Origin of the sequence: Kitasatospora sp. NPDC051702, from assembly GCF_040681575.1 — a bacterium.
GTDB lineage: Bacteria > Actinomycetota > Actinomycetes > Streptomycetales > Streptomycetaceae > Kitasatospora.
Map to the genome: position 1 here is coordinate 115,205 of NZ_JBFAZB010000014.1, position 42,250 is coordinate 157,454.

At 75.3% G+C, this 42,250-nt stretch carries 37 protein-coding genes (1 of these 37 only partly in view); 20 read left to right on the forward strand and 17 right to left on the reverse strand.

Translation table 11 applies throughout. From position 1 onward, the window contains the following. The 3 genes from AB0N04_RS15000 to AB0N04_RS15010 all read right to left on the reverse strand — a co-directional run. Positions 1 to 1,120, reverse strand: the 5' portion of a protein-coding gene (locus AB0N04_RS15000; RefSeq protein WP_360219950.1) for a nickel-dependent hydrogenase large subunit. 665 nt of this gene lie to the left of the window's left edge; 1,120 of the gene's 1,785 nt are visible here — the first part of the coding sequence; its start codon is at positions 1,118 to 1,120; its stop codon lies off the left edge, out of view. 85 nt (positions 1,121 to 1,205) lie between these two features. Then, on the reverse strand, positions 1,206 to 2,252 hold the full coding sequence (locus AB0N04_RS15005) for a hydrogenase expression protein HypE (protein ID WP_360219947.1): 1,047 nt from the start codon (positions 2,250 to 2,252) through the stop codon (positions 1,206 to 1,208). 133 nt (positions 2,253 to 2,385) lie between these two features. Continuing rightward, entirely contained in the window at positions 2,386 to 4,080 is a 1,695-nt protein-coding gene (locus AB0N04_RS15010; protein ID WP_360219944.1) for a hydrogenase maturation protein, read from the reverse strand. A 181-nt stretch (positions 4,081 to 4,261) separates the two neighbouring features. Between AB0N04_RS15010 and AB0N04_RS15015 the strand changes: the two genes are divergently transcribed. The 5 genes from AB0N04_RS15015 (at position 4,262) to AB0N04_RS15035 (ending at position 9,595) form a co-directional block, all read left to right on the forward strand. Further along, positions 4,262 to 7,396: an AAA family ATPase gene (locus AB0N04_RS15015; protein ID WP_360219941.1), complete on the forward strand. Its 3,135-nt coding sequence runs from the start codon at positions 4,262 to 4,264 to the stop codon at positions 7,394 to 7,396. A 123-nt stretch (positions 7,397 to 7,519) separates the two neighbouring features. After that, positions 7,520 to 7,915 (forward strand): hypothetical protein, encoded by a 396-nt coding sequence (locus AB0N04_RS15020; protein ID WP_360219939.1) that lies wholly within the window; start codon positions 7,520 to 7,522, stop codon positions 7,913 to 7,915. After that, on the forward strand, positions 7,912 to 8,322 hold the full coding sequence (locus AB0N04_RS15025) for a hypothetical protein (RefSeq protein ID WP_360219937.1): 411 nt from the start codon (positions 7,912 to 7,914) through the stop codon (positions 8,320 to 8,322). Before AB0N04_RS15020 ends, AB0N04_RS15025 begins: the two co-directional genes overlap by 4 nt. 48 nt (positions 8,323 to 8,370) lie before the next feature. Continuing rightward, positions 8,371 to 9,102, forward strand: coding sequence for an MBL fold metallo-hydrolase (locus AB0N04_RS15030; protein ID WP_360219935.1), 732 nt, complete (start codon positions 8,371 to 8,373; stop codon positions 9,100 to 9,102). 94 nt (positions 9,103 to 9,196) lie between these two features. Further along, the gene (locus AB0N04_RS15035) at positions 9,197 to 9,595 is read left to right on the forward strand and encodes a hypothetical protein (protein WP_360219932.1); all 399 of its coding nucleotides are present in this window, start codon (positions 9,197 to 9,199) and stop codon (positions 9,593 to 9,595) included. Between the two features lie 24 nt (positions 9,596 to 9,619). Here the strand turns inward: AB0N04_RS15035 and AB0N04_RS15040 are convergent, their stop codons facing one another. Next, positions 9,620 to 11,929 carry an FtsX-like permease family protein gene (locus tag AB0N04_RS15040; protein WP_360219929.1) on the reverse strand — a complete coding sequence of 770 codons (2,310 nt, stop codon included), beginning with the start codon at positions 11,927 to 11,929 and terminating at the stop codon, positions 9,620 to 9,622. Further along, the gene (locus AB0N04_RS15045) at positions 11,926 to 12,651 is read right to left on the reverse strand and encodes an ABC transporter ATP-binding protein (RefSeq protein WP_360219926.1); all 726 of its coding nucleotides are present in this window, start codon (positions 12,649 to 12,651) and stop codon (positions 11,926 to 11,928) included. Before AB0N04_RS15045 ends, AB0N04_RS15040 begins: the two co-directional genes overlap by 4 nt. A 139-nt stretch (positions 12,652 to 12,790) precedes the next feature. Here AB0N04_RS15045 and AB0N04_RS15050 point away from each other — a divergent pair, with 139 nt between their 5' ends. Beyond that, a complete protein-coding gene (locus AB0N04_RS15050) occupies positions 12,791 to 13,645 on the forward strand; it encodes a histidine kinase (RefSeq protein ID WP_360219923.1) in 855 nt (284 codons plus the stop codon). Positions 13,646 to 13,707: 62 nt separating this feature from the next. After that, positions 13,708 to 14,439, forward strand: a complete 732-nt coding sequence (locus AB0N04_RS15055) for a response regulator transcription factor (protein WP_360219920.1) — start codon at positions 13,708 to 13,710, stop codon at positions 14,437 to 14,439. 21 nt (positions 14,440 to 14,460) lie between these two features. Here AB0N04_RS15055 and AB0N04_RS15060 read toward each other — a convergent pair whose 3' ends face one another. Beyond that, positions 14,461 to 15,585, reverse strand: coding sequence for an AI-2E family transporter (locus tag AB0N04_RS15060; protein WP_360219917.1), 1,125 nt, complete (start codon positions 15,583 to 15,585; stop codon positions 14,461 to 14,463). A 622-nt stretch (positions 15,586 to 16,207) separates the two neighbouring features. Next, complete coding sequence (locus AB0N04_RS15065; RefSeq protein ID WP_360219914.1) at positions 16,208 to 16,381, reverse strand: CsbD family protein; 174 nt, start codon at positions 16,379 to 16,381, stop codon at positions 16,208 to 16,210. Positions 16,382 to 16,596: 215 nt separating this feature from the next. Here AB0N04_RS15065 and AB0N04_RS15070 point away from each other — a divergent pair, with 215 nt between their 5' ends. From AB0N04_RS15070 to AB0N04_RS15105, 8 genes are all read left to right on the forward strand, one after another. After that, positions 16,597 to 17,019: an STAS domain-containing protein gene (locus tag AB0N04_RS15070; protein ID WP_360219911.1), complete on the forward strand. Its 423-nt coding sequence runs from the start codon at positions 16,597 to 16,599 to the stop codon at positions 17,017 to 17,019. Positions 17,020 to 17,029: 10 nt separating this feature from the next. Further along, a complete protein-coding gene (locus AB0N04_RS15075) occupies positions 17,030 to 17,515 on the forward strand; it encodes an ATP-binding protein (RefSeq protein ID WP_360219908.1) in 486 nt (161 codons plus the stop codon). 94 nt (positions 17,516 to 17,609) lie between these two features. Next, positions 17,610 to 17,975: an STAS domain-containing protein gene (locus tag AB0N04_RS15080; protein ID WP_360219905.1), complete on the forward strand. Its 366-nt coding sequence runs from the start codon at positions 17,610 to 17,612 to the stop codon at positions 17,973 to 17,975. 187 nt (positions 17,976 to 18,162) lie between these two features. Next, complete coding sequence (locus tag AB0N04_RS15085) at positions 18,163 to 22,269, forward strand: HAMP domain-containing protein (protein ID WP_363364411.1); 4,107 nt, start codon at positions 18,163 to 18,165, stop codon at positions 22,267 to 22,269. A gap of 80 nt (positions 22,270 to 22,349) precedes the next feature. Continuing rightward, positions 22,350 to 24,530 carry a SpoIIE family protein phosphatase gene (locus AB0N04_RS15090; RefSeq protein WP_360223177.1) on the forward strand — a complete coding sequence of 727 codons (2,181 nt, stop codon included), beginning with the start codon at positions 22,350 to 22,352 and terminating at the stop codon, positions 24,528 to 24,530. Between the two features lie 102 nt (positions 24,531 to 24,632). Beyond that, positions 24,633 to 24,995 (forward strand): hypothetical protein, encoded by a 363-nt coding sequence (locus AB0N04_RS15095; RefSeq protein ID WP_360223180.1) that lies wholly within the window; start codon positions 24,633 to 24,635, stop codon positions 24,993 to 24,995. A gap of 145 nt (positions 24,996 to 25,140) precedes the next feature. Continuing rightward, complete coding sequence (locus tag AB0N04_RS15100) at positions 25,141 to 25,935, forward strand: metal-dependent hydrolase (protein ID WP_360223183.1); 795 nt, start codon at positions 25,141 to 25,143, stop codon at positions 25,933 to 25,935. Between the two features lie 153 nt (positions 25,936 to 26,088). Then, positions 26,089 to 27,747, forward strand: coding sequence for an alpha/beta hydrolase (locus AB0N04_RS15105; protein WP_363364415.1), 1,659 nt, complete (start codon positions 26,089 to 26,091; stop codon positions 27,745 to 27,747). A gap of 57 nt (positions 27,748 to 27,804) precedes the next feature. Here the strand turns inward: AB0N04_RS15105 and AB0N04_RS15110 are convergent, their stop codons facing one another. Further along, positions 27,805 to 28,275 (reverse strand): flavin reductase family protein, encoded by a 471-nt coding sequence (locus tag AB0N04_RS15110; protein ID WP_363364418.1) that lies wholly within the window; start codon positions 28,273 to 28,275, stop codon positions 27,805 to 27,807. Between the two features lie 357 nt (positions 28,276 to 28,632). Here AB0N04_RS15110 and AB0N04_RS15115 point away from each other — a divergent pair, with 357 nt between their 5' ends. Beyond that, entirely contained in the window at positions 28,633 to 28,869 is a 237-nt protein-coding gene (locus tag AB0N04_RS15115) for a DUF6296 family protein (protein ID WP_360222830.1), read from the forward strand. Between the two features lie 22 nt (positions 28,870 to 28,891). Here the strand turns inward: AB0N04_RS15115 and AB0N04_RS15120 are convergent, their stop codons facing one another. Further along, positions 28,892 to 29,116 (reverse strand): hypothetical protein, encoded by a 225-nt coding sequence (locus AB0N04_RS15120; RefSeq protein ID WP_360222833.1) that lies wholly within the window; start codon positions 29,114 to 29,116, stop codon positions 28,892 to 28,894. Positions 29,117 to 29,384: 268 nt separating this feature from the next. Here AB0N04_RS15120 and pip point away from each other — a divergent pair, with 268 nt between their 5' ends. Next, on the forward strand, positions 29,385 to 30,329 hold the full coding sequence (gene pip, locus AB0N04_RS15125) for a prolyl aminopeptidase (protein ID WP_360222859.1): 945 nt from the start codon (positions 29,385 to 29,387) through the stop codon (positions 30,327 to 30,329). A gap of 150 nt (positions 30,330 to 30,479) precedes the next feature. Here the strand turns inward: pip and AB0N04_RS15130 are convergent, their stop codons facing one another. Next, positions 30,480 to 31,538 (reverse strand): hypothetical protein, encoded by a 1,059-nt coding sequence (locus tag AB0N04_RS15130; protein WP_360222836.1) that lies wholly within the window; start codon positions 31,536 to 31,538, stop codon positions 30,480 to 30,482. A 320-nt stretch (positions 31,539 to 31,858) separates the two neighbouring features. Between AB0N04_RS15130 and AB0N04_RS15135 the strand changes: the two genes are divergently transcribed. Further along, the gene (locus AB0N04_RS15135) at positions 31,859 to 32,701 is read left to right on the forward strand and encodes a hypothetical protein (protein WP_360222839.1); all 843 of its coding nucleotides are present in this window, start codon (positions 31,859 to 31,861) and stop codon (positions 32,699 to 32,701) included. A 33-nt stretch (positions 32,702 to 32,734) separates the two neighbouring features. On the opposite strand, the gene AB0N04_RS15140 is transcribed toward AB0N04_RS15135, so the two are convergent. Then, positions 32,735 to 33,805, reverse strand: a complete 1,071-nt coding sequence (locus AB0N04_RS15140; RefSeq protein WP_360222842.1) for a DUF1152 domain-containing protein — start codon at positions 33,803 to 33,805, stop codon at positions 32,735 to 32,737. A 218-nt stretch (positions 33,806 to 34,023) separates the two neighbouring features. Here AB0N04_RS15140 and AB0N04_RS15145 point away from each other — a divergent pair, with 218 nt between their 5' ends. Further along, on the forward strand, positions 34,024 to 35,421 hold the full coding sequence (locus tag AB0N04_RS15145; RefSeq protein WP_360222844.1) for an STM4012 family radical SAM protein: 1,398 nt from the start codon (positions 34,024 to 34,026) through the stop codon (positions 35,419 to 35,421). Positions 35,422 to 35,587: 166 nt separating this feature from the next. On the opposite strand, the gene AB0N04_RS15150 is transcribed toward AB0N04_RS15145, so the two are convergent. The 5 genes from AB0N04_RS15150 to AB0N04_RS15170 form a co-directional block, all read right to left on the reverse strand. Further along, positions 35,588 to 36,232: a hypothetical protein gene (locus AB0N04_RS15150; protein WP_360222847.1), complete on the reverse strand. Its 645-nt coding sequence runs from the start codon at positions 36,230 to 36,232 to the stop codon at positions 35,588 to 35,590. Further along, the gene (locus AB0N04_RS15155; RefSeq protein ID WP_360222850.1) at positions 36,229 to 36,816 is read right to left on the reverse strand and encodes an RNA polymerase sigma factor; all 588 of its coding nucleotides are present in this window, start codon (positions 36,814 to 36,816) and stop codon (positions 36,229 to 36,231) included. The genes AB0N04_RS15150 and AB0N04_RS15155 overlap by 4 nt, the downstream gene beginning before the upstream one ends. Before the next feature lie 300 nt (positions 36,817 to 37,116). After that, positions 37,117 to 38,022, reverse strand: coding sequence for a DMT family transporter (locus AB0N04_RS15160; protein ID WP_360222853.1), 906 nt, complete (start codon positions 38,020 to 38,022; stop codon positions 37,117 to 37,119). 192 nt (positions 38,023 to 38,214) lie between these two features. Continuing rightward, positions 38,215 to 39,360: a DUF6596 domain-containing protein gene (locus AB0N04_RS15165; protein ID WP_360222862.1), complete on the reverse strand. Its 1,146-nt coding sequence runs from the start codon at positions 39,358 to 39,360 to the stop codon at positions 38,215 to 38,217. 8 nt (positions 39,361 to 39,368) lie between these two features. Continuing rightward, entirely contained in the window at positions 39,369 to 39,776 is a 408-nt protein-coding gene (locus AB0N04_RS15170) for a YciI family protein (RefSeq protein ID WP_360222856.1), read from the reverse strand. A gap of 648 nt (positions 39,777 to 40,424) precedes the next feature. Here AB0N04_RS15170 and AB0N04_RS15175 point away from each other — a divergent pair. Beyond that, positions 40,425 to 41,054, forward strand: coding sequence for a hypothetical protein (locus AB0N04_RS15175; protein ID WP_360223441.1), 630 nt, complete (start codon positions 40,425 to 40,427; stop codon positions 41,052 to 41,054). Between the two features lie 76 nt (positions 41,055 to 41,130). Here the strand turns inward: AB0N04_RS15175 and AB0N04_RS15180 are convergent, their stop codons facing one another. Further along, positions 41,131 to 41,478: a VOC family protein gene (locus tag AB0N04_RS15180; protein WP_360223444.1), complete on the reverse strand. Its 348-nt coding sequence runs from the start codon at positions 41,476 to 41,478 to the stop codon at positions 41,131 to 41,133. Positions 41,479 to 42,250 lie beyond the last annotated feature (772 nt).

A 42,250-nucleotide genomic window follows, 5' to 3' on the forward strand; every position in this document is an offset into this window, starting at 1 on the left:
CGAACCAGCGGGGGGACATCACCCAGCTGTACTTGTCGTCGAAGTTCCGCTTCTGCGGCTGGGGGATGGTGTGCTGGTTCCACGGGTGCCGGGGGTCGACCGGGTTGCCCAGCGGGTCGTGGGTGACGAAGAGCTCCTTGCCCTGCCAGTCCTCGTAGTAGGAGCTGCCGAGCAGGATCCGGATGCCGAGGTTGATCTGGGTCAGGTCGTTGGTGACGAGCTTGCCGTCGACGACCACGCCGGGGGTGACGAACATCCGGCGCCCCCAGTCCGTCATGTTCCGGTACGTGAAGTCGCAGTGGTCCGGGTCGTTGAGGCTGCCCCAGCAGCCGAGCAGGACCCGCCGCCGGCCGACCTCCTCGTAGCCGGGCAGCGCCTGGTAGAAGAAGTCGAAGAGGTCGTCGTGCAGCGGCACGACCTTCTTCATGAACTCCACGTAGCGCATCAGCCGGGTGAGGTAGTCGGTGAACAGCTGCACCGTCGCCACCGTGCCGACGCCGCCCGGGTAGAGCGTGGAGGGGTGCACGTGGCGGCCCTCCATCAGGCAGAACATCTCCCGGGTGTACCGGCTGACCTGCAGCGCCTCGCGGTAGAACTCGCCCTCGATCGGGTTGAGCGAGCGCATGATGTCGGCGATGGTCTTGTACCCGTGGTCGCCGGCGTGCGGCGCCTCGGTGCGTTCGGCGAGCTCCAGGACGCCGGGGTTGGTCTCGCGGACCATCTTCTCGCAGTAGTCGACCCCGACCAGGTTCTCCTGGAAGATGTTGTGGTCGAACATGTACTCGGCGGCCTCGCCGAGGTTGATGATCCACTCGCCGAGGTGCGGGGGCTTCACGCCGTACGCCATGTTCTGGGCGTAGACCGAGCAGGTGGCGTGGTTGTCGCCGCAGATCCCGCAGATCCGGCTGGTGATGAAGTGCGCGTCGCGCGGGTCCTTGCCGCGCATGAAGACGCTGTAGCCGCGGAAGACGGAGGAGGTGCTGTAGCACTCCGCGACCCGCTTCTGCTTGAAGTCGATCTTGGTGTGGATGCCCAGGCTGCCCACGATCCGGGTGATCGGGTCCCAGGACATCTCGGTCAGGCCGCTGCCGTCGCCGGCCGCCTTGGTCGTCGGTGCCATCGTGTGTGTGGTGCCCTTCTCTGCGAGCGGGGGAGGTGGTCGGCGGCGACGGGCCGCACGCCCGCGGGCGTGCGGCCCCCGGGCGTCACCAGGGCGGTCGGTAACCGGTGGTCAGCCGATTGCCCCGGTGCCGCCACTTCGGCTCCTTGTCGACGGTCTTCTGGGTGATCTCGCGCAGCCGGCGGATGACGGCCCCGTAGGCGGAGCTGGCGCCGGTGGAGACCCGCGAACCGGGCGGCGGGTCCATGAACGGCATGAACTTGTCCGGGAAGCCCGGCATCGTGCAGGCGATGCAGATGCCGCCCACGTTGGGGCAGCCGCCCACGCCGTTGATCCAGCCGCGCTTGGCGACGTTGCACTTGACGACCGGGCCCCAGCAGCCGAGCCGCACCAGGCACTCGGGCGTGCCGTAGTCGGTGGCGAACTGGCCCTGCTCGTAGTAGCCGCCGCGGTCGCAGCCCTCGTGGACGGTGGCGCCGAACAGCCAGGTCGGCCGCAGCTTGTCGTCCAGCGGGATCATCGGCGCGGAGCCGGCCAGCTGGTACAGCAGGTAGGTGAGCGTCTCGGAGAAGTTGTCGGGCTGGATCGGACAGCCCGGCACGCAGACGATCGGCAGACCGGCCTTGGACTTCCAGTCCCAGCCGAGGTAGTCCGGCACGCCCATGGCGCCGGTCGGGTTGCCGGCCATCGCGTGGATGCCGCCGTACGTGGCGCAGGTGCCGATCGCCACCACGCCGGTCGCCTTGGGGGCGAGGCGGTCCAGCCACTCACTGGTGGTGATGGGCTGGCCGGTCGCGGGGTCGTCGCCGAACCCGCACCAGTATCCCTCCTTCTTGATCTTCTCGTTGGGGATCGACCCCTCGACGACCAGGACGAACGGGTCCAGCTCGCCGCGGTCGGCCTTGAAGAACCACTCGACGAAGTTGTCGGCGCCCTGGACGGGGCCGCACTCGAAGTCGATCAGCGGCCAGTGCACCGCGATCCTGGGCAGGCCGGGGAGCGCGCCGGTGACGATCTCCTCGATGCTCGGCTGCATCGCGGCGGTCAGCGAGACGGAGTCGCCGTCACAGCTGAGACCGGCGTTGATCCAGAGAATGTGCACCACGTCGGTGTCGGTACTTGCAGCACCCATGAGGATGCCTCCTCGGGGATGGGAGCCGGAGGAAATGGCTCGAAGCCAGTCATAGCAACGGTTCGCGGCGCCCGCCGGTCCGCACGGCCGGGAGGGGCGCCCCGCGGGCGCAAGCCGGCCGGGGCCGTTCGGGTCACCGTGGCGCCGCGGACCGGGCCGTCGCGGGCCGCTTGCGGACGAACGCGGACCGCAGCGCGTGGTACGGCTCTTCGGGGGAGAAGAACTGCTGCCGCATCACCGCCAGCTCCTCCTCCCGGTACGCGGCGAGCGGCCTGGCCAGCTCGTCGCGCTCGCGGGCGGCCTTCTTGGCGGCGATCCGCTGCTGGGCGGTCGGCGAGGCCGCGAGCAGCCCCGCCAGCCGGGCCGCGGCCGGCCCGAACTCCTGCGGCCCGCAGGGCAGCACCCGGTCGACCAGGCCGATCCGCTGCGCCGTCGCCGACGACACCGGCAGCGCCTGCGCCGTGAGCCGCTCCGCCTCGGCCGCCCCGACCCGGCGCGGCAGCGAGTACGTCCAGTACTCCGAGCCGTACAGGCCCATCAGCCGGTAGTGCGGGTTGAGCACCGCGCCCCGGCGGCACCAGACCTCGTCCGCGGCGAGCGCCAGCATCACCCCGCCGGCCGCCGCGTTCCCGCCCAGCGCCGCGACCACCAGCCGGTCGGTGGTGGTGAGCACCTCGGCGACGAGGTCGTCCATCGCCGTGATGTTCGCCCAGGACTCGCCCGCCGGATCCGGCGCTGCCTCGATCACGTTCAGGTGGATGCCGTTGGAGAAGAAGTCCCGCCCGCCGCCGAGAACCACGACCGAGGTCGGCCGGCCCAGCGCGAAGCGGTAGGCCGACAGCAGCCGCCGGCACTGCTCCGTGGACATCGCGCCGCCCGGGAAGGAGAACTGCAGGAAGCCGACCGGGCCCTCCTCGCGGTAGCGGACGTCCGCCCACTCCGGGCGCCCGTCCTCCGCCGGCATCAGCGCCGCCGAGAACTCCGGCACCCGGGGCAGCAACGGGCCCAGCGCCGTGACCGCCGGCAGCCGGAAGGTCTCCGGGCCGCCGGGGGCGCGGCGCCGGCGCAGCTCGGGGATCCACACCGCGCCGTCCGAGGTCGCCCGGCAGACCGCGCCGTCCCGGGTGGCCAGCACGTCACCCGGGCGGCCGCGCAGGCCCGGCTCGGAGTGCCCGCCGTGCAGGTACCACTCGCCGCCGCAGAACGCGTCCAGCACACCGGGCTGGGAGTCGGCCGCGTGCAGGCGGCGCAGCACCTCCTCGGTGGAGTGGCCGGCCCAGTCGATCCGCCGCTCCTCCTGGCGCAGGAACGGGCGGGTGCGCACCGCCACCCGCCAGTCCGGGCCGTGCTGCGGACGCGGCGCGTAGTCGCCGGAGGCGAGGCGCTCGACGGCGAGCAGGACCGCGCGCACGGCCGCGTCGGAGACCTCGTTGCGGTAGAGGTCGCCCTTGCCGAGACCGGGCACGAGGCGGCACGGGGCCCAGGCCCAGACCGGCCCGGCGTCCATCTCCTCCTCCGCCTGCAACACCGTCACGCCCCACTCGGTGACGCCCTCCTGGACGGCCCGGTCGAGCGAGGAGGGGCCGCGGTCGCCCGGCGGACCGGGATGGACCACCAGGCAGGGCACCGCCGACCAGACGTCCCGGGGGATCGCGCTGCGCAGCATCGGCGCCAGCACGCAGTCCGGCTCCAGACGGCGCACGTCCTCCCGCAGCGCGGCGTCGTCCCCGGCCAGCCGGACCTCCACGGTGTGCCGCAGGTCGCGCAGCTCGGCGTGAACCCGCTGGCTGAGGCTGTTGAACGCGCTGGCGAGGAGCAGGATCCGCATGCCGGCCTCCGGCGGTGTGGGCGTCCGGGAACCCGGCGATCATCACCCCGCCACCGGCGCCCCCCGGACCCACCCGCCCCGCCGCGCCGTCCGTTCACCCGGCCGGACGCCCGACTCACCGGCCGGCCCGGCGGAGCGGTGGCTACCCTCGAAGCGGAGGACCGAGCAGACGGGTGGTGCCGTGGCCGCGAGTTACCCGTTCGTGGGGCGCGAGGACGTGCTGGGGGAGCTCCGCGACGCGCTGACGCGGGCCGCGGCCGGCCGCGGCGGGCTGGTCGTCCTGACCGGGGCGGCCGGCGCCGGGAAGACCCGGACCGCCGAGGAGGCCACCGGGCACGCCGAGGGCTTCCGGGTGCTCTGGACGTGGTGCCCGCCCGACACCGCCGGTCGCGCCTTCCGGCCCTGGTCGCGGGTGGTGGGCGAGCTGGCCGCCGACGACGTGGGGTGCGGGCGCCTCACGGCCGCCTCGCCACCCCTGCGGGCCCTGCAGGCCGGCGCCGCACCGGAGGACCCGGCGGGGGCCCCGCCCGCCACCGATCCGGAGGCGGCCCGGCTGCGGCTCGCCGGGGACCTCGCCCGGCTGCTGGCGACGGCCGCCCGGAGCCGGCCACTGCTGCTGGTCCTCGACGACGTGCACGCGGCCGACGCCTCCTCGCTGCGCCTGCTGCTGGACGTGGCCGACGCGGCGCGCACCGCCCCGCTCCTGCTGCTCACCACCGCCCGTGACGACGACCCGGCCTGGCAGGACCGCGGCTGGGCGCGCGCCCAGCTGCTGCGCCGCGGACGCAGCCTGGCGCTGGGGCCGCTGCGCGAGGCGGACGTGGCCGGCCTGGTCGAGGCCGCCACGGGCCGCCCACCCGCCCCCGGGGCGCTGCGGGAGCTCGTCCGGCGCACCGGTGGTGAGGCCTTCTTCGTCACGGAGCTCGTGCGCGCCCGTGGCCCCGGAGCCGCCGGGGGCCCGGACGACCGGTCCGCCCCCGGGCCGCCCGTGGTCGGCGTGCGGATCGCCGTCGAGGCCCGGATCGCCGAGCTGTCGCCGCCCGCCGCCCGGCTGCTCCGGCTCGCCTCCGTGCTCGGCAGCCCGTTCCGGCTGGACGTGCTGGCCGAGGCCGCCGCGGTGCCGCTCGCGGCGGTGCGGGCCGCCCTCGACGAGGCCGCCGGGGCCGGTCTGCTGGCCGAGCTCACGGCCGACGGCGGCACCTTCCGGCACGACCTGCTGCGCGAGGCCGTGTACGGCACGCTGAGCCCCGGCGAGCGCACCACCCTGCACGCCGCGGTGGGCGCCGTCCTCGCCGGGCACTGCCGGCGGGGCAGGGACACCGGGCCGGCCGAGGCCGCGCACCACCTGCGGCTGGCCGGCCCCGGACACGCGGCCGAGGCGGCCCGGTACGCGCGGTCGGCCGCCGAGCAGGCCGAGGCCCTGGGCGCCTACGAGGAGGCGGCCCGCTGGTACCGGGCCGCCGCCGGGGCCGCGGACGGCGCGGAGCTCGTCGAGGTGCTGCTCGGGCTCGGCGGGGCCGAACTGGGCAGCGGGGAGCCGGCGGCCGCCCGCGCCGCACTGCTGCGGGCCGCCGCGCTCGCCGGCCCGGCCGGCCGCCCCGACCTGCTGGCCCGGGCGGCCCTCGGGCTCGGCACCGGCCCGGTCGGCTTCGAGGTCGACCTCGCCGACCAGGAGCAGCAGGAGCTGCTCGCCGAGGCCCGCACCGCCCTCGCGGCCCGTCCCGACCAGGAAGGCCTGCGCGCCTGCGTCACCGCCCGGCTCTCCCTCGCCACCGCCCTGGTCGAACCGGAGCAGCACCGGCTCGCCCTCGCCGAGGAGGCCGTCCGCACCGCCCGCCGGCTCGACGACCCCGCCGTCCTCGGGCCCGCGCTCGCCGCCCGCTGCGACGCCGCGCCCGGGCCCGACCGCTGCCGGGACCGGATCGACTGGTCCGCCGGGATCGTCGCCGCCGCCCGGGCCCGCCACGACCCGGTGCTGGAACTCCTCGGCCGCCGGCTGCGGCTGGTCGCCCTGATGGAGACCGGCGACTTCGCCGCGGCCGACACCGAGGCCGACCGGTTCGACTCCGTCGTGCGCCCGCTGCACCGCCCGCTGTACGCCTGGTACGTGCCGCTGTGGCGCGGCGCCCGGGCCCTGATGGAGGGCCGGTACGCGGACTGCGCCGCCGCCGTCGAGGAGGTGGCGGAGCTGGGGCGACGGGCCGGCAGCGGCAACGCCGCGCTGCTCGCCGCCACCCAGCGCTGGTGCCTGGCCGCCCAGGGCGGCGACCTCGACGCACTGCGTGGCAGCCGCGCGGACGCCACCGTGCTGGAGCAGCACTCCGGCGTCTGGCCCCGCGTCACCCTCGCCCTGATCGCCGCCCAGCTCGGCGACCCGGAGGAGGCCGGGCGCCGGCTGACGGCGGTCGCCCCCCGGATCGGCGGGGCGCCCCGGGACAGCGAGTGGCTGCCGATGCTGGGCCAGGCCGCCGAGACCGTCGGCCTCATCGGCGGGCACCCGGCGGCGGACACCCTGTACCGGCTGCTCGCCCCGTACGCCGAGCTGTTCGCGGTGGAGGGCATCGGCGCGGCCGTCCGCGGTCCCGTCCACCGCCACCTGGCGCTGCTCGCGGCGGCCGGCGGCGACGCCGCCCGGGCCCGCTCGCACCGGGAACGGGCGCTGCGGGCGGCCGGGGCGGCGGGCGCGGTGGCACTGGCGGAGCGGATCGCCGAGGAGACCGGGCGCGGGCCCGCCGCGCTCCCGCCCCCGGCCGGCCGGGACGGCGCGGTCTTCCGGCGCGAGGGCCCGCTCTGGCACCTGGCCTACGCCGGCCGTGACACCCGCCTGCCCGACAGCAAGGGCCTGCACGACCTCGCCGTCCTGCTCGCCCGGCCCGGTACGCCCGTGCCCGCCGTGGAACTGGCCGCCCCTCCCGCCGCCGCCCCCGGGCCGGCCGAGGGCCTGCACCCCGAGGGCGACACGGGCGAACTCCTCGACGCCACCGCCCGCTCCGCCTACCGGCGCCGCCTGCAGGAGCTGGCGGCCGAGGCCGAGGAGGCCGACGCCGCGGCCGACCCGGACCGCTCCGAGCGGATCGCCGTCGAGCGCGACGCGCTGGTCGCCCAGCTCTCGGCCGCCTACGGGCTCGGCGGCCGGGTCCGCCGGACCGGCTCGCCCGCCGAGCGCGCCCGCACCGCCGTCACCGCCCGGATCCGTGCCGCCGTCCGCCGGATCGCCGCCGACCACCCCGAACTGGGCCGGCACCTGGACACCGCCGTGCGCACCGGCACGCTCTGCGTCTACGCCCCGGAGGACCCGCCCGACTGGCGGCTGTGACCGCGCACCGGCCGGAGCGTGCCGGAACACCGGCGTGCACCACCGCCGTGCCGCCGTGGCGCACACCGTGCCGTCCGATCTCACGCCTGTCGGTCGAAGGCGCCGTACGACGGATGTACGGCCGTGAGACCGAGGCAGGACACCATGCCGCGCACCAGCAAGACCGAGGCCGAGCTCCGGGTCGACGAGCCGGTCATCGAGGGCCGCTACGCCGAGATCGGCCCGTACACCGTCGGCTACGAGACCGTGAAGCAGGACCTGGACCCGGCGCCGCTCTTCCGTGGCCTGCCCGACGACCGCTGCCAGTGCCCGCACTGGGGCCAGGTGCTCACCGGCCGGATCGTGTTCCGCTACGCGGACCACGACGAGGTCTTCCGCGCCGGGGACAGCTACTACGGCGCCCCCGGCCACCTCCCGCTGCTGTTCGCCGGCACCGAGACCGTCGAGTTCAGCCCCACCGCCGAGCTCGGCCGCACGATGGCCGTCATCGGCCGCAACCTGGAGGAGGCGGCGGCATGACCACCGACCAGGCCCGCGCCGAGGAACTGGCCGGCCTCTTCGTCCGGTTCCTGGAGACCAACACCGCGCCCGACGGCCTCTTCACCGACGACGTCCTCGTCGACCTCAGCCTGCCGCAGTGGCGGCTGCAGGCCTCCGGCCCGGACGCGCTGGTCGCCCTGCGCCGGCGCAGCCACCCCGCCCTCGGCCGCGTCCCGCGCCACCGCGTCGACGCGACCGGGACCGGGCTGGTGGTGGAGTTCGAGGAGCGCTGGACGGACGACCAGGGCCACTGGTACTGCCGGGAGATGATGCGCGCCGACGTCCGCGACGGCCGGATCGACGAGCTCTCCGTCTACTGCACCGGCGACTGGGCCCCGGACGTCCAGTCCGCGCACGCCCGCGAGGTGACCCTGCTGCGGCCGTGAACCGGAAACCGGGCCCACCGCCCCGCCCGGACGTGAGAGCATCGGCCGGTGCGAGCACTGACTGTCCTGGGGACGTGCGGGGCGTGGCCCGAGGCCGGCCGGGCCGCCAGCGGCCTCCTGCTGGAGTACGACGGGTTCCGGCTGGTCCTCGACCTCGGCTACGCGACCTTCCCCCGGCTGCTGGAGTGCTGCCCCGACGGCCGGGTGGACGCCGTCGTCGTCACCCACGAGCACCCCGACCACTGCGCCGATCTCAGCGCGCTGTGCCGGGCCCGCTACTTCGCGCCGCAGCGCGGTCCACGGGTGCCGCTGTACTGCCCGCCCGGGGTCGTGGCACGCGTCCAGGCGATGGAGCCGACCGAGGACCTGCACGAGGTGTTCGACGTGCACCCCCTTCCGGCCGCCCACCGGGTGGGGCCGCTGCGGCTGGACGCCGAGCCGCTGCCGCACCACGTCCCGCACGCGGGCGTCCGGCTGACGGCTCCGGGCCTGACCCTCGCCTACAGCGGCGACGCCGGACCGGGCCCGGCGCTGGAGCGGCTGGCGGCCGGAGCGGACCTGTTCGTCGCCGGCGCGACCCTGCAGGGCGGGCCGGCCGCGGACCCGTACCTGATGAGCGCCGCGGACGCCGGGTCCTGGGCCGGGCGGTGCGGCGTCGACCGCCTGCTGCTCACCCACTTCTGGCCCGGGGCCGACCGGGCACGGTCGATCGCCGAGGCGCGTGAAGCCTTCCCGGGCGAGGTGACCGCGGCCGAGGAGGGCATGACCATCCCGCTGTGACGCCGGACCGGGCCGCGTGCCCGGTCCCGGCGCCGGGGGCCGGCCGGGGGACAATCGTTCCCAGTCCAGTCCACACGTCGACGGGTGACCTCAGATGACCGGAGCAGGCACCGAGCCCCCCGCCGCGGGCGGCGCCCCCGTCCCCAAGCTGCTCTGCGACACCAGGGCGCTCGCGGCGCTCGATCCGGCACCGGCGGGGGCGCTGTGGCGGCTGGCCGAGCCCGGTCGGCAGCTGGACGCCAACCTCGTCCACGTCCCGCCGGGCGGCCGCATCGACACCCACACCGAACCGGACCTCGACGTCCTCGTCCTGGTCGTCGCCGGTGACGCCACCCTGCACGTGGGCCCGGAGCGGCAGCCGCTCACCGAGGGCGGCCTGTTCTGGCTGCCGCACGGCTCCACCCGCAGCCTCACCGCGGGCGACCGGGGCGTCTCCTACCTCACGGTGCACCGCCGCCGCCCGGGCCTGCAGATCCGGCACCAGGACCGCTGACCCGGGCCGCGGTGCCCCGATCCGTCACTCGTTGTGCAGCACCTCGGCGATCGGCAGACGGGCCGCCGCGCGGGCCGGGACGAGCGCGCCGAGGACGGCGATCGCGACGCCCGCGAGGGCGAGACCGGCGAGCAGCGGAGTGCTCCACACGTCGATCATCCCCTCCGTGAAGTCGATGATCCGCACGTTCTCGACGATCAGCCGGTGCGCCGCCACCCCCACCGGGATGCCGATGACCCCGCTGAGCGCACCCTGCCAGGCCACCGAGGTGACCGTCATGGCGACGACCTGCCGGGGCGTCATCCCGATCGACTTCAGCATGCCGAGATCGCGGCGGCGCTCACGGACGGTCAGCAGCAGCGTGTTGAAGACGCCGAGCGCGGCGACCACCGACAGCAGGACGGTGAAGACTGTGGTGAACGTCCGGATCGCGACGGTCGCCCCGTCCTCGTGGGCCCTGACGACGGAGGGCGTGAGGCTCGGGTCGGCCGCCGTCACGGCCCTCCGGTAGGCCTCGGCGTCGGCGCCGTCGGCGAGCCGCACGTCGTACTCGACCGCGTGCGGGTCCGCGGTGAGCGCCGCCCGGACGGTGTCGTTGGAGGTGATCGCGTTCGGATTGCCCTCGAGCAGCTCCCCGACGATGGTGACGGTCAGCTGCCGCCCCTCCAGGTCCAGGGTGATCCGGTCGCCGAGTCGGAGCCCCCGCTGGTCGAGGAAGGCCGGCCCGACCTGGATCTCGGCCGGCCCGGTCGCCGGGTGCCCCTTGACCGTCCGGAGCCAGCGGGCATCGGCGATGGAGTCGCCGCCGTAGAAGTCGGCGAAGACGGGCCGGGTGTAGCCGACCAGGCCCAGCTGGACGAGCCCCCGGGTGACGACCCGTTCGGCGCCGGGGGCGGCACGCAGCATCGCCTCGGTCCGGGCCGGGTCCAGCCGCGGCTCGGTCGTGCTGCCGGTGAAGTGGGCGGTCTGCACATTGACGTGGATCCGGCCGTCGGGCGGGGCCAGGGACCGCGACAGGGTGCCGTTCACCCCGGTGGTCACCGTCACGGTGACCACGCCGAGCACGATCGCCGACATGGTCAGCGCGGTGCGGGCCGGCCGGGCGAAGGGCTGGCCGAGGCCCAGGCTGACGGCGCGCGGCAGCCGGGTGGAGCCCAGCCACCGCTGGACCTTCAGCCCGCGCCCGGTGCGCGGCGCGCTGCCGGCCGAGATCGCCTGCGCGGCGGAGAGCCGGTGGGCCCGTGAGGCCGGGACCAGTGCGGCCGCGGCGACCAGCAGCGGGACTCCGAGCAGGGTGGCGGCGGGAAGCCAGCCGGCCGGCTCGATCACGGCGGTGCCGGTCACGATCCCGCTGAAGGCCGCCTGCAGGAGCGGGGGCGACGCCGCCCAGCCGGCCGCGGTGCCGAGGACCGCCCCGGCGATCGCGGGCACCGAGACCATGGTCAGGTAGACGGTGACCACCTGCCGCGGGGTGAAGCCGATCGACTTCAGCACGCCGATGTGCCGGTAGCCGGAGACGACGGCGCCGCTGACCACGTTGCCGACGATCAGGGTGGCGACCACCAGGCCGAGCACCCCGAACACCGTCATCAGCGGAAGGTAGGCGTCGGCGCCCGCCGAGAAGGCCTGCTTGAGCGTCAGGTACGACTGCGTGCTGACCACCGCGCTCTCCGGCAGGCCCGCGGTGGCCGTGCCGAGGGAGGCCGTCACCCGCTCCTGGGTGCCCGCGTCGGTGAAGCGGTAGAGCATCTGCCGGCCGGTGGGGTGCAGGGCCGCCGCCTGTCCGGGGGTCACCCAGCCGCCGGCGGTCTGGCTCATGCTGGTGGCGAAGCCGACGACGGTGAGCCGCAGTCCGGTGGCGGTGGTGAGCGGCCGGCCGAGGAAGGCCACAGCGGCGCCGCCGAACGGCTCCTGGATCACCACCTCGCCGGGCGCGGTGGCCCAGCGGCCGGCGAGCAGCTCCACCCGGTCGACCGGGCCGCCCGGGTCGGGGCGGCCCACCAGGGTGAGCGGGCCGGGCGGGCGGCCGATCCAGTCGGTCGGGATCTCGACCACGGCCTGGTCGAACGGCCCGGCGGCGGCCTGGACGCCCGGCCGGTGGGCGGTGGCGGCCAGCTGCTCGGCGGAGGCCGCGGCCGGGTCGAAGGCCGCCACGAGGTGGGCTCCGTGCTGGGCGCCGAAGGCCTCGTCGAAGGGGGCCCGGGCGGCGCTGATCACCGCCAGGGCCAGCAGGAGGGTCGCGGTGGAGCAGAAGACGACCAGGCCGATCACCACGGTCTGCAGCCGGCGGCGCCTGACCGCCGCGCGGGACGCCCGCCACACGGCGCCGTTCACGACGAGGCCTCCAGCATCCGCTCGCACGCCACCCGGCCGTCCGCGACCTCGACCAGGCGGCTGGCGCAGCGGGTGGCCAGACCGGCGTCGTGGGTGACGATGAGCAGGGTCTGTCCGATCTGGTTGAGGTCGATCAGCAGGTCCATCACCTGTTCGCCGGAGCGGCTGTCGAGCGCGCCGGTCGGCTCGTCCGCGAGCAGCAGGGCCGGACGGTTCATCAGGGCCCGGGCCACCGCGACCCGCTGGCGCTCGCCTCCGCTGAGCGCGGCCGGGTAGACGTCCCGCCGGTGGGCGACGCCGAGTTCGTCCAGCAGTTCCAGGGCCCGGCGGCGCGCCTGGCGGGCGGGGGCCCCGGTCAGCTGCGCGGCCAGGGCGACGTTGTCGAGGGCGGGGAGGTCGTCGATGAGGTTGAAGAACTGGAAGATCATGCCGATGTGCCGGCGGCGGAACAGGGCCAGCCCGGTCTCGTTCAGCTGCCCGAGGTCTTGTCCCTGCACCCGGACCGTGCCGGCGGTGGGCCGGTCCACCCCGGCCACCATGTTCAGCAGGGTGGACTTGCCGCACCCGGAGGGGCCCATCACGGCCACCGCCTCGCCCGCCCGGATCCGCAGGTCGACGCCGTCGAGCGCCTTGGCGTCGCCGAACTCCTTGTGGACCCCGGACAGCTCGACGACGACCTGGGCGTCGTCCGGCCGGGAGGTCCCGTCGTGGTCATTGCTCATGGTGCACGACGGTAGGCACCGACACCCGGGTGCCACGTCCCACCCCGGGTGTAACCGCGGGCCGCCGTAGTACCGGAGATGTACGGGTGCGGCACCCCCGGATGATGTGGATCATGCTGTGACCTGCGAAGCTGACGTCGTGTGGGGAATCGGGTGGGAGTGGGCCGCCGTCGCGGTGGCCGGGGCGGCGTGCGCGTGCGCGGGTTGGCTGGCCGTCGCGCTCGGCCGGGCGCGCAGGTCGCACCGGGCGGCCATCGGCGAGCGCGGCTGGCTGCTGGAGCGGGAGCGCGAGAGCGCCGCCCGCACCGCGGTGGACGCCGAACGGGCGCGGATCGCCGCCGAACTGCACGACATCGTCAGCCACAACGTGAGCCTGATGGTGGTTCAGGCCGGGGCGGCCCGCGAGGTGGTGACGACCATGCCCGAGGAGGCCGCGGCGGCGATGGGCGCCGTCGAGGCCGCCGGGCGGGACGCCATGACCGAACTGCGGCACCTGCTCGGCCTGCTCGCCCCCGCCGCGGACGGCGGTGAGGAGCCGCACGGGGACGGCTTCGCGCCGCAGCCGAGCCTGAGCCGGCTCAGCCCGCTGATCGACCGGTTCGCCTTCGCCGGGCTGCCGGTGGAGGTGCGGATCTCCGGCGAGCCGCGGCCGCTGCCCGGCGGCATCGACGTGACGGCGTACCGGATCGTCCAGGAGGCGCTGACCAACGCGCTCAAGCACGGGGACGGGGTGACGGCGGAGGTGACGGTGCGGTACGCGGACCACTACCTGCGCGTCGAGGTGCTCAACAGCGGGCCGAGCGTGCTCGCCGGCGGACCGGCCGCGTCCTCCGGCGCACCCGCCGCGGTGCCGGCGAAGCGGCCCGACGGGGCCGGGCGCGGGCTGCTCGGCCTGCGCGAACGGGTCGCGGTGTACGGCGGGGACCTGGACGCCCGGCGCCGGCTCGGCGGCGGCTTCCGGGTCCGCGCCCGGATCCCGCTGGACCGGCCGTGACGGCGGGCACCGAGGTCGGCGGAGGGCCGGGAGAGGCGGGGGAACAGGACCGGGGGAGAGACGTGAGGGAGCAGGCCCGGCGGGCGGACGCGCGGGAGCACGGTCCGGACCGGGACCGCCGCCCCCGGGTGGTGATCGCCGACGACCAGGAGCTGGTCCGCACCGGCTTCCGGATGATCCTCACCGCGCGCGGCATCGACGTGGTCGCGGAGGCCGGGGACGGCGCGGAGGCGGTGGCCGCCGCCGTCCTGCACCGGCCCGACGTCGCCCTGCTCGACATCCGGATGCCCGGCACGGACGGCCTGGAGGCCGCCCGCCGCATCCTCGCCGAGGTGCCCGGTTGCCGGGTGATCATGCTGACCACCTTCGACCTCGACCACTACGTCTACGCCGCCCTCTCCGCCGGGGCCAGCGGCTTCCTGCTCAAGGACGTCACCTCCGCGCACCTCGCCGCCGCCGTCCGGCTGGTGGACACCGGGGACGCCCTGCTCGCCCCCTCGATCACCCGGCGGCTGGTCGAGCGGTTCGCGGCCGGTGCGCCGCGCCCGGCCCCCGGCGCGGACGGCCCGCCGCTGCACCGCGACCTCGCCCCGCTCACCCCGCGCGAGGCGGAGGTGCTCGCCCTGCTCGGGCGAGGGCTGTCCAACACCGAGCTGGCCCGCGAACTGACCCTCAGCGAGTCGACGGTGAAGACCCACGTGGCCCGGATCTTCGCCAAGCTGAACCTGCGCGACCGGGCCCAGGCCGTGGTCCTCGCGTACGAGACCGGGCTCGTCGCGCCGGGGGCGGGGTGAACCGGGCCGGCGCTCCCGGGCTCACCGCTGGCGACGGCGGGGCCGCCCGTCCGCTGGTGGGGCCCGGGGTGGTGCGGGCGGACCGCCGTCGCGCAGCTCGCTGATCACGGCCCAGGCCACCGAGACCACGGGCACCGCCACGACCGCGCCCAGCACCCCGGCCAGGACGGCGCCGCCGGTGACGGACAGGGCCACCGCCACGGGGTGGATCCGGACCGACCAGCCCAGTACCAGGGGGTGCAGCAGGTGGCCCTCGATCTGGCCGATCACCACGATCAGCCCGAGCACCAGCAGGGCGACCACCGGCCCGCGCACGGCCAGGGCGACCAGCGAGGCGATGGCGAGCGCGATCGGCGATCCGATCAGGGGGACGAGCGCGGCGACGAACTCCAGCACCGTCAACGGCAGCACCAGCGGGACGCCGAGCACCGACAGGGCGATGCCGACGAGCACGGCGTTGGTCGACGCGACGATCAGCACGCCCCGGGTGTACCCGGCGAAGGTCTGCCAGCCGACCCGCCCCGCCCGGCTCCACACCGACCGGGCCCCGGCGGGTAGTTGGCGCTCCGCCCAGCCCCACATCCGGTCGCCGGAGTGCAGGAAGAACACCGAGCAGAACAGGCCGAGGGCGGCCGTGGTGACCAGTTCGACGACCCGGCCGGCACTGCTGATCGCGGTGCTGATCAGCGTGGACCGGTGCTCGGAGAGGAACTCGCCGAGCTTGGACCGGAAGTCGGTGACGGTGCCCGGACGGACGTGGAACGGCGCACCGCTCAAGGAGTGGTCGAGCCGGGCCAGGCCACCGTGCAGCTCCTCGCCCAGCCGGCTCCACTCGCCCGCCACCGTGGTGCCGACCAGCGTGAGCACCCCCAGGACCAGCGCGATCGCGGTGAGGAAGGACACCAGCACGGCGAGCGCGCGCGGCATCCGCCGGGCCAGCAGGTCGACCAGCGGCCGCAGCACGGAGGTGATCACCAGCGCCAGGAACAGGGCGACGACCGGGAGTTGGAGCTCGCCCAGGACCTGCACCACGAGGTAGCCGGTGATGCCGAACAGGAGCAGCCGCCAGGTGTAGGCGGCCGCCGTCCGCAGCCCGGGCGGGACGGTGGCGTGGGGCGGGGCCGGCCGTGGCCGGGGCGCGGGCACGCGGGGCCGCCGCCCGGCAGCCGGCCGGGGCGGTCGGTGGCCGGTGTCGCGCACGGGCCGCCTCCCAGGGGTCGTGGTCTCGGTCGTGTGGCGGGGCCGCCCGGTCGGGCGGCCGTGCCCCCGGCGGCCCACCGCCGGGAGCCCCGGGGGGAGGAGGGCGCCGTGGGCACGGGCCGGCACCGCATCGACGGTCCGACCGTGCTGCCGCTCCCGCCCCCGCCGCTCCCGGGCGGCCGGCCCGCCGGTGCGGCGGGCGGCCCCCAGGTCTACCGCCCGGCGCGCGGCCGCGTCCCGGAGGCGACGCCGCCGCGCGCCGGATCACCGTGCCGGACCACCCGTTCGCCGGAGTGCGCCGGACGGTGCTGTGATCATCTGTCCGGAGGCCCCGGGCGGCCGGACCGGCCGTGCGGTCGCGGCTCCTCCACCGGGTCGGTCACCTCGTACTCAGGGCCGTCCTCCGGCCCCTTGCGCTTCTCCTGCTCGGGTGGAAGCCTGCCACCCTCCCCGGTCATCCGGGACTCGGGCGTCTCCGCCCGCACCGGTGGGTCCTGCGAGCTGTCGTCCACGTCTCTCGCCTCCTCGGGCCGCGCAGGCCGCCGCGGGGCGGCCGCCCGGCGCCTGGTCAGTGCCGGCCGGCGTCCTTGATCTTCTCGGCGGCCTGCTTGAGGTCGCTCTTCGCCTGCTCGGCGCGGCCCTTCGCCTCGATCGAGCGGTCCCCGGTGGCCCGCCCGGTGACCTCCTTGACCTTGCCCTTGGCCTTGTCGGCGGCATTGCGCAGCTTGTCGTCGGTACCCACGACGGGGCTCCTCTCGTCTCGCGGTCAGGGCGGTGCCCGCCCTGGGCCGCGTGTGCCCGGACTCCGGTGTTCCATGCACGGCTGTTCCATGCACGGCGCACCCCTCGGCGCGGGCGCCGGACGGGTGGACGCCGTCCGTCCGCGCATCCCGGGGCCGTGCGCGGCATGATGGTCGGGACGGCACACCGCCGCCGCAACCCGACCAGGAGCCCGCCATGCCACGGTCAGCCGAACCGCCCGGTGCGGGCGCGGAGGAGCAGGGCCCCGGTGGGCTGCGGGTCACGGCGCGGCGGGAGGGCCCGGTCCGGGTGGTCTCCGTCGAGGGCGAGCTGGACCGCGACACGGCGGACACCCTGCGCGCGGCGCTCGCCGGGCCCGGGGAGGAGGACGAGCGGCGGATCGTCGTCGACCTCGCCGGTCTGCGGTTCTGCGACTCGACCGGGCTGAACCTGCTGCTCCGCGCGCGTCAGGACACCGGGGCGGACGGGGTGCGCCTGGAGCTGGCCGGTGCGCGCGGGGTGGTGGCCAGGCTGTTCGAGATCACCGGGGCCGACACCGTCCTGCGCATCCACCCGGACCTCGACGCCGCGCTGGGCACGGCCGGCCCGGCGTCCGAGTCCGTCGCCGACCCGACGTGAGGAGGCCGGTGTGACACGTGCCGCGGACGGGCTCCCGCACGACCCCGGACGGACGCCGGGTGCCGAGCGGATCAGGCGGCTTGTCCTGGACGGGGCCGACGGGGCGGTGGCGCGCTGCCGCGAGTTCAGCCTCTCGGCCCTGGTCACGTGGCACTGGCTGTCGGCGCTCGACGACGAGCGGCAGGCCGTGACGGAGGACGTCCTGCTGATGGTCTCGGAACTGGTCACCAACGCGTGCCTGCACGCCGGGGGGCCGCGGGAGCTGCGGCTGCGCTGGGACGGCGAGCGGCTGCGGGTGGAGGTCGTCGACGCCAGCCCGGTGCCGCCGAGGCTGCAGCCGCTCATCGACCCGGGCCGGCCCGGCGGCCACGGGCTGCGGGTGGTGGACCGCCTGGCCCGGTCCTGGGGATCGCTGCCCGAGGGCGGGGGGAAGGCGGTCTGGCTGGAGGTGCCGTCGCCGCTGGGCCGCCCGGCCGACGGGGCCCACCGGGCCTGAGACCCCCGCGGCGTTTCCGGTTCCCCGCAGCGGATACCCGTGGGGCGGGGAGCCGTCGCCGTGGACGGCCCGGGAAAGGAAGGGAGCCGCCGCCATGACGCGCCGACCCAGGGCCGCGCAGCCCGTACCGGAGACGCTCGGGTTCACCGCGGTCGCCCGCCCGTGGGAACGCGGCACCGTCCTCACCCTCGTGGGCGAGCTCGACCTCGACACGGCCGGCGCCCTGACCGTGGCCCTGGACGCCGTCCTGGCCGTCCCCGGCACCGTGGTCGTGCTCGACTGCGCGGGCCTGGAGTTCTGCGACTCCAGCGGTCTCAACGTGATGCTCCGCGCCCACAAGCGGGCGGTGGCCGGGGGTGGCCGGGTCGAGCTCGCCCGCCCCCGTCCGATGGTGCTCAGGATGCTCGAACTGACCGGTGCCACCCACGCGCTCCCGGTCCGCGACTCCGTGCCGGAGTGAGCGGCCCGCCGCCACGGCCCGGGCCCGCACCACGGTCCGGACCAGGGGGGGAGGCACCCCGCCCGCCCGCCCGCCCGCCCGCCGCCCGCCGGTGGCAGAGTGGGAGCAGGGCGGCGCCCGCCGCCCCCACGAGCCGCAGCCCGCCCGTCGGCGCTGGGGCCGTGCGTCCGTGCGGGACGGTGACAGGATGGACGAGCAGCCGGCACCCGGTGCGCGGCCCGCCGACCCGGCCGGACAGGCCCTGCGGCAGCTGCTGGCCGGGCTGACCGCCGTGCGCGACGGCGACTTCGGGACGAGGCTCACGCCCGACCAGCCCGGGGTGCTGGGGGAGATCGCCACGGTCTTCAACGGCATGGCGGACCAGCTGTCCCGGTTGACCTCGGAGGTGACCAGGGTGGCCCGGGAGGTCGGCACCGACGGGCGCCTCGGCGGCCAGGCGCAGGTGCCGGGCGCGGCCGGCACCTGGGCGGACCTCACCGACTCGGTCAACGCGATGGCCGGCAACCTCACCTGGCAGGTCCGCAACATCGCCCAGGTGACCACGGCGGTCGCCGAGGGCGACCTGACCCAGAAGATCGAGGTCGACGCCCGGGGCGAGATCCTGGAGCTGAAGAACACCGTCAACACGATGGTCGACCAGCTGTCCTCGTTCTCCGGCGAGGTGACCAGGGTGGCGCGGGAGGTGGGCACCGAGGGCATCCTCGGCGGCCAGGCCGACGTCAAGGGCGTCTCGGGGACGTGGCGCGACCTGACCGACTCGGTGAACTTCATGGCCGGCAACCTGACCGGCCAGGTCCGGGCGATCGCCCAGGTCGCCACCGCCGTCGCCGAGGGGGACCTGACCCAGAAGATCACCGTGACGGCCCGGGGCGAGATCCTGGAGCTGAAGACCACCATCAACACCATGGTCGACCAGCTGTCCTCCTTCGCCGGTGAGGTGACCAGGGTGGCCCGGGAGGTCGGCACGGAGGGCCGGCTCGGCGGCCAGGCCGACGTCCGGGACGTCTCCGGCACCTGGCGCGACCTCACCGAGTCCGTGAACGTGATGGCCGACAACCTCACCGCCCAGGTGCGCGCGATCGCCGAGGTGACCACCGCCGTCGCCGAGGGCGACCTGAGCCAGAAGATCCGGGTGGACGCCCGGGGCGAGATCCTCGAGCTGAAGGAGACCATCAACACGATGGTCGACCAGCTGTCCGCGTTCGCCGACGAGGTGACCAGGGTCGCCCGCGAGGTGGGCACGGCCGGCAACCTCGGCGGCCAGGCCACCGTCCGGGGCGTCTCCGGCACCTGGAAGGACCTCACCGACAACGTCAACGTGATGGCGTCCAACCTCACCGGCCAGGTCAGGTCGATGTCCGACGTGGCGACGGCCGTCGCGCGCGGAGACCTCTCCCGGAAGATCACCGTGGAGTCCCAGGGCGAGGTCGCCGCCCTGGCGGACGCGATCAACACCATGGTGGACACGCTGTCGGTGTTCGCCGACGAGGTGACCAGGGTCGCCCGCGAGGTCGGCACCGAGGGCATCCTCGGCGGCCAGGCCCGCGTTCCCAACGTCGCGGGGACGTGGAAGGACCTCACCGACAACGTCAACTTCATGGCGCACAACCTGACCAGCCAGGTCCGCAACATCGCCCAGGTCACCACCGCGGTCGCCAACGGCGACCTCACCCGCAAGATCGACGTCGACGCTCGCGGCGAGATCCTGGAACTCAAGACCACCATGAACACCATGGTCGACCAGCTGTCCGCCTTCGCTGCCGAGGTCACCCGGGTGGCCCGGGAGGTCGGCACCGAGGGCCGGCTCGGCGGGCAGGCCGAGGTCGAGGGGGTATCCGGCACCTGGAAGCGGCTCACCGAGAACGTCAACGAGCTGGCCGGCAACCTCACCCGACAGGTCCGCGCGATCGCCGAGGTCACCAGCGCCGTCGCCGCCGGCGACCTCACCCGATCGATCACCGTGGACGCCTCCGGCGAGGTCGCCGACCTCAAGGACAACATCAACGCCATGGTCGGCTCCCTGCGCGAGACCACCCTGGCCAACCAGGAACAGGACTGGTTGAAGACCAACCTCGCCCGCTTCGCGGCCGCCCTCCAGGGGCGCCGGGACGTCCGCTCCGTGGCCGAGATGATCACCGACGAACTCACTCCGCTGGTGGGCGCCCAGTACGGGGCCTTCTTCCTCGCCGAGGAGGGCGCGGACGGCCCCGAACTCGCCCTGATCAGCGCCTACGGCCGGTCGGCGGAAGGACTGCCCGACGAGCGGTTGCGGCTCGGCGAGACCCTGGTCGGCCAGGCCGCCCGCACCCGGCGCACCGTGGCCGTGGACGACCTGCCACCCGGCTACGCGACCATCTCCTCCGGTGCCGGGTCGGCCGACGTCCGGGCCGTCCTGATCCTGCCGATCGCCCTGGAGGAGTGGCTGCTCGGCGTGCTGGAGTTCGCCTCCGTCCACCCGTTCACCGAAGTCCACCGGGACTTCCTGGAGCAGTTCGCCGAGGCGTGCGGCGTCAACATCGGCACCCTGCTCGCCAACGCCCGCACCGACGAACTGCTCGGTGAGTCCCAGCGGCTCACCGCCGAACTGCAGGCCCGCTCGGAGGAGTTGCAGGAGGGGCAGGAGGAGCTGCGGCGCTCCAACGCGGAACTGGAGGAGAAGGCGGCGCTGCTCGCGGAACGCAACCGCGACATCGAGGCCAAGAACCTGGAGATCGAACAGGCCCGGCAGGAACTCGAGGAGCGCGCCCGCCAGTTGAGCCTCACCTCGATGTACAAGTCGGAGTTCCTGGCCAACATGAGCCACGAGCTGCGCACCCCGCTGAACAGCCTGCTCATCCTCGCCCAGCTGCTCGCCCAGAACGCCGCCGGCAACCTCACCCCCAAGCAGGTGGAGTACGCGGGTGTCATCCACTCGGCCGGCGCCGACCTGCTCCAGCTCATCAACGACATCCTCGACCTGTCCAAGGTCGAGGCCGGCAAGATGGAGCTGAGCCCCGAACCCTTCGCCGTGCACGAGCTGCTTGACTACGTGGAGTCCACCTTCCGGCCGCTCGCCGACCAGAAGGGCCTCGGCTTCGAGGTCACCGTCGACGAGGCCGTGCCGGAACGACTCGTCACCGACCAGGCCCGGCTGCGCCAGGTGTTGCGCAACCTGCTCTCCAACGCCGTCAAGTTCACCGACACCGGCCGGGTCGAGCTGAGGCTCGAACCCGTCCGCGCCCCCGACCTCCCGGCCGAGCTCGGCCACCTGGCCGCGGCCGTCGCCTTCCACGTCGAGGACACCGGCATCGGCATCGCCCCGGGCCACCTGGACGCCATCTTCGGTGCCTTCCAGCAGGCCGACGGCACCACCAGCCGGCGCTACGGGGGCACCGGCCTGGGCCTGTCCATCAGCCGGGAGCTGGCCCGGCTGCTCGGCGGCACCATCGTCGTCCGGTCCAGAGCCGGAGAGGGCAGCCGCTTCACCCTCTACCTCGCGACCGGGGAGCCGGCCGAACCCCACGCCGACCGGCGGCACGTCCTCGTCGTCGAACCCGAACCGCCCGGTCTGCTCACCATGGTCGCCCGGGCCGCCGTCCGGTCCGCGGGGCCCTCGGCGGGGCCGGTCGAGGTCCGCGCCGCAGGGGACGAGGCCGCCCTGCGCTCCGCCCTGGTCCAGGGCCACTACCGCTGCGCCGTCCTCGACCTCGACCACTTCGGGGACCTCGCTCCGGTACTGCTTCCGGCCCTGGACGGCGACACCCCGGTGCTCGGCCACCAGGGTGACGCCGCGGCCCGCTCCGGCACGGCGACCGCCGGCGGCCTCGAACTCCCCGGTGGCCTGGACGCGTTGCGCGGGCGGCTGGTCGAGCTGATCGGCGGCGCCCCGCAATCCGTCGAGGCCGCAGTGCCCGCGCCCGAGCCATCGCGAGGGCCCCTGACGGGCCGGACCGTCCTGATCGTCGACGACGACGTGCGCAACGTGTTCGCGCTCACCGCCGCCCTCGAACAGCGCGGCCTGGACGTCCTGCACGCCGCCGACGGCGGCGGCGCGCTCGACCTGCTGCACGCCCACCCCGACACCGCCCTGGTCCTGATGGACGTGATGATGCCCGGCATGGACGGCTACGCCGCGATCGGTGCCATCCGGGCCGACGACCGCTTCGCCCGGCTGCCGGTCATCGTCGTCACCGCCAAGGCGATGCCGGGCGACCGGGACCGCAGCCTCGCCGCCGGCGCGGACGACCACGTCACCAAGCCCGTGGACATCGGCATCCTCCTCGACCGGATGCGGCACGTGCTGGACCTGCCGTGAGCCCGGGACCGGACCCAGAGGACGGCACCGCCCGGGCGCTTGCCGGGACTGTCCGCCGACTTCAGCGCACCGTCGAGCGGATGCGGGCGGAGGACCGCTCTCGGGCGGTCGTCGACCTGGCGACCGGCATCCTGTCCGAACGGCTCGGCCTGTCGCTCGGCGAGGCGGCCGCCCATCTCGGCCGCCTCGCCCGGGAATCCGGCGTCCCCGTCGCGGCGCTGGCCGCCGACGTCGCGGGCCTGCCCGCGCCGGAGTACCCGGGCGAGGCCGACGGCGAGCCCGTGGCCGCTCCGGGCCCGGCCGCGTTCGCAGGCGGGGAGCGTTCCGAGCTGCAGCACGCCGTCGAAGCCGTCCTCGACCAGACCGGCGGGCCGCTCGGCGTGCGCGCCGTGGCCGTCTGGCAGTGCCTCGCCGACGGTGCCCTCGCCCTCGCCGCCCAGGCCGGACTGCCCACCGCGGAGGCGGCCGCCTGGGCCCGCGTCCCACCGGGCGTCCCCACCCCGGCGCAGCGGGCCGTCGGCTTGGGGCGGGACCTGTGGCCCGGCACCCCGGAGACGGCGGGCCCCTCAGTCGGTCCCGGATCCGTCCGGGCCGTCCTTCCGCTGCTGGAGCGGGGCCGCCGCCGGGGAGCCCTGGAAGTGCTCTGGCCGCCCCCGGCGCCCGGCCTCGGCAGTGCCGAGCGCCGCCAGTTGCGGGCCCTGGCCGACCTGTGCGCCACCCTCCTCGAGGGCCCCGCGGAGCCGCCCGCCGACGACGACCTGGGCGCGGTGCCGGACGGCCTGCTCACCCCCGCCCTGCTGCTGGCACCGGTCCTGCGGGGCGGCCGGGTCGCGGACTTCGCGATCCTGCGCGTCAACGACCTCTTCCACGATCCGCTCGGCCGCCCGCGTGCGGAGGTGGAGGGCTCCTCCTTGCTGGAGGCCTACCCCGTCGCCGCCGCCACCGGACTCTTCGCGCACCTGCTGCGCTGCCACGAGAGCGGCGCCGCGCAGCCCGCGGCGCTGCTGGAGCTGGAGTTCCAGCGCGGCGCGAACCCCCTGCCGAGCACCGTCCGGCTCGCCGTGGCCCCGCTCGGGGACCGGCTGCTGCTCAGCTGGCAGCCGGGCCCGGCGCGGGCCGGTGCGCCGCAGCAGGCCGACCTGCTGCGCCAGGCCCAACGGCTGGCCCGGGTAGCCGGGTTCGAGGAACCGGCCGGTACGGGCCGGATCGGCTGGAGCGAGGGCCTGCACGAGCTGTTCGGGCTGCCGCCGGAAGCGGCGCCGGTACCGCTCGCCCACCTCGGCCGGCACGCCCACCCCGACGACGAACCGGCCATCCGCCGGCTGGTGGACACCGTCCGGCACCGCCACCGCAGCGCCTCCGCCGTCTTCCGGCTGGTCCGTCCCGACGGCGCGCAGCGCTACACCAGGGTCATCGCCGAGCCCGTGCTGGACGCGGACGGCCGCCTCGCCGCCGTCCGCGGCGCCTACCACGACGTGTCCGCGCAGCACTGGACGGAGGTCGCGCTCGGCGCGACCCGGGAGCGGCTCGCCGACTCCGAGCAGGAGTCCGCCGAGCGCGCCGAACTGGCCCTGCGGCTCCAGCAGGCCATCCTGCCGACCGTCCCGCCGGCGCTGGGCCCGGGCGGCCTGCGGGCGGCCGTGCGCTACCGCCCGGCCGCCAAGAAGGACCGGGTCGGTGGCGACTGGTACGACGTCATGCCGCTGCCCGACGGACGGGTGCTGCTCGCGGTCGGGGACGTCGCCGGCCACGGCGTGGGGGCGGCCACCGGCATGGTCGCCCTGCGGCACGCGCTGCGCGCCCTGGCCGTCACCGGGGCCGGGCCGGGCCGGATGCTGGAGTGGGCCAACACCGTCGCGCTGGGCGAGCCCGGGCAGGTCACCGCGACCGCCGTCTGCGTCCTGCTCGACCCGGCGGGCGGTGGCCTGCACTGGGCCCGGGCAGGGCACCTGCCCCCGATCCGGCTGGGCGCCGCGGGCGCCGAGGTCCTGCCGCTGCCGCACGGCGTGCTGCTCGGGGCCCTGGAGGACGCGGCCTACGAGGAGCACACCGCCCGGCTCGACCCGGGGGACGTCCTGCTGCTCTACACCGACGGCCTGGTCGAGCGCCGGGACCGGCCGGTCGAGGAGTCCGTCGACCAACTGATCCGGGCGGCCGGAGCGCCCGGGCCGGACCTGGAGGGCTTCCTCGACCGGTTGCTGGAGCTCAGCCCTTCCGACACCGACGACGACACCTGCCTGGTCGCCGTCCGGAGGGACTGAGACCGGCCGGACGCGCCGGCCCCCGGACCGGACGGGGCGTCGGTGCAGGGCGTCCGAGCTGGCCGTATGCTGTCCGCCACCACTGAAGAGGGGGAGGACACCATGGGTTGGCTGTGGGCGGTGATCCCGGCCGTCATGATCGGCGGCGGCTGGGTCGTCGAGAACGTGCGGGGTGCGCTGAAGACGCGTCACGAGCGCACGATGGAAAGGCTGCAGGCGGAGGACAAGCGCAGGCTCGCGCTGGAGGCCGCGCACCGGCCGCCGGAGCCGGTCTGCGGCTGTACGCACCACCTGGCCAAGCACGACAAGCAGGGGCGGTGCCACGAGGTCGTCGAGGCGCCGACCGCCTGGGACGCCGAGCGGCGTCCGCTGCAGTTCGAGGCGCGCGACTGCAACTGCCAGCAGTACGTGGGGCCGGAGCCGCTGGGCACGGTGTTCGCGCCGGAGATCGTCGCTCCCGAGTGAGGCCGCCCCCGGGAGGGGCGAGCCCTGGTCCCGGCCCCGCCGGGGGCGGGACCAGGCGGCGGTACGAATGATGATCTTGTGCGGATATGCTGGGAAACCGTCAGGTCCTCGTCGGGGGCGTGGATACGAGGGCGGGAGCCAGATCATGATGGGACCGGCGCATTCACTGTCAGGGGCGGCGGCGTGGCTCGGAGCCGGGGCGGTCGCCGCGGGGCTGGGAGAGCCGATGCCCTGGCCGGTGCTGCTGGTCGGTGCGCTGATCTGCGCGGGCGCCGCGCTCGCGCCGGACCTCGACCACAAGGCCGCCACGATATCCCGGGCCTTCGGTCCGGTCTCGCGCTCGCTGTGCGAGGTGATCGACAAGCTCTCGTACGCGGCCTACAAGGCCACCCGCAAGAAGGGTGATCCGCGCCGCTCGGGCGGGCACCGCACGCTGACCCACACCTGGCTGTGGGCGGCGCTCTGCGGGGCCGGCGCGTCCGCGGTGGCCGTGTTCGGCGGCCGGTGGGGCGTGCTCGCGGTGCTCTTCGTGCACATGGTGCTGGCGATCGAGGGGCTGCTCTGGCGCCACGCCAGGGTCTCCAGCGACGTGCTGGTCTGGCTGCTCGGCGCGACCAGCGCCTGGATGCTCGCCGACGTGCTCGACGAGCCCGGCAACGGTGCCGGGTGGCTGTTCGACCAGCCCGGGCAGCAGTACCTGTGGATCGGTCTGCCGGTCGCGCTCGGCGCCCTGGTGCACTGCCTGGGTGACGCGCTGACCGTCTCGGGCTGCCCGGTGTTCTGGCCCATCCCGATCGGGCGCAAGCGCTGGTACCCGGTCGGCCCGCCCAAGGGCATGCGGTTCCGGGCCGGCAGCTGGGTCGAGATCAAGGTCCTCACCCCGGTCTTCATGGGCGCCGGCGGGGTCTGCGCCCTGGGTGCGCTCGGCTTCTTCGGCTGAGCTGGCGGACGGGGCCCGCCCGCGCGCCCGCCGGACGCGCCCCGTCCGAGGGGGCGTCAGTGCGGCGGGCTCCCGACCGACCTCCGGTCAAAGCTCGGTAAAGTCCGGTCAGCCCCCTAGCTGTACCATTGCACATATCACATCATGCTTCCCATGAGAAAAGCCATCGCCCTGCTCGCGGCAGCCGCGGCCGTCGCCGCCTTCGGCGGAGTGTCCGCCTCCGCCGCCGAACCCGGTACCGCCGAACTCGTCGACAGCGGGCAGGGGAAGCTCGCCTGGAGCTCCTGCAACGACGCCACCACGCCCGCACTGCAGTGCGCGATGCTCGACGTGCCGGTGGACTACGCCGACCCGCACGGCCGGAAGATCAGGATCAAGCTCAACCGGCTGCCGGCCACCGCGCCCAAGGAGAAGCAGCAGGGCCCGATCCTGCTCAACCCCGGCGGCCCCGGGGACTCCGGACTCTGGATGCCGGCCTACATCTCCGGGAAGGTCCCGCAGGACGTCGCCTCGACCTACGACTGGATCGGCTTCGACCCGCGCGGCACCAACGGCAGCGACCCCCACGTGGTCTGCGACGCCCACTACTTCGACGGCGAGCGGCCCGACTACCAGGCGAGCCAGGGCACGGCGAAGGCCTGGCTGAAGAGGGCCGCCGGCTACGCGGCCGACTGCGCCGCCGACTGGTCCTGGCTGCTGCCGCACATGACCACCGTGGACAACGCGCGCGACATGGACAGCATCCGGCGGGCCCTCGGCGTGCCGAAGATCAACTTCTACGGCGGATCCTGGGGCACCTCGCTCGGCTCCACCTACGGCCAGCTCTTCCCCTCGCACGTGCGACGCATGGTGCTCGACAGCATCGTCGGCCCGACCATCACCTGGTACGACCACAACATCCTGCAGGACAAGGAACACCAGCGCCGGTTCGAGGCCTTCGCGGCCTGGACCGCCAAGGCCGACTCCGTCTACCACCTGGGCACCGACGCCGCCGCCGTCGAGAAGGCCTACGCCCAGGTCGAGGCCGCGCTGCGCACCGACCCGGTCGACGCCGCCCCGGCCCCGGGGAAGATCGGCCCGGCCGAGTTCGAGGACACCTTCTACGGCGGCGGCTACAACTTCCTGCGCTGGCCGAGGATGGCCACCGTCCTCTCCGCCTACGTCACCCAGCACGACACCCGGCCGCTGAACATCGCCTACAACCGCTACGCGGCCCCCGGCGCCGACGACGGCACCTTCCCCGCCTACAACGCCGCCCAGTGCACCGAGAACGCGTGGCCGCGGGACTGGGAGGTCTGGAAGAAGGACCAGGCCCAGGTCGACGCCGTCGCGCCCTTCTACACCTATAACAACATGTGGTACAACGCTGCCTGCATGTTCTGGCCCCACCAGGGCAACCCGGCCGGCCGCACGAAGATCACCGGCAAGGGCCTGCCCCCGGTCCTGCTGTTCCAGGCCACCGAGGACGCCGCCACCCCGTACGAGGGCGGCCTCGCCATGCACGACGCGCTGCCCGGCTCCAAGCTGGTCGTCCAGACCGGGGGCAGCTTCCACGAGATCCTCTTCCACGACAACCCGTGCCTGGACGACACCTTCACCGCCTACCTGCGCGACGGCAGCCTGCCCGAGGGCAAGGGGCGGATCGCCAGGACCTGTGCCCCCGAAGCCGACCCGGCCCCGGTCTACGTGACCCCGCCGCCGGCCACCACCAGCAAGACCGCCACCGCCGCCGCCGGCGGGGACGCCGCGACCGGCGGAGCCGCCCCGCTCGCGCCCACCGACCCGGAGGCCGTCCGCGGCGTGCTGCGCTGACCCGCCGCCCGCGCGGCCGCCGCCCCCCTCCCCGGGGCACGCGGCCGCGCGGCCGGCTCAGGCGGGCTGACCCGGCTCGACGTCCGCGACGTCGCGGTAGCACAGCAGCGGCGCGGCCCCGGGCGGCACGTGGACGGCGACGGGGGCGAGCAGCAGCCCGGTGTGGTCGCCCCACTCGGCCAGATCCAGGACCCGGCCGACGAACCAGGCCGGCGCCGCGGCGAGGATCGGCGCGCCGAACGGGCCGTGGTACCACTCGACCAGCGGGAACTTGCCCGTGCCGCTCAGACCGCCGAACACCTCGGCCAGCCGGTGGTCGCGGGGCAGCAGGTGGACGGCGAGGGCGTCCGCCCGCAGCGCCGCCTCGTGGGTGTGGTTCGCCCGCGAGATCCACACCACGAACCGCGAGGGCCGGATCGAGCACTGGCCGGCGAAACCGACCAGGCAGCCGGCCGGCTCGCGCCCGGCGGCCGTCACCACGTAGACCGGGTAGTCCAGCAGGGCCGCGAAGGCGTCGAAGTCGCTCATGCGCCCGCCACCTCCTCGGCCTCCGCCGGTTCCACGGCGCCTCCCCGGCCGACGCTCCGTCGCCCGTGGGCCGCCTCCGGGCGTCGGGCCGAGGACTTCGCGGGATCGGTCATCGGGTGTGCCTCCTCGTCGCCAGTCGGGTCGCGACGCCTCGCGTCTGCCCGCTGCCCGCGTGGCCACACCCGGGCCCGGAGCGGCACCTGCGGTGAGCGACCGGCTGTCGGGTCACCTGCCCCGGGCGTGTCGGACCGGCCGGACGGAGCGGTCGCGGGCCGCCCTGCACCATTCGTGTACATCCGGCCCGGTGGGGAGGACAATCGGCAGCACAGGGCGGGAAGACGAACGAGGAGGCCGATCATGCGGAGCCTCACGCACCGCTACGCGGTGACCCTGCCCGGTCCGGTCGGCGGGCACGCCCCGCCCACCGTCGTCGTGGTGCACTCCACCGGCGTGGTGGGGCCCGGTGGGCGTCCGGTCTGGGAGAACGCGGACGGTGACCTACGGGTGGAGATCGCCGGCGAGGTGGCCACCGTCCTCGCCGCGCCCACCGGCACCGGCCGGCACAGCTGCCTCCTGGCGGTGCCGCTGCGCTGAGTGCCCGCCGCGGGTGCCGGCGTCAGTGGGCGTCGGCCGCCATCGCCTCGCGGACGGTGACCAGGCACGGGTCGCAGTAGCGGTCCGGCGTCAGGGGCTCGGCGCTGTCCGCCGGAGGTGCCACGCGCTGGGCGGGTTCCAGGAACCGGCCGCACAGCGAGGTCGTCGCGTCGTCCTTCGTGACGACGTGCCACACCACGGTCGGGGGGAAGATCGCCGGGTCGTGCTCGGCCCACATCTCGTACACGGCTGCCTCCGGGATTCGCTGGGGCTCGTCACCCCATGCAACCCCCGCTGCGGCGGCTCGGCCACCGGGCGGCGCCCGGTGGGATGGCACGGCGGGCGGGCCCGTCGTCCCCACCGCCCGGAGCCCGTGGGGAAATCCGCCCGCGCGCCGATCGGACGGTCGGTAGATTGCTGCGGTCGTCCGCCCGGGCTCCGGGCGGACGTCCGCCCGGCCTCGCCACCGCCGGGCCCGTCGACCCAGCGAAGGAGCGCACGTGACCCAGCCGCGGATGGTGCCCGAGCCCTACGACGAGGGCATGCTCGACGTCGGCGACGGCAACCAGGTCTACTGGCAGGTCCGCGGGACCCCCGGCGGTAAGCCCGCCGTCGTGGTGCACGGCGGCCCCGGCGGGGGCTTCCACCGCGGTGGCTACGGGCGGTTCGACCGGGCCGGCTACCGGCTGGTGCTGTTCGACCAGCGCGGCTGCGGCCGCAGCACCCCGAACGCCGCCGACCCGGCCACCGACATGCGGCACAACACCACCCACCACCTGATCGCCGACATGGAACGGCTCCGGGAGCACCTGGGCATCGAGCGCTGGCTGCTGTACGGCTACTCCTGGGGCTCCGCCCTCAGCCTGGCCTACGCCCAGCAGTACCCCGAGCGGGTGTCCGAGATCATCCTGGCGGCCGTCTTCGGCGGTCGGCGCAGCGACATCGACTGGCTGTACCGGGGAGCCGGGCGGTTCTACCCCGAGGCCTGGGAGCGGTTCCTCGCCGGGGTGCCGGGCACCCCGCGCGACGGCGACCTGCTCGGCGCCTACGCCCGGCGCCTGGAGGACCCGGACCCGGAGGTGCGGGAGCGGGCGGCCCTGGACTGGTCCGCCTGGGAGGACGCACTGCTCTCCCACGAACTGCCCGGGCGGCGCGGCCCGTTCACCGGTCTGCCGCGGGCCGAGCGGATGGCCCTCGTGCGGACCTGCGCGCACTACTTCTCCCACGGCCTGTTCCTGGAGGACGACGCGCTGGTGCGCGGCGCCCACCGGCTGGCCGGCATCCCCGGCGTGCTGGTGCACGGCCGGATGGACATGAACGGACCGCTCCAGGCCGTCTGGGAGCTGGTCAGGGCCTGGCCGGACGCCGAACTGCTGGTCGCCGAGGACGCCGGGCACCTCGACAGCGAGACCAAGGTCCGTCACGTCTTCGAGGCCATCGAACGCTTCGCGGCCCGCTGACGGTCGGTCGACGGCCCGCTGACGGCCTCTTGACGGCCTGCCCGGTCCGGCCCGCTCCGGGCGCGGCTCCCGGTCGCGGCGGAGGGGCCGCCCCCGCACGCGGGTGGCGTGCGGGGGCGGCCCCTCCGGTGCGGGCCGTCCGACGGGTGCTCAGGCCTGGCAGCGGCCGGTGGCCCAGTCGACGGTGGCGGTGGCCTGGGAGTAGCGCCACTCGGGGGTCAGCAGGTCGCGGTCGAGCTGCGCGGCCGCCGTGCCGTCCTCGACGACGTAGCCGAAGTCCTGCAGCCAGGCCGGGTAGAGGTTCTTGGAGCCGATGTAGAAGGCGGATCCGTCGACCGCCACCAGCTTGTGGTGCAGCGCGTACGGGTGGCCGTCGGCCCAGGTGGCGGAGGGGGCGGCGCGGAAGGTGGCGAGCTGGAGGTTGCTGCAGAGCGCGGCGCCGGCCTTGGTCCGGTCCCCGGTGAGGGCGGTCAGCCGGGCCTTGAGGACGTCGCTGATCTCGTTGAGGGACTTGATCTGCGAGTAGCCGCCGCTGCCGACGGTGCCGCGGTTCGCGGGGTCGCTCACCACGATGCGGACCTTGACCCCGGCGGCGAGCTTGGCGGCCAGCGTCTCGTAGAGCCGGGAGTCGTAGCGGGGGAGCGGCGGGCAGGTGCCGTTCATGTCCTGCTGGGAGATCTCGATGTGGCTGGTGGCCCCGGCCACGAGGGCGCGAAGCGCGTTCTCCTCGGGGTTGACCGTCTCGTAGTCGCGGTCGGCGTTGGTGTTGTCGTGCAGGGTGAGCGGGCTGCACTTGGCGTCGGACGCGCCGGTGACCGGGCCCGGGCGGTAGTCGGAGGAGGGGTCGGCGGCGCGGATGCCGACGCCGAGGCCGCCGACGGCGAGGACGGGGACGTTGCCGGTGGCGGGTGCGTCCGGGTTGAGCTCCCGCTCCATCGACGGCCGGCAGGCGGCGCCGTCGGTGGAGGCGAACCAGGCGTTGTCGAGGACGCCGGTGCGTCCGCAGGTCCACTGCCAGAGGGTGTCCAGGTAGCGGGCCGCGGAGCCGGCGGCGGGGCCGGTGAGGGCGAGGTCGACGTCCGAGACGGGGTGCGCGGTGTCGAGGTAGTCGTCCTTCCAGCCGTTGATGCCGCCGGCGATCACGCTGCGGCCGTCGACGACCAGGAGCTTGGAGTGGTTCCAGGAGAAGGCGGTGCGCGAGGTGGTCATCGAGGCGACGGTGAGGGTCACCGACCGGGCCGCCGGGCCGAGCTTGGCGACCAGTTCAGACGGCCGGACCGGCGGGACCAGGGGAGGTGCACGTGTGGTTCCTTGCAGGAGGTGACGGGTGTTCACCCGTGGGACGACCTGAGATTATCCAGAAGTAACCTGATCCTTAAATCTGAGCATGACAATGAGTCACCAGGCCGGAATCACACCCGCCGCCCGGCCCCCGCCGTCGGACCCCCGCCCTTCGGCCCCCGCCGACCGCCGGGGTCCGACGGCGCGTCAGCCACCCCCGCCGCCGCCCCGCACCGTAGCGTCGGCCCATGCTCATCGGACTGCTGTCCGCCCTCCTGGCCGCACTGCTCACCGGCACGGCCACCGTGCTGCAGGCGGTCGGCGCCCGCAGGGCGGCCACCTCCCCGCAGACGGGCGAGACCGCCGCCCTCGCCGGTGCGCTCCGGCAGTGGCCCTTCCTGGTCGGGGTCGGGATGGACATGCTCGGCTTCGCCGCCGAACTCGTCGCCCTGGGGCGGCTGCCGCTCTACGTCGTCGAGGCCGCGCTGGCCTCGGCGCTCGCGGTGACCGCCGTCGGCGCCTCCCGGGTGCTGGGCGTACGCCTGCGGCGCAGCGAGTGGCTGGGCGTGGCCGCCGTCTGCGCCGGGCTCTGCGTGCTCGCGCTCACCGCGGGGCGGGACGGCCAGGGCAAGGGCGACGAGGCGCTGCGGCTGGGCGTGCTGCTCGTCGCGGTCCTGCTGCTCGGGGCCGGCCGGCTGGTGGTCCGCTTCGGCGGAGCCCGCCGCACCCCGCTGCTCGGCCTGGTCGCGGGCCTGCAGTTCGGGGTGGTCGGCGTCGCCGCACGGGTGCTGCCCGACCCGAGGCTCCCGGACCTGCTGACCGAGCCCTCGGCGTACGCCATCGCGGTCGCCGGCCTCGGCGGCTTCGCCGCGCTGACCTGGGCGATGCAGCACGGCTCGGTGACGGCGGCGACGGCCGCGATGGTGCTCGGCGAGACGCTGGGCCCCGCCGCGGTCGGGGTGCTCGTGCTGGGCGACCACACCCGGCACGACCTGGCCCCGTTGGCCGTCCTCGGCTTCGCGGCCGCGGTGATCGGCGCGCTGACCCTGGCCCGCTTCGGCGATGCCGAACAGCCCGCCGCCGCGGGCTGACCGGGCGGCCGCCCGCGGGTGGCGGAGGATCCGTCACACCGTCAGGAGCGGGAAGGCGCTCCCGGTGGAGGGCGCGATCCGGCGCAGGTCGGCCGGGCCGAGGGCGAGGTCCTCGACGGCCCGGCGGCGGGTGGCCAGGGTGACGCCCTCGCGGCGCAGGACGGCCCGCCAGTCGGCGAGGCGGGCGGGCAGGTCGGCACCGTCGGGGGAGACGGTAACGGCGGGCGGCGGCGGTCCGGCGGCCGCCCGGGCGCGCTCGCGGGCGACCTCGGAGAACCCGCACACCTCCAGGCTCGCCTGCTCGGCGTCGTCCAGACCGGCGCTGTCCGCGAGGCGGCGCGCCAGCGGGTTCAGGGCGACCGCGCGGGTGAGGGAGAGCCGGTGCACGCCGGCACTGCGGTCGTCCAGGCGCAGCGGCTCGGGGACGTCGCGGATGCCGCAGCGGCCGCGCACGCCCCGGGCGGCGGAGGCCAGCATGGCGCTGGCCTCTGAAGGGTGCCAGCCGAAGACCCGGCGGACCGGTTCGACGTGCGCGGCGCCGAGGGCGAAGTCGGCCGGCGGCAGCCGAGCGAAGAGCTCCCGCGCCGGGACCTCCCGGTCCAGGGCGGGGCCGGCGATCCAGACCCGGGTCGGCAGCCGGGTGCGGACGCAGGCGGCGAGGACGAGGGCGTCGCCGAGCGGGCTGCGCAGCGTCGGCTCGGTGCCGTCGGACAGGATGTCGCCGCCGACGTCGACCACGTCGACGTGCGTCGCGCCGCAGTGCCGGGCCGCCGCCGCGACGGTGCGGGCCAGCCCGGCCGCGCCGCCGTACGGGTCCAGCAGGCCGAGCGGCAGCGGAAGTTCGGCGGCCAGCCGGGGCAGCGACGAGCCGGCCGGGGGGATCGGCGCCGTCCGGGCCGTGACCAGGTCGAGGTGGGGCGCCGGGCTGTCCAGGCCGGTGAAGTCCGCGCGGCCGCGCGGGCCGGGCAACGGATCGACGACCAGGCGCTCCCAGGAGTACGTCAGGACGAGCGCGGGCGCGGCCGGGCCGTACAGCGCCGCGTGCAGCATGACGGCGGCGATGACGTCCCCGCCCCCGCCCGCGGCGATCAGAAGTCTCTTCATGCCGACCAGGGTTACCAACCTCCCGGCACAAGCACCAGACCTCCACAAGCAATTGACCGGTCGACATATTTCTCCAGCGTGCGAACCTCTCAACTCCCCGGCCGCGCCGCTTTCGTCACTCGGAGAATCCGACCCGTGACCGCGGGATTCCGGTCCGCCTAGCGTCATGTCCCGGGCTTGACCGGACCTTGACCTGGCCGAACGGAGTCACCACCCCGATGAGCACCTCCCCCCTGCTCCACCTCACCCCGCGTCCCCCCGCCGACACCCCCGCCGAGGCCCTCGGCACCCCCTACCGGCAGTACGTCTACGCCTACCCGCACCAGAAGTCCTACCGCGCCCTGGCCGACGGGCCGGCGCTCACCGACATCTGGGCCGGAGAGCGGCTGGACGCCCTCTCGCTCTACGTCCACGTGCCGTTCTGCGAGATGCGCTGCGGCTTCTGCAACCTGTTCACCCGCACCGGCGCCCCCGAACAGATCACCACCGCCTGGCTGGACACCCTCGAACGGCAGGCCCGGGCCACCCGCGAGGCCCTCGAGGCCCAGGGCCGCGACATCCGGTTCACCCTCGCCGCGTTCGGCGGCGGCACGCCCACCTACCTCACGGCCGCCGAACTGACCCGCCTCGCCGACCTCTGCGAGAACGTCATGGGCGCCGACCTCCGGGCCGTCCCCTGGTCGGTGGAGACCTCCCCGGCCACCGCCACGCCGGACCGGATCGCCGTCCTCGCCGAACGCGGCGCCACCCGGGTCAGCATCGGCGTGCAGACCTTCCTCGAGGAGGAGGCCCGCGCGGCCGTCCGGCCGCAGAAGCGCTCGGAGGTCGACGCCGCCCTCACCCGGCTGAAGGCCGCCGCCTTCCCGATCCTCAACATCGACCTCATCTACGGGATCCAGGGCCAGACCGAGGAGACCTTCCGGACCTCCCTGGACGCGGCGCTGAGCTGGGAACCCGAGGAGGTCTACCTCTACCCGCTGTACGTCCGCCCGCTCACCGGGCTCGACGGCCGGCACGAGGACACCGGCGAGAGCTGGGACGAACAGCGGCTGCGGCTCTACCGGTTCGGCCGCGACCACCTGCTCGCCGCCGGCTACCGGCAGACCTCGATGCGGGTCTTCCAACGGGCCGGCACCGCCGCCGTCGACCAGGCCGACGACGCGGGCATCAGCGAGTACAACCAGCAGGCCGGGATGGTCGGCCTGGGCGTCGGCGCCCGCTCGTTCACCACCGGACTGCACTACACCACGGACTACGCGGTCGCCGTCCCCGAGGTCCGCCGGATCATCGACGACTACATCGCCACCCCCACCGAGGACTTCCGGCGCGCCCAGTGGGCGTTCACCATGGACGACGACGAGCGCCGCCGGATGTACCTGCTGCAGACCCTGCTGGAGAGCGGCGGCACCGTCGTCGAGCAGTACCGCGGCCGGTTCGGCGACACGCCCGCCGCGCACTTCCCGGCGCAGTTCGCGACCCTCGCCGAGCGCGGCTGGCTGACCGGCGGCGACACCCTGCGGCTGACCCCCGAGGGCATGGCCTGGGCGGACGCCGTCGGCCCGCTGTTCTTCTCCCCGCGGGTCGACGCCGCCATGGCGGCCTACCGGGACCGCTAGACGAGTGGTTCCGAAGTCGGTCAGTGGCCGAGTCGGGCGCCGACACCTTCGATGGTCCGGCCGCCATGCTGTGCGAGGCCGAGCCGGCTCTTGAGAACCGGAAAACCCAGCCGACTTCGCAACCACTCGTCCGGGCCGCCCCCACCGGCCAGCCCTACCAGGCGGTTCAGCCCACACCGACCCCGTTGGTCTGGGAGAGCGGGAAGCAACCGGGAGTCTCCTTGGTCAGCGAGATCTCCAGACTCCCGACGGCGTCCGGGTGGAGCCCGTCCTTGGGGGCGGTGTCGAGCAGCAGCAGGCTCTCCCCCGGCGGGATGGCGGCGGGGTGCAGGATCGAGATGCGGCCGTTCGAGGGGTCCAGAGACATCACCGACTCCAGTCGGCTGCTGTCGGTGGCCACCGGGGTGTGGCAGGAGGCGGAGGGCGTCATCACCACGGCGGGCACGCCCACCGAGCGCAGGGCGTCCTGGAGCCCGGACCACTCGGCGCCGATCAGCTGGAAGGAGACGGTGCCGTCCTGGTGGGGAGTCACCGTGTAGGAGGCGGTGGTGAGCTGCACCGCGGTCGAGCTGCCACCGGTCGAGCGCGGAGCGGCGGAACCGGCCTGCGGCGTCGGCGCCGCACCGGTGGCGCCGTCGTGCGGCATCAGGACGACCGCAGTGGTCGCGGCGGCCAGCCCGAGGCCGGTCGCCACCAGCCTACGGGTGTAGCGGGGCCGGACCCTGGCGGCGGTGGCCGCGACGGGCATGTTCTCGGCACGGACGGCGAGTTCGGCGCCGAGCTTCTGCTGAAAGTGCAGGGGCGTGGTCACGAGGCGGCCTCCAGGAGAACGTTCACGGACGTGCTGGTGGTGTTGCTCTGCGGGACGACCTTCTGCAGCGCCTTGCGAGCCCGGTGCAACCGCACCCGGGCGGTGGCCGCGCTGATGCCCAGCGCCTTGGCCGCCTCACGGACGGCCAGCCCGTCGACGGCGACCAGGTCCAGCACCGCACGCAGCGGCTCGGACAGCGCGGTGTGCCGAGCGGCCAGCCCACGGGCCTCGCGCTCGGCGTCGATGCGCCCCTCGATCGCGGACACGTCCTGGTCGTCCAGCAACCGCTGACCGGCGATCCTGGCCACCGCGTTGCGTTCCCGGGCACTGCCGCGGAAGTGCGAGGCCAGGACGTTGCGGGAGATGCCGAACAGCCAGGCGCCGGGCGCGCCGCGCCGGGCGTCGTAGCTGTCGGCCTGCTCCAGCGCCGTCAGGAAGATGTCGGCCGTCAGATCGGCCGCCAGGTGGGCACTGTCCGTGCGCCGCGTGACGAAGCCGAGCACGGTGTCGAACTGCTGACGGTAGAACACGGCGAACGCCGCCGGGTCACGCGAGGGTGGTGCTATCGGATGCTCCGCTGACACGGATGACTCCTTGGGACGACGAGCACTGCCTTACGTCTCTTCTTGGCTCCACCGGTCCGAGGCGTTACACGCGATCCTTCCGGCTTCCCTGGATGGCTCCGCTGACGACCGCGGCCTCGGCCGCAGGCCGGACGGGCCGTCCCACGGATCCCAGCCCTACGCCGACGCGGGCCGCAGTAGGGACGGAGGCGTCGAACGGACCCTGGCCAGGGCTGGGCCCCCGGGCGCCCGGGTCACCGCGACCCCCGCCGCGGCGGCCCGGGCGGTGGCGTGCCCTCCCGGCTCCCGGCCGACCGTCGCTCAGACGGCCCCGGCGGCCACCCGCGCCCGGCTCCGCACCGGGACCGACACCACCACCAGACCGCCCAGCAGCAGCGCCGTCCCGAGCGCCGCCCAGCCGCCGAGCCGCTCACCCAGCAGCAGCACCCCAAGCAGCGCCGCCAACAGCGGCTCCGCCAGGCTCAGCGTCCCGGTGGTCGCCGCGCTGATCCGCTGCGCACCCCGGGTGAACAGCAGGTACCCGACGGCCGTCGTCGCCAGCGCCAGCCAGCCGATCAGCACCAGCGCGCGCACCGAGCCCAGACCGGCCGGGGCCACCGCGATCCACGGTGCCACCAGCAGGCCCGCCCCCAGCACGCTCACCGGCGCGGCGGCGCCCGCGTCCGCGCCCGCCGCCGCGAGGCGCTTGCCCGCCACGATGTACACCCCGAACGAGGCCCCCGCCACCGCGGCCAGCAGCACGCCCACCAGGTCCGTCCGGCCGGAGCTGCCGGGCAGCAGCAGGAGGCCGATCCCGGCGACGGCGAAGCCCGTGCCGGCCCACCACGGCCCGCCCAGCCGATCGCCCTGCACCAACCGGGCGCACAGCCCCGCCACCGCCGGAACGCTGCCGAAGGCCACCGCGGTGGCGACCGCGGCCCCCGTCCGGTCCACCGCGGGCAGGAAGGCGGCCTGGAACACGGCCGTGACCGCGACGCTCAACAGCACCCAGGCACGCGCGCCCCGGCGCCACAGCGTCCGCAGCCCGGCCGGGCGCACCGCCACCGCGCACAGCACCGCACCCCCCAGCAGCATCCGGCAGGCCCCCAGCGCCACCGGATCCACCCCGGCCTCCGCCAGCAGCTGCGCCGGACCGACCGTGCCCCACAGACACGCCGCGGCCAGCACCGGCACCACCCCGCCCCGCACCGCTCCTCCGGCAGCCACCCGCGCTCTCCCCTCGCCCGCCCCCGCCGACGGCGGCGCCGGCTCCGACGACCCTAGGGGCGCCCCGCAGGCCGGCCAATTGGGGGAACCGCTCGACCCCGGACACCCCGGCGGCCCCCGCCACGGACCTTCCGCCAACCGCAACGCCCCGGGGCTGGCCTCCCGGGCCGCAGCCGGGCCACAGCCGGGCCGTCAGCCGCGCAGGCGGGTGTTGAGCCGGGCGGCCTGACGCGTCAGGTGGTCGCGCTCGGCCAGGTCGGGCGCGCGGTGGGCCGCCTCGGCGTACAGCCGCGCGGCCGTGGCGAGGTCGCCGTCGCGCTCGTGCAGGTACGCCGCCACCGCGGTGTGGCGGGGCAGCGAGTCGTCCAGTCCGGCGAGCGCCGCCAGCCCGGCGCGCGGCCCGTCCGCCTCCCCGACCGCGACCGCGCGGTTGAGCCGCACCACCGGACTGCCGTTCAGACGGACCAACTCGTCGTACCACTCGACGATCTGCACCCAGTCGGTCTCCCCGGCGCTCCGGGCGTCGGCGTGCAGGGCCGCGATGGCGGCCTGGGCCTGGAACTCGCCCAGCCGGTCGCGGGCCAGGGCCGCCTGGAGGATCCCGACGCCCTCGGCGATCGCCCGGGTGTCCCAGCGGGAGCGGTCCTGCTCCGCCAGCGGCACCAGGCTGCCGTCCGGCGCGGTCCGGGCCGCCCGCCGGGCGTGGTGGAGCAGCATCAGCGCGAGCAGGCCCGCCACCTCGGGGTGGTCGATCACGGCGGCGAGCTGCCTGGTCAGCCGGATCGCCTCGGCGGCGAGGTCCACGTCGCCGCCGTAGCCCTCGTTGAAGACCAGGTAGAGCACCCGCAGCACGGTCGCGACGTCCCCGTTGCGGTCGAGCCGCACGCCGGAGACGGTGCGCTTGGCCCGGCTGATCCGCTGCGCCATCGTCGCCTCGGGCACCAGGTAGGCCCGGGCGATCTGGCGGGTGGTCAGGCCGCCCACCGCGCGCAGGGTGAGCGCGACGGCGGAGGCCGGGGTCAGCGAGGGGTGGGCGCACAGGAAGTAGAGGCGCAGCGTGTCGCCCACGGCCGGGGCGGGCCCGGGCGGCGGCTCCTCGACGAGGCGGTCCTCGCGCCGGCGGCGGGCGGAGTCCGCGCGGGCGGCGTCGAGGAACTTCCGCCACGCCACGGTGACCAGCCAGCCCTTCGGGTCGCGCGGCTGGTCGGCCGGCCAGACCCGCACCGCCTCGACCAGCGCCTCCTGGACGGCGTCCTCGGCCGCCGCGAAGTCTGCTCCGCGGCGGACGAGGACACCGAGCACGCCCGGCGTGAGGCTCCTCAGCAGGGCTTCGTCCACGGGGTGGGTCACTCCGAGATGGTGGGCGGGGCGGCCAGGAAGGGGCGCAGCTCCAGCCACTCGTGGATCGGCCGACCGCCCGCGCCGGGGGCGGCCGACAGCTCGCCGGCCAGCTCGACGGCGCGCTCGTGGCTGTCGACGTCGATCACCATCCAGCCGGCGATGAGGTCCTTGGTCTCGGCGAACGGGCCGTCGGTCACCGGCGGGCGCCCCTCACCGTCGTACCGGACCCAGGAGCCCTCGGGCGCGAGCGCCTGGCCGTCGACGAACTCGCCGCTCTTCTCGAGCCGGGTCGCGAAGTCGTTCATGTACTGGATGTGGGCCGAGATCTCCTCCGGCGTCCACTGGTCCATCGGCACGTTGTTCACGGGGGCCGGGGCGCCGCGGTAGTGCTTCAGCAGCAGGTACTTGGCCATCGTCTTCTCCTCGGAGCGGGTGCGACCATTCTCGTCGCGTTCGGCCCTGGGACGGAGCCGGGCACGGGTTCTCGACACGGGCGACGGAGATTTCTCCGAAGAGTTTTCCCGGGGCCCGGCCCCGCCCTGGCGCCCCGCGCCCCGCGGCGCGCGTCCGCGGGGTGAGGGGGCGCTCCCCGGCCCGGACGGTGCGCCCGGTGCCACGGCGGTGCCGGGGTGGTGCGCGGGCGCCGGGTTCGGCCGGATCGCGTCGGGACGGTCCGTGGGCACCCTGTCCGCCCGGCGGCGGGCGGGCGAGAATGTCCCGGCTGCGTACGGGGGGCGGGCCGGAACGGCCCGTTCCCGTGCGCAGCCGTGTCGTTCCGATGCCAGCATGGAGGTGTGCCGACCGTGTGCAGGAACCTTCCGCGAACCGTGTTGTCGGGTGTGCTGACCGCCGCAGTCGTGGGGGGGGGGGGGGGGGCGGGGCGGCCCCCCCCCCCCCCACCCCCCCGGCCACCGTGTGTGGGGGGTGCCCCCCCCCCCGCCGCGGGGGGGGGCGCGGGGCGGGGGCCCCCCCCCCCCACGATCCCGGCCGCGGGTGTCACCGCCGGGTGCGGGGCCGCGCCGGGGCCGGGCCGGGCGGGCAGTCCGGTCGCGGACAGCCTGGTGGAGGCGCGTCGGGCGGACGGCCGGACCGAGCAGTTCCAGCAGTTCTACGACGACTCCGCGGCGCCCGGCCCGCGCTTCGTCTGGCACCGGTCCCAGGAGGAGCCGGGCGGCGAGTACGGCGCGTGGGAGCGGGTCAGCGCGACCCCGGTCGGGCCGAAGCTGTACCAGGTCAGCGCGGTGGAGAACGGCCGCGGCGGGCTGGAGGTGTTCATCGCCTCCTACGGCAGCATCTGCCGCACCGTGCTGGCCACCCCGGACGGGCGCTGGAGCGCGGCCGAGGGCTTCGAGCTGGCGCCGCCGCCGTACCACGGGGGGATCACCCTGTTCAAGGAGCGCGACGGGCGGCTGCACGCCTTCGCCGCGGGCAACGGGTCCTCCGGGGCGATGGAGGTGCGCAGCCAGCGGGACGGCAGCGGGGACGCCTGGGGGCCGGTCCGGCCGCTGCCCGGACTGCCGGAGCCCGGCCGGGGGCTGAGCGCGCCGAGTTCGGTGGTGCAGCTGGCCGACGGCCGGCTGCAGGTCACGGCCCGGGAGTGGAACGCGGACCGGTACTGGCGGACCAGCGAGGCGGACCGGTTCGGGTCCTGGGTGCCGTGGCGGCTCTGCGCGGACGGCACCTGCGGCTGAGCCGGCCTCGGGGCTCGCCGTGGTGGCGGATCGGTTGCCCGGCCGGGCGGCGCTCCGGCCCGGGTGGCGCTCGGGCTCAGCCGCCGTGGGCCACCTCGTGGCGCGGCTGGTAGAGGCCGACCACGCCCCCGCCCGGCAGTCGTAGCGCCGTCCGCAGGCCCCACCCGGCGGAGCTCACCGGCTCGGTGAACTCGACGCCGAGCGCGGTGAGTTCGCGGACCGTCGCGTGGACGTCGTCGCACATCAGGTAGAGCTCCCGGTCGGAAGCCTCGGCGGGGTGGACCGCGAGCTCCGCGGGCGGCAGCCGGAAGACCAGCCAGCCGCCGCCCGCGTCCACGTGCGGGAAGCGCAGGACGTCGCGGAGGAACGCGCGGTCGGCCTCCGCGTCCCGGCTGTACAGGATGACGTGGGCGCCGTTGATCATGCCCTCACGGTAGCCGCGGGCCGCCGCCCCCGCAGGTCGGCCCGGCGGCCGCCGGCTCCTCGGGCGGGCTCGCCCGCGATCGTCGGGAACACCACCGGGACCGCGGCCGAGCGCAAGCAGCGACCGGGCCGTGAACGAGGCCTTCCCATGGATCGGCAGCAGCCGCGAGACTACCGGTGCGGTGTCCGGGCGGGCGGGCCGCACCGCTTCCGCTGCGCCGCCCACGGCCGGTCGGCCACGGCCCGGCGGGAATTCACGGCCGGATCCGCGGAGGGTCCCTGAATTGCGGGCAAGGCCTTTCCGGGGAATTCGGCGACGGTCAAGGCCAGGTCAAGGGCGGGTAGAGGGATCTGTGCGGCCGGGGCGGGATGTGTTGTGGTGGGTTCCGGTGGGGCCCCGGCCGCGGACGGCGCGGACGGGCCGTGACCGGGCGGACGTCGCTGGTGGGCGGCGTAGACGCTCGCACATGGACCTGAGTGCGGCGGCTATGGTTCGCGGGCTCGGGGCGGACTTGAATGGTGCCAGGACGAGGGGCCGCAGGGCTCAGGGCTCGGACGAGCCCCGCGGATCCGCGTCGGACCGGCCGGACGCCCGGTGCCTCCGGCGGTCGGTTCCGTTCGTTCTCCTTCTTTTCTCCGAATGAGGTGGTCGTGATGACGTACGACGGTGCTCTTGATCTTCCGGTCGATGCCGGTGTGGTGCTGGTGGTGGGTGGTACGGGTAAGACGGGTCGGCGGGTGGCGGAGCGGTTGTCGGCGCTGGGGTACGGGGT

What these genes read in the sequence shown, in the direction of transcription:
- AB0N04_RS15005 (WP_360219947.1), bottom strand. Translation starts at nt 2,252, where the DNA reads ATGGGTGCTGCAAGTACCGACACCGACGTGGTGCACATTCTCTGGATC.
- AB0N04_RS15010 (WP_360219944.1), bottom strand. Translation starts at nt 4,080, where the DNA reads ATGCGGATCCTGCTCCTCGCCAGCGCGTTCAACAGCCTCAGCCAGCGG.
- AB0N04_RS15025 (WP_360219937.1), top strand. Translation starts at nt 7,912, where the DNA reads ATGACCACCGACCAGGCCCGCGCCGAGGAACTGGCCGGCCTCTTCGTC.
- AB0N04_RS15035 (WP_360219932.1), top strand. Translation starts at nt 9,197, where the DNA reads ATGACCGGAGCAGGCACCGAGCCCCCCGCCGCGGGCGGCGCCCCCGTC.
- AB0N04_RS15045 (WP_360219926.1), bottom strand. Translation starts at nt 12,651, where the DNA reads ATGAGCAATGACCACGACGGGACCTCCCGGCCGGACGACGCCCAGGTC.
- AB0N04_RS15070 (WP_360219911.1), top strand. Translation starts at nt 16,597, where the DNA reads ATGCCACGGTCAGCCGAACCGCCCGGTGCGGGCGCGGAGGAGCAGGGC.
- AB0N04_RS15080 (WP_360219905.1), top strand. Translation starts at nt 17,610, where the DNA reads ATGACGCGCCGACCCAGGGCCGCGCAGCCCGTACCGGAGACGCTCGGG.
- AB0N04_RS15085 (WP_363364411.1), top strand. Translation starts at nt 18,163, where the DNA reads ATGGACGAGCAGCCGGCACCCGGTGCGCGGCCCGCCGACCCGGCCGGA.
- AB0N04_RS15090 (WP_360223177.1), top strand. Translation starts at nt 22,350, where the DNA reads ATGCGGGCGGAGGACCGCTCTCGGGCGGTCGTCGACCTGGCGACCGGC.
- AB0N04_RS15095 (WP_360223180.1), top strand. Translation starts at nt 24,633, where the DNA reads ATGGGTTGGCTGTGGGCGGTGATCCCGGCCGTCATGATCGGCGGCGGC.
- AB0N04_RS15100 (WP_360223183.1), top strand. Translation starts at nt 25,141, where the DNA reads ATGATGGGACCGGCGCATTCACTGTCAGGGGCGGCGGCGTGGCTCGGA.
- AB0N04_RS15105 (WP_363364415.1), top strand. Translation starts at nt 26,089, where the DNA reads ATGAGAAAAGCCATCGCCCTGCTCGCGGCAGCCGCGGCCGTCGCCGCC.
- AB0N04_RS15110 (WP_363364418.1), bottom strand. Translation starts at nt 28,275, where the DNA reads ATGAGCGACTTCGACGCCTTCGCGGCCCTGCTGGACTACCCGGTCTAC.
- AB0N04_RS15115 (WP_360222830.1), top strand. Translation starts at nt 28,633, where the DNA reads ATGCGGAGCCTCACGCACCGCTACGCGGTGACCCTGCCCGGTCCGGTC.
- pip (WP_360222859.1), top strand. Translation starts at nt 29,385, where the DNA reads ATGGTGCCCGAGCCCTACGACGAGGGCATGCTCGACGTCGGCGACGGC.
- AB0N04_RS15130 (WP_360222836.1), bottom strand. Translation starts at nt 31,538, where the DNA reads ATGACCACCTCGCGCACCGCCTTCTCCTGGAACCACTCCAAGCTCCTG.
- AB0N04_RS15135 (WP_360222839.1), top strand. Translation starts at nt 31,859, where the DNA reads ATGCTCATCGGACTGCTGTCCGCCCTCCTGGCCGCACTGCTCACCGGC.
- AB0N04_RS15140 (WP_360222842.1), bottom strand. Translation starts at nt 33,805, where the DNA reads ATGAAGAGACTTCTGATCGCCGCGGGCGGGGGCGGGGACGTCATCGCC.
- AB0N04_RS15145 (WP_360222844.1), top strand. Translation starts at nt 34,024, where the DNA reads ATGAGCACCTCCCCCCTGCTCCACCTCACCCCGCGTCCCCCCGCCGAC.
- AB0N04_RS15170 (WP_360222856.1), bottom strand. Translation starts at nt 39,776, where the DNA reads ATGGCCAAGTACCTGCTGCTGAAGCACTACCGCGGCGCCCCGGCCCCC.
- AB0N04_RS15180 (WP_360223444.1), bottom strand. Translation starts at nt 41,478, where the DNA reads ATGATCAACGGCGCCCACGTCATCCTGTACAGCCGGGACGCGGAGGCC.